Annotated in this window: 42 protein-coding genes (2 of these 42 running past the window's edge); 25 read left to right on the forward strand and 17 right to left on the reverse strand. The window is 63.9% G+C overall.

The annotated features are described in order from the left end of the window. A protein-coding gene (locus tag AC5WNI_RS02730) for an exoribonuclease II (RefSeq protein WP_175090465.1) crosses the window boundary here: on the reverse strand, nt 1–263 show its 5' portion. 1684 nt of this gene lie to the left of the window's left edge; 263 of the gene's 1947 nt are visible here — the first part of the coding sequence; it begins with the start codon at nt 261–263; its stop codon lies beyond the left edge, outside the window. Nucleotides 264–447: 184 nt separating this feature from the next. Further along, nucleotides 448–1113: an SDR family oxidoreductase gene (locus AC5WNI_RS02735; RefSeq protein WP_285461731.1), complete on the reverse strand. Its 666-nt coding sequence runs from the start codon at nt 1111–1113 to the stop codon at nt 448–450. Nucleotides 1114–1396: 283 nt separating this feature from the next. On the opposite strand from AC5WNI_RS02735, the gene AC5WNI_RS02740 reads away from it, so the two are divergent. After that, the gene (locus AC5WNI_RS02740; RefSeq protein ID WP_495928631.1) at nt 1397–2548 is read left to right on the forward strand and encodes an oxidoreductase; all 1152 of its coding nucleotides are present in this window, start codon (nt 1397–1399) and stop codon (nt 2546–2548) included. A 116-nt stretch (nt 2549–2664) separates the two neighbouring features. Here AC5WNI_RS02740 and AC5WNI_RS02745 read toward each other — a convergent pair whose 3' ends face one another. From AC5WNI_RS02745 to AC5WNI_RS02775, 7 genes are all read right to left on the reverse strand, one after another. Beyond that, entirely contained in the window at nt 2665–3870 is a 1206-nt protein-coding gene (locus AC5WNI_RS02745; RefSeq protein WP_495928632.1) for a TIGR01620 family protein, read from the reverse strand. Then, the gene (locus AC5WNI_RS02750; protein WP_495928633.1) at nt 3867–5354 is read right to left on the reverse strand and encodes a YcjX family GTP-binding protein; all 1488 of its coding nucleotides are present in this window, start codon (nt 5352–5354) and stop codon (nt 3867–3869) included. Before AC5WNI_RS02750 ends, AC5WNI_RS02745 begins: the two co-directional genes overlap by 4 nt. Nucleotides 5355–5469: 115 nt before the next feature. Further along, a complete protein-coding gene (locus tag AC5WNI_RS02755) occupies nt 5470–6675 on the reverse strand; it encodes an MFS transporter (RefSeq protein ID WP_495929156.1) in 1206 nt (401 codons plus the stop codon). A gap of 144 nt (nt 6676–6819) precedes the next feature. Next, on the reverse strand, nt 6820–7707 hold the full coding sequence (locus tag AC5WNI_RS02760) for a DUF2927 domain-containing protein (RefSeq protein ID WP_495928634.1): 888 nt from the start codon (nt 7705–7707) through the stop codon (nt 6820–6822). A gap of 132 nt (nt 7708–7839) precedes the next feature. Then, on the reverse strand, nt 7840–9432 hold the full coding sequence (locus AC5WNI_RS02765) for a solute:sodium symporter family transporter (protein WP_175090469.1): 1593 nt from the start codon (nt 9430–9432) through the stop codon (nt 7840–7842). Between the two features lie 523 nt (nt 9433–9955). Beyond that, entirely contained in the window at nt 9956–11551 is a 1596-nt protein-coding gene (locus AC5WNI_RS02770) for a solute:sodium symporter family transporter (RefSeq protein ID WP_175090470.1), read from the reverse strand. Between the two features lie 363 nt (nt 11552–11914). Beyond that, complete coding sequence (locus AC5WNI_RS02775) at nt 11915–13651, reverse strand: alkaline phosphatase D family protein (RefSeq protein WP_495928635.1); 1737 nt, start codon at nt 13649–13651, stop codon at nt 11915–11917. 278 nt (nt 13652–13929) lie between these two features. On the opposite strand from AC5WNI_RS02775, the gene AC5WNI_RS02780 reads away from it, so the two are divergent. The 4 genes from AC5WNI_RS02780 to AC5WNI_RS02795 all read left to right on the forward strand — a co-directional run bounded on the left by AC5WNI_RS02780 (nt 13930) and on the right by AC5WNI_RS02795 (nt 19464). Continuing rightward, the gene (locus AC5WNI_RS02780; protein ID WP_175090471.1) at nt 13930–14535 is read left to right on the forward strand and encodes a DUF924 family protein; all 606 of its coding nucleotides are present in this window, start codon (nt 13930–13932) and stop codon (nt 14533–14535) included. Nucleotides 14536–14633: 98 nt separating this feature from the next. Beyond that, nucleotides 14634–14879, forward strand: a complete 246-nt coding sequence (locus AC5WNI_RS02785) for a GlsB/YeaQ/YmgE family stress response membrane protein (RefSeq protein WP_043333988.1) — start codon at nt 14634–14636, stop codon at nt 14877–14879. A gap of 360 nt (nt 14880–15239) precedes the next feature. Further along, a complete protein-coding gene (gene katE / locus AC5WNI_RS02790; RefSeq protein ID WP_175090472.1) occupies nt 15240–17486 on the forward strand; it encodes a catalase HPII in 2247 nt (748 codons plus the stop codon). A gap of 451 nt (nt 17487–17937) precedes the next feature. After that, entirely contained in the window at nt 17938–19464 is a 1527-nt protein-coding gene (locus AC5WNI_RS02795; RefSeq protein ID WP_175090473.1) for a catalase, read from the forward strand. Between the two features lie 159 nt (nt 19465–19623). Here the strand turns inward: AC5WNI_RS02795 and AC5WNI_RS02800 are convergent, their stop codons facing one another. Then, nucleotides 19624–21744: a S9 family peptidase gene (locus AC5WNI_RS02800; protein ID WP_254627191.1), complete on the reverse strand. Its 2121-nt coding sequence runs from the start codon at nt 21742–21744 to the stop codon at nt 19624–19626. 267 nt (nt 21745–22011) lie between these two features. Here AC5WNI_RS02800 and AC5WNI_RS02805 point away from each other — a divergent pair, with 267 nt between their 5' ends. From AC5WNI_RS02805 to AC5WNI_RS02815, 3 genes are read left to right on the forward strand one after another with little or no spacing between them, the layout of a single operon-like run. Next, nucleotides 22012–22536: a hypothetical protein gene (locus tag AC5WNI_RS02805; protein ID WP_175090475.1), complete on the forward strand. Its 525-nt coding sequence runs from the start codon at nt 22012–22014 to the stop codon at nt 22534–22536. Nucleotides 22537–22596: 60 nt separating this feature from the next. Continuing rightward, nucleotides 22597–24744 carry a VWA domain-containing protein gene (locus tag AC5WNI_RS02810; protein ID WP_495928637.1) on the forward strand — a complete coding sequence of 716 codons (2148 nt, stop codon included), beginning with the start codon at nt 22597–22599 and terminating at the stop codon, nt 24742–24744. Continuing rightward, the gene (locus AC5WNI_RS02815; RefSeq protein WP_175090477.1) at nt 24737–25630 is read left to right on the forward strand and encodes a class II glutamine amidotransferase; all 894 of its coding nucleotides are present in this window, start codon (nt 24737–24739) and stop codon (nt 25628–25630) included. Before AC5WNI_RS02810 ends, AC5WNI_RS02815 begins: the two co-directional genes overlap by 8 nt. A 121-nt stretch (nt 25631–25751) precedes the next feature. Here AC5WNI_RS02815 and cysK read toward each other — a convergent pair whose 3' ends face one another. Further along, on the reverse strand, nt 25752–26717 hold the full coding sequence (gene cysK, locus AC5WNI_RS02820; protein WP_495928638.1) for a cysteine synthase A: 966 nt from the start codon (nt 26715–26717) through the stop codon (nt 25752–25754). A gap of 531 nt (nt 26718–27248) precedes the next feature. Between cysK and AC5WNI_RS02825 the strand changes: the two genes are divergently transcribed. From AC5WNI_RS02825 to AC5WNI_RS02850, 6 genes are all read left to right on the forward strand, one after another. Beyond that, complete coding sequence (locus AC5WNI_RS02825; protein WP_439329791.1) at nt 27249–29009, forward strand: AMP-binding protein; 1761 nt, start codon at nt 27249–27251, stop codon at nt 29007–29009. 220 nt (nt 29010–29229) lie between these two features. Next, the gene (gene hrpA / locus AC5WNI_RS02830; protein ID WP_495928640.1) at nt 29230–33396 is read left to right on the forward strand and encodes an ATP-dependent RNA helicase HrpA; all 4167 of its coding nucleotides are present in this window, start codon (nt 29230–29232) and stop codon (nt 33394–33396) included. A 399-nt stretch (nt 33397–33795) separates the two neighbouring features. Next, nucleotides 33796–34980: a beta-ketoacyl-ACP synthase III gene (locus AC5WNI_RS02835; protein WP_487885709.1), complete on the forward strand. Its 1185-nt coding sequence runs from the start codon at nt 33796–33798 to the stop codon at nt 34978–34980. A gap of 135 nt (nt 34981–35115) precedes the next feature. After that, nucleotides 35116–35877 carry an MlaA family lipoprotein gene (locus tag AC5WNI_RS02840; protein ID WP_107335497.1) on the forward strand — a complete coding sequence of 254 codons (762 nt, stop codon included), beginning with the start codon at nt 35116–35118 and terminating at the stop codon, nt 35875–35877. A gap of 116 nt (nt 35878–35993) precedes the next feature. Continuing rightward, the gene (locus tag AC5WNI_RS02845; RefSeq protein WP_175090480.1) at nt 35994–37145 is read left to right on the forward strand and encodes a PP2C family protein-serine/threonine phosphatase; all 1152 of its coding nucleotides are present in this window, start codon (nt 35994–35996) and stop codon (nt 37143–37145) included. Next, complete coding sequence (locus AC5WNI_RS02850; RefSeq protein WP_495928643.1) at nt 37135–37692, forward strand: STAS domain-containing protein; 558 nt, start codon at nt 37135–37137, stop codon at nt 37690–37692. The genes AC5WNI_RS02845 and AC5WNI_RS02850 overlap by 11 nt, the downstream gene beginning before the upstream one ends. A gap of 146 nt (nt 37693–37838) precedes the next feature. On the opposite strand, the gene tal is transcribed toward AC5WNI_RS02850, so the two are convergent. After that, on the reverse strand, nt 37839–38777 hold the full coding sequence (gene tal / locus AC5WNI_RS02855) for a transaldolase (RefSeq protein ID WP_175090482.1): 939 nt from the start codon (nt 38775–38777) through the stop codon (nt 37839–37841). A gap of 324 nt (nt 38778–39101) precedes the next feature. On the opposite strand from tal, the gene AC5WNI_RS02860 reads away from it, so the two are divergent. The 5 genes from AC5WNI_RS02860 (at nt 39102) to pstB (ending at nt 44937) form a co-directional block, all read left to right on the forward strand. Beyond that, nucleotides 39102–40319, forward strand: a complete 1218-nt coding sequence (locus tag AC5WNI_RS02860) for a Bcr/CflA family multidrug efflux MFS transporter (protein WP_487885703.1) — start codon at nt 39102–39104, stop codon at nt 40317–40319. A 112-nt stretch (nt 40320–40431) separates the two neighbouring features. Beyond that, complete coding sequence (locus AC5WNI_RS02865; RefSeq protein WP_175090484.1) at nt 40432–41448, forward strand: substrate-binding domain-containing protein; 1017 nt, start codon at nt 40432–40434, stop codon at nt 41446–41448. A gap of 128 nt (nt 41449–41576) precedes the next feature. After that, nucleotides 41577–42833, forward strand: a complete 1257-nt coding sequence (pstC, locus tag AC5WNI_RS02870) for a phosphate ABC transporter permease subunit PstC (protein ID WP_175090485.1) — start codon at nt 41577–41579, stop codon at nt 42831–42833. Between the two features lie 14 nt (nt 42834–42847). Further along, on the forward strand, nt 42848–44014 hold the full coding sequence (gene pstA, locus AC5WNI_RS02875; RefSeq protein ID WP_175090486.1) for a phosphate ABC transporter permease PstA: 1167 nt from the start codon (nt 42848–42850) through the stop codon (nt 44012–44014). A gap of 80 nt (nt 44015–44094) precedes the next feature. Next, nucleotides 44095–44937 (forward strand): phosphate ABC transporter ATP-binding protein PstB, encoded by an 843-nt coding sequence (pstB, locus tag AC5WNI_RS02880; RefSeq protein WP_285461747.1) that lies wholly within the window; start codon nt 44095–44097, stop codon nt 44935–44937. A gap of 112 nt (nt 44938–45049) precedes the next feature. Here the strand turns inward: pstB and AC5WNI_RS02885 are convergent, their stop codons facing one another. Further along, nucleotides 45050–46270, reverse strand: a complete 1221-nt coding sequence (locus AC5WNI_RS02885; protein ID WP_487885704.1) for an acetyl-CoA C-acyltransferase — start codon at nt 46268–46270, stop codon at nt 45050–45052. Between the two features lie 117 nt (nt 46271–46387). Between AC5WNI_RS02885 and AC5WNI_RS02890 the strand changes: the two genes are divergently transcribed. The 5 genes from AC5WNI_RS02890 to AC5WNI_RS02910 all read left to right on the forward strand — a co-directional run bounded on the left by AC5WNI_RS02890 (nt 46388) and on the right by AC5WNI_RS02910 (nt 53731). Further along, a complete protein-coding gene (locus tag AC5WNI_RS02890) occupies nt 46388–47005 on the forward strand; it encodes a TetR/AcrR family transcriptional regulator (RefSeq protein WP_285461749.1) in 618 nt (205 codons plus the stop codon). A 306-nt stretch (nt 47006–47311) separates the two neighbouring features. Next, complete coding sequence (locus tag AC5WNI_RS02895) at nt 47312–48982, forward strand: AMP-binding protein (RefSeq protein WP_487885705.1); 1671 nt, start codon at nt 47312–47314, stop codon at nt 48980–48982. Between the two features lie 83 nt (nt 48983–49065). Continuing rightward, nucleotides 49066–49830, forward strand: a complete 765-nt coding sequence (locus AC5WNI_RS02900; RefSeq protein ID WP_285461751.1) for an SDR family NAD(P)-dependent oxidoreductase — start codon at nt 49066–49068, stop codon at nt 49828–49830. Between the two features lie 454 nt (nt 49831–50284). Beyond that, a complete protein-coding gene (locus AC5WNI_RS02905) occupies nt 50285–52096 on the forward strand; it encodes an acyl-CoA dehydrogenase C-terminal domain-containing protein (RefSeq protein ID WP_495928648.1) in 1812 nt (603 codons plus the stop codon). Between the two features lie 414 nt (nt 52097–52510). Beyond that, the gene (locus tag AC5WNI_RS02910; RefSeq protein ID WP_254627192.1) at nt 52511–53731 is read left to right on the forward strand and encodes an AI-2E family transporter; all 1221 of its coding nucleotides are present in this window, start codon (nt 52511–52513) and stop codon (nt 53729–53731) included. A gap of 131 nt (nt 53732–53862) precedes the next feature. Here AC5WNI_RS02910 and trxA read toward each other — a convergent pair whose 3' ends face one another. Together trxA and AC5WNI_RS02920 are read right to left on the reverse strand one after the other, a co-directional pair. After that, nucleotides 53863–54186: a thioredoxin gene (trxA, locus tag AC5WNI_RS02915; RefSeq protein ID WP_043333971.1), complete on the reverse strand. Its 324-nt coding sequence runs from the start codon at nt 54184–54186 to the stop codon at nt 53863–53865. 249 nt (nt 54187–54435) lie between these two features. Then, the gene (locus tag AC5WNI_RS02920) at nt 54436–55212 is read right to left on the reverse strand and encodes a sulfite exporter TauE/SafE family protein (protein WP_285461753.1); all 777 of its coding nucleotides are present in this window, start codon (nt 55210–55212) and stop codon (nt 54436–54438) included. A gap of 176 nt (nt 55213–55388) precedes the next feature. Between AC5WNI_RS02920 and cysB the strand changes: the two genes are divergently transcribed. Further along, nucleotides 55389–56360, forward strand: coding sequence for an HTH-type transcriptional regulator CysB (gene cysB, locus AC5WNI_RS02925; RefSeq protein WP_043333969.1), 972 nt, complete (start codon nt 55389–55391; stop codon nt 56358–56360). A gap of 121 nt (nt 56361–56481) precedes the next feature. Here the strand turns inward: cysB and AC5WNI_RS02930 are convergent, their stop codons facing one another. Both AC5WNI_RS02930 and pabB read right to left on the reverse strand, forming a co-directional pair. Beyond that, nucleotides 56482–57108 carry a phosphoadenosine phosphosulfate reductase domain-containing protein gene (locus AC5WNI_RS02930; protein ID WP_175090494.1) on the reverse strand — a complete coding sequence of 209 codons (627 nt, stop codon included), beginning with the start codon at nt 57106–57108 and terminating at the stop codon, nt 56482–56484. A gap of 215 nt (nt 57109–57323) precedes the next feature. Continuing rightward, nucleotides 57324–57671: the 3' portion of an aminodeoxychorismate synthase component I gene (gene pabB / locus AC5WNI_RS02935; protein ID WP_487886296.1), read on the reverse strand. The gene runs 1104 nt beyond the window's last position; the window shows 348 of its 1452 coding nt (coding positions 1105–1452); its start codon lies off the right edge, out of view — the gene reads right to left on this strand; it ends in the stop codon at nt 57324–57326.

Genomic DNA, 57671 nt, shown 5'->3' on the forward strand with positions numbered 1-57671 from the left:
GCGACGAAGCGATCGACACCCGTCTCAATCAGCACTTCCGGCTGTACGGACTTCTTCTCACCTTCCACCTTGACGGTCGCTTCGACGGTATCGCCGTGCAGTACCTGCTTCATGGCGGGTGGCGGCACGAAGTAAGACTCGCCGTCCTCGCATTCGAGGAAGCCGAAGCCCTTGTCGGTGCCTTTGATCACCCCCGTGACACGGGGAATTTCCTGGCGGATTTGATCTTTCAGCTGCGCCAGCAGCGAATTGTTCTGCAGCATTTCGGAAGTTCTGTTGGCGGGGTCAGTGGCTCACTATACGGACATGGAGCATGGGGGGAAAGCGGCCAGATGGCCCAACGCCCGCGCGGGCTGCGCGCAGGCGTGGATGAGCGGTGGGACAACCGCGGGCAACCCAGGTGAAAGCGGCCTGCCTGCGTACCTTGTCACAGGCTCAGGCGCGCGCTCAGTCGGCGGTCGCCGTGGCGTTGATCAGACGCGAAACCGGGGTATCACCGTCGAACAGGGTGAAGATGGGCGCCTTGCGCTGACGGCCACCGATCTCGCGAGCCTTGATCAAGCCGAGCAGGAACTCGGCGACATTGGCGCGCGAGACCTGCATCTCGTCGGAGTCATCGGCGTTCTGGGTCAGCTTGCCGCTGCCGCTGTCGTTGGTGAGACGGCCGGGCTTGACGATGACATGACGCAGGCCGCTCTCGGCGAGGCACAGGTCGGCCGCCTTCTTGGCCGCGAAGTAGGGGCGCATCGCTGCCGGGCCGGCCAGTGGTGTCTCGGAGCGGATCGAGCTGACCTGGATCACGCGCGACAGCCCGAATTCGGCGGCCAGCTCTGCGGTGCGCATCGCACCATGCAGGTCGATGGTCAGCGTCTTGTCCGGGCCGGTGTTCGGGCCGGAGCCCGCGACGAACACCGCCTGATCGCAGCCATAGAAGGCCTGGCGCATCTCGCCTTCCAGGTCGCCCAGTACCGTCGGGATGCTGCGATCATGGAACCAGCTCTGCTGCTCGGTCGAGCGGATCATCGCCACGATGGGTTCGCCGGCGGCCTGAGCCTTCTCGCAGAGTTGACGACCGATCTTGCCGTTGGCACCGATGATGAGCGTCTTGCGCATGCTGTCTGCTCCTTCGCGAATCAAATGGCGAGGTGGCTTGCGAGTGGTATTCCCACTCACTGCCACGCCCCTCCTTGTAGAGCAAGGTCTGCGGGCTGAATCACGAGACTTCAAGGGGGCCGTTCAATCGCGGGCATTACGCGGCGCCTCGCTCGCGGGATGAAGTCTGCGATGGTCAAGCATTAAAGGCGGCTGTCATCTCTGTCTGTGGCACGGGAGCCTTGCTAGGATGGCGCTGCCAGGTACGACTCCCCAAAGATTGCGCCAACGACAAGGATGCCCGATGAGCCGCATAGCCCACCCCGATAATGATGAGCACAGCGACACTGCCGCATGGCACGGCGCCGCCTTCCCCTCCGAGAGCGCGATCCGGGTCGGGCTGATCGGTTATGGCATGGCGGTGCGCACCTTCCACGCGCCCTTGATCGAGGCCACGGACGGGCTGGCGCTGGTGGCACTGTCCACCTCGCGGCCCGAGATCGTCAGGGCCGAGCGTCCGCAGCTGGAGGTGGAGGCCACCCCTGAGGCCTTGCTTGCGCGTGACGACATCGACCTGATCATCATCGCGACGCCCAACGAGACCCACGCTCCGCTGGCCTCTGCGGCGCTGGCGGCAGGCAAGCATGTGGTCGTCGACAAGCCCTTCACGGTGACGTTTGAAGAAGGTGAGGCCCTGACCCGCCAGGTCGAGCAGGCCGGACGGGTGCTGGCGGTATTTCACAATCGGCGCTTCGATGCCGACTTCCTGACGCTGGCGGAATTGATCAACGACGGCACGCTGGGCCGTATCGCGCATCTGGAATCCCACTTCGACCGCTTTCGTCCGACGGTGCCGAACCGCTGGCGTGAGCAGGCACTGCCCGGCAGCGGCCTGTGGTATGACCTCGGTCCGCATCTGCTGGATCAGGCGCTGTGCCTTTTCGGCGAACCGAGCACCATCCAGCTCACGCGTCGCGCCCAGCGCGAGGGCGCGGTGACCGATGATTTCTTCCACGCCGTGCTCGATTACGCCCACCATCCAAGGCACCCGGGTCTGGTAGTGGAGCTGCACGCCAGTGCACTGACGGCGGCGCCGACGGCACGCTTTGCCGCACACGGTACCCGTGGCAGCTACGTGGTATTCGGGCTCGACCCTCAGGAGGATTGCCTCAAGGCCAGTGACTGGCCCTCGCGTGACCCGCTGGAGCGCCAGGCGCGCCAGTGGGGGCGGGATGCGCGTCCCGGAATGCTGACCGTGCTGGAGGCCGACCCGGATGGCGCCGAAGGCGAGCAGGTGCTGGTGGGCGGCACCCATCAGGGCCGCGATGGCGACTATCCGGCCTGGTATGCGGGGCTGCGCGACTGCATTCGTGGCCAGGGCGGCAATCCGACTTCACCCCATGAGGCGCTGCGCGTGATGAAGTGGCTGGAGGCCGGCATCGCCAGCGAAGGCTGAAACCATCGAAGGTGAGATGACTCACGAAAGACGCGCGCCCTGAAGGCCCGAATGGCCAGCTATCAGAGGCGCGCGTCTTGTTTTTCAAGGCAGTGGCAGGCGAGGTCGCGGCCTGCTCAGCTCGGGTCGTCCTCGCCCTTGTCGGCCTTGCGCATGCGCGAGAACAGCTCCGCGCGCAGCTCACCGATGCGCGGCACCTCCTCGGCATGGAAGGGGATGGGGCGCAGCAGGCGCATGGCTCGCAGGCCGAGACGTGCGTTCATCAGGCCACTGCCCAGTCCCTGACCGGCCTTGGTGGAGAGGCGGCCGGCCAGATTCATCGACAGCAGGTCCATGCTGGCCTCGGCAGCCAGTTCGCTGGCACCGGCGAAGGCCATCGAGGCCAGCACCTCCTTGAACAGCCGCAGGCGGCTGGCATAGCCCAGCTCCAGCCCGTAGAGGAGCGACAGGCGCTCCATCATGCGCAGACCGCGCCAGGCCACCAGGCTCATGTCGACCCAGGTCAGCGGCGAGACCGCCACCATCACCGCTGTCTCGCCACTCATGCGCGAGATCAGACGCCGCGCCTCACGGTCCCGCGGCCCCAGCACGTGGAAGGCGAACAGCTCGCGGCGCTCCGATGGGGTGTGATGCGCTTCACAGGCGGCGCGCCAGGCGCGCACGCCGGCGTCATCATCGCCGAGCTTCATCTGGCGACGCAGCTGTTCGAGCAGGTCTTCCTGCTGGCTGTCGGCCTTGCCGCCTGCCTTGCCCGAATCCTCGTCAGGCGTGGACAGCGCATCACCGCGCTGGCCAAAGCCCTGTTGGCCAAAGCTTTTCTGGCCAAAGCTCTCCTGGCCAAAGTCATCCTGCTGATGCTCTTCCAGCACGGCGCGCAGCGCGACGTGCCTGCGCAGGTGACGCAGCCTGAAGAGCTCCTTGCCCAGCGCACGGGCGCCAAGCCCGATGGCGCCAAGGCCCAGCAGACCCCAGGCGCCGGCGATCAGGTCGCCGCCCATGGCCGCCTGATAGAGCGCATGACCGGCTTCGACACCCCCGAGTGTCAGGGTGCCGAGCAGCAGCCATTTGAGGCCGCGATGACGTGGCCGGGCGCTCAGCGTCGCATCCAGTCCCGGCGTGGCGGGTTCCGGTTCGGCCGCCGCCAGCGGCTGGCTTTCCATCTCCGGCGAGAAGTGACGCGCGCCGCGCAGGGCCTCTGCCGTGCTCTTCGATGCGCTCTCGGTGGGGCGCTCGGCATAGGGGGGCGAGGCGGCATCGGCCTGCGCCGAATCGGGGCTCGTGAAGCGTTTGCCCGGGCGCGGATGGCGGGATTCGGTGTTCATTTCAGGTGGTCTCCCAGCAGCCAGTCGAGCACGGCGTCCATGCGGATGTGAGGTGGCGCATTGCCATCGATCTTCGGCGGCGCGAAGTGGGGGAAGTCGAAGCGGCTTTCGGCCCAGAAATTCGGGTCGGGCAGCCGTGAAGGCACCTCGCCCGGGAACAGCAGCACGGACTCGCGGCCAGTGCCTTGTGTGTCCGAGTCGCCCGCTCCCTCGTGCTCGCCTAACAGTTGTCCCGCCAGTGCCGGATGACGTTGGCCATTCTCTACCACCTCACGCGCCTCACTGGCGCGGATGGCGGCGATGGTGAAGGCCTTGAGTGGCACATCGCGATAGCGCAGGCGCTTGAGCGGGTCCGCCAGCAGCTGCTCGAGCAGGTCGCGCATCGCGCCATGCTGCTCTGGCGTGACGTGGTCGGCCTTGGTGGCGGCGATGGCCAGGCGGTCGATGCGGCGGTCCATCAGGCGCGCCAGCAGGTGGCGGCGGCCATAGGCGAAGCTGTCGAACAGCTTGTCCAGTGCACGGCTCAGGTCGCGGAATGGCGCCGGGCCGGCATTCAGCGCGCCCAGCACGTCGATAAGCACGATCTGGCGATCAAAGCGCCGGAAGTGGTCGTGATAGAAAGGGCGCACCACGCGGCGGCGATAGTGATCGAAGCGCCGCGCCAGGGTGCGATACAGGCTGGCTTCCGGCAGGGCGGCCAACGCGTCGCGTGTCCAGTCACCGAGCCCCGGCAGCGGGAAGAACTGCAGCACCGGCGCCTCGTCCAGCTCGCCGGGCAGCAGAAAGCGGCCCGGTGTCAGGTCGACGAAGCCACCCTTGCGGCGCGCGGCGTGCAGATAGTCGGTATAGAGGCTCGCGATCTCGGCGAGGCGGTCTTCATCCACTTCGCTGTCCGGTGTCAGGCCCTCTATGGCCGCCATCCAGTCCTGCGCCCAGTCGCCACGCCCGTCGGCCAGCTGGGTCTCGCACTCACTGCTCCAGCCGCTGAAGTCCTGCTCCAGCATCGGCAGGTCCAGCAGCCATTCGCCGGGATAGTCGATCAGGTCCAGCGTCAGGGTGGCGCGCTGGCTGTCGAGCATGCGCGCGGCGCGCGAGGTGGGGCGAAAGCCTATCTTGAGACGCAGCTCGCTGATGCTGCGGGTCGGCGTCGGCCATTCGGGCCCGTGGGGTGACTGCTGGCCGGACAGCGAACGCAGGCCGGCTTCCAGCGGAAAGCGCGGGATGGAGAGGTCCGGCTGGCTGACGCGTTCCGCGCCGAGCAGGCGGCCGTCGCGTGCGGCAGGCAGCAGTTCCAGGCGCGCGCCGAGTCCGGCATGGCGCAGCTGCTCGATCAGCGAGACGAGAAAGGCGGTCTTGCCGGCACCGGACAGGCCCGTGACGGCGAGCCGCAGCTGGCGGTCGAGACCGCGCTCCAGCAGGTCATGTGCTTCGCGGCCCACATCGCGGGCAAGCTGGCGGGCGTTGCGGGTCATGGTGTTGAACATCAGGCATTCCCTGTCAGTGGGGGCGAGGCGGCGGCGCGACGTGATGGCATCCTGGCAGCTGATGATGAGCTGGATGATGGCCGGGACTTGTCAGCGTGCGCCGTACGGCTCGCCATCAACCCTCTATCTGCGGGCGATCGGCGCGCAAGGCAAGCTGACGCCACACCAGCAGGGCGATGGGCAGCAGGCAGGCGGGGATCAGCAGCAGGTTGAGCAGCGCCCAGCCCAGCGTGCTGACCAAGGGGCCGGCCAGCAGCGCCGTCACCGCCCCGGTGGTGAAGACGAGGAACTCGTTGGCAGCCTGGGTGCGGGCCTTCTCGTTGGGGCGATGGCAGTGGGTCAGCATCGTGGTGGCGGGCAGGAAGGTGAAGTTCCAACCGATGCCGAGCAGGATGAGACCGAGGAAGAACCCCTGGGTTCCCGTCAGGTAGTCGGCGGCCAGCAGCTGCGCGGTGGCAAGACTTGTCAGCAGGAAGGCGCAGCCGGTCACGATCATGGTGCCTGACCCGAAGCGGGCGACCAGCCGCCCGGTGAAGAAGGACGGCAGGAACATGGCGACCACATGCCATTGGATGGTGGTGGCGACGTGATCGAAGCCGTGTCCGGCATGGGCCATCGCCAGCGGTGTGGCCGTCATCGCCAGATTCATCACCCCATAGCCGACCATCGCGCTGAGCACGGCCAGCAGGAAGGTCGGCTGACGCAGGATCACGCCCAATGGGCGTGCAGGTTCCACTGCATCACCGTCGGCTGACCGGGCATTGTCCTCGCTGGGCAGGCGGATGAAGGCCAGCAAGAGAAGCGCCACCAGATAGAGCGCCCCCAGCCCGATGAAGCTACCCAGGAAGGGCGTGTCGGCCAGCGCATGACTGGTGCGGGCAAGCCAGGGTCCGAAGAAGGCCGCCAGCACGCCACCCCCCATTACCAGCCCGATGGCGCGTTCGCGCTGCTCCTCCGGGGCGGCCTCCATCGCGGCGAAGCGATACAGCTGACCGAAGCCGATGCCGATGCCCACCAGCCAGGTGGCGAGCAGGAACAGCCCGAAATGCTGCAGATGCAGTGCCAGCACGGCCAGCCCCGCGCCAGCCAGCCCGCACAGATTGCCGAGCACGAAGCCACGTCGCCGCCCGAGGCGGGCGGTGATCAGTGAGGCGGGAATGGTGGCACACATCAGTCCCAGCCACTGGGTGGCGACCGGCGCGGTCGACCAGCTGCTCGAGGCCAGCTGGGCACCGATCAGTGGTGAGACCGCGATCAGCAGGATGTTGCCGCTGACCAGCAAGGCCTGACACAGCGACAGCAGCGTGACGGCCAAGGGCAGGCGTGCCCGGTCGGCAGCGGGAGAAGATAGTGGCATGAAGGCGCAGCTCCGTCGGATATCGGCGCCCGGTGCGCCTGTCCTGATTATGCCTGTACTCCGTCCAGGCGTTCCAACTCCATGCCCGGGGTCGCGCTCACGGCGAGCCTAGTCTCCCGCCCATTCCCGCAGGCTGCCCTGGCGCACACGGTGAATGGCGTGTGACAGCTCGCCCTGCTCGGCAAGGCGCTGGATGACTGCGGGCAGCGCAGCGCGGATCTGTGTAGCTGACATGCCGGGGGAGAGTTCCGAGGCATACAGCATCTTGAGCAGCACGTAATCCAGCGGGCTCAGCCAGGTATCCACCGTGACGTCACTGAAGACGGAGGGAAAGACGTTATCCGAATCATTGGGCAGCCCCATCAACTGGGCGCTCTCCTCGACGACGCAGTCCACCAGGCGCGCCTTCTGGCGGGCATAGTCCGCGGGGATCAGGATCAGGCCGCTGGTGATGGCGTGATCCGGCCCGGTCTTGAACAGCGTCAGGCATACGCCTTCCCGCAATGCCTTGCGCATGCCCGGGGCGGCGGCCTGCTGCTTGCCGACATAGGCGGCGGCCTCGCGCGTCATGTTTTCCCGGGCGATGAAGGCGATGCGCAGATTGGCCTCTCTGGCGGAAGACACGAAACTCAGCGGATGACCGGTGATGGTGGATAGATGACGGAACTGGATCTCGCTCATCTGTCGCTGCAGAGATGAGTCGCCCAGCTGCGAGTCGACCCAGACCGTGATCGGTTTCTGCCAGCGCACCAGCGAGGCGCTGCTGCCGGGCAGGTATTCACGCTTGAGTGCCACTTCCATGAAGCTGTCCGCCAGTACAGCGGCCCGCTGCCAGCGCTCGGCGGCCTGGCTCGGGCTGACGGTGGCCAGACAGGAGAGCAGCAGACCGATCCCCAGCGCCTTGAGTGCCCAAGGCGCCCTCAGCGAGGAAGCGAAAGAAGCCCTCAGCGTGGAAAAGAACAGCCCCTTGAGCTGGCGATGGGGTAAGCAGAGCATGGGCGACCTCTTCAGTGAACATGCAGTCCAGCATGCCTGAAATGCAAACGCCCCGCGTGTCCGAGAGGGCAACGCGGGGCGTGATACTCATTTGATGACGATTTGCCGTCCCAAAAAGGCGGCTTTCAGGCGTCAGATGAAGGCCAGATAGATGGCGATCACCAGCACGACCAGCAGCAGTGCACAGACCTTGGCACCTTTCCAGGGCGTCATGTCGATGGCGCCGACATCCTGCTGGATCCACGGCTCGTCACGCGGCGCCAGCTTGCCGATGATCAGCATCATCGCGATCAGCAGCACGAACACCAGACCGACGAAGTGGAACTCGTGGATCACGTCCAGCACGCCGGAGAAGGCCGGCACGAAGTAGACCACCCCGATCACGCTACAACCGATCAACAGTGCCAGGTTGGCGGCGATGGTCGGCACGCGACGTGTCAGCAGCCCCATCAGCACCACGGCGAAGATCGGGATGAAGTAGATGGCATTCATCTTCTGCAGGTAACCGAACAGGCTCTCCTGACCGGCCAGCAGCGGCGCGAGGGTCATGGAAGCGATCGCCAGCACCCAGCCGAAGCCCTTGGAGACCTTGACCACTTCCTCGTCGCTGGCATCACGACGCAGATGCGCCTTGTAGATGCCGGTGGAGAACAGCGTGGTGGTGGCGTTCAGCGCCGAGTTGAAGGACGACAGGATCGCGCCGACCATCGCCGCGGCGAAGAAGCCGGTCAGCGGTGCGGGCAGTACATCGAACACCAGCTGGCCGTAGGCGCTGTCGGCCTTGACGCCGGAAGAGGCGTAGAGGTGGTAGGCGATGATGCCGGGAATCACCAGATACAGCGGGCCCAGCAGCTTGAGGGCACCGGTCAGCAGCACGCCTTTCTGGCCCTCGGCGAGGGTCTTGGCGGCGAAGGTGCGCTGGATGATCTGCTGGTTGGTACACCAGTAGAAGAAGTTGATGATCATCACGCCGGTGAACAGAGTCGAGAAGGGTACCGACTGGTCTTCGCCGCCCATTGAGTTGAATTTCTCCGGATTGGCGGCGGTCAGCGTGTCCCAGCCGGCCATCGCACCCTGGCCATCACTGACGGCATCGAGGCCGAAATAGACGATCAGCATGCCGCCGATCAACAGGCCCACGCCGTTCAAGGTGTCGGAGATGGCGATGGAGCGCATGCCGCCGAACAGGGCATAGATGGCACCGATGATGCCGACGACCCAGATGGTCATCCACAGCAGTGCATTGGGCGAGCTGATACCGGTCAGCGAGGGAAGGTCCAGCATGCCCTGCAGGCCGATGGCACCGGAGTAGAGGATGATCGGCAGCAGGATCACCGCGTAGGCGAACAGGAAGATCAGGTTGGTGATCAGCTCGGTGCTGCGTCCGAAGCGCAAGGCCAGCAGCTCAGGCAAGGTGGTGATGCCACTCTTTAGGAAGCGTGGCAGGAAGAACATTGCCATCACCACCATGGCCAGTACCGCCATGACTTCCCAGGCCATCACTGACAGACCATCGGTGAAGGCGGCGCCATTCAGGCCGACCATCTGCTCGGTGGACAGGTTGGTCATCAACAGGGAGCCCGCGATCAGCGGGAAGGTCAGGCTGCGTCCGGCGAGGAAGTAACCGGTGGAATGCGAGGTGTCATCGCGGTGTGTCCACCACCAGGTCAAGACAGCGACCAGGCCGGTAAAGAACACGAAAGAAACAAGTGTCAGAGCATGCATGGGGGGAGGGTTCCTTTAGGCGTGCGGCGTCGAATCAGAAGGGGTCAGGCTCATGATCCGAGGAGATGATTCGATGCCGATCCAGCCGTGGCGATGCAATGCACACAGCAGGCTGTGTCATCGTCCGTGAAGAGACTCACCGGTAACATTCACGGCAAGACTGGCGATAGTGTAGGTATCTGCTGATTTCTCGCTATCCGCCATTTGTAGAACATACGTTGGTTTTGAGGTGCAGCTGGCGTCGATTGAGCGTTGAGGATGAACAGGAGGTCATTGCTTCTCAGTCTCTGGTATCAGGCCTTGATCGCAGTGTCGTAAAAAGACGCATGTCGCGGCTTTCACCGCGCATTGCGGGTCACCTTTGATGCCCAGTCAGAGACGCCAGCGCCCCGTCATCAGTGAAGATGACGGGGCGCTGGCGTTAGCATGTCGTGCGTTCATCTCGTACGCACATGTCGTGAGGTCATGGCGATGACGATGACGATGACATGCGGCGTGCGATCGCGTCGTGCGGGTGGGGCGATCAGCTGGCGAAGGCCAGGTAGATGGCCATCACCAGTACCAGCAGCACGATGCTGGCGATACGAGTGCCGGCCCAGGGCGTCATGTCGATGGCGCCGACGTCCTGCTGGATCCAGGGTTCGGCGCGCGGTGACAGCTTGCCGATCACCAGCATCATGGCGATCAACAGCACCAGCACGATGGCGATGAAGTGGAAGTTGTGCACCCGATCGACCAGTTCGGAAAGCGTCGGCACGAAGTAGAACAGGCCGATGACCGCGCAGCCGAGCACCAGCGCCAGATTGGCGGCGATGGCCGGCACGCGCTTGGACATCAGTCCCACCACGATCACCGCCAACAGCGGGATGTAGTAGATGGAGTTCACCTTCTGCACATAGACGAACAGGCTTTCCTGGGTCGCCAGCAGCGGGGCGATGGCCATCGCGGCGGCGGCCATGATCCAGCCGGCCCACTTGGAGGCCTTGACCACCTCTTCATCGCTGGCCTGCGGCTTGAGGCGTGCCTTGTAGACATCGAGACTGAACAGGGTGGCGGTGGAGTTGAGCGCCGAGTTGAAGGACGACAGGATCGCGCCGACCATCGCCGCGGCGAAGAAGCCGGTCAGCGGCGCGGGCAATACATCGAAGACCAGCCGGCCATAGGCGGCGTCGGCCTTGATGCCGTCACCGGCGTAGAGCTGGAAGGCGATGATGCCCGGCAGCACCAGATACAGCGGGCCCAGCAGCTTGAGGGCACCGGTCAGCAGCACGCCCTTCTGGCCCTCGGCGAGGGTCTTGGCGGCGAAGGTGCGCTGGATGATCTGCTGGTTGGTACACCAGTAGAACATGTTGAGCAGCAGCACCCCGGTGAACAGGGTCGAGACCGGCACTGACTGGTCATCCCCGCCCAGCGAATTCAGCTTCTCCGGGTGGGTCTCCTTGAGCGTCTCCCAGCCAGCGAGGATACCGTTGCCGTCGCCGACGCGGTCCAGCCCGTAGTAGACGATGATCATGCCGCCGATCAGCAGGCCGATGCCGTTCAGAGTGTCGGAAATGGCGATGGAGCGCAGGCCACCGAAGAGGGCATAGATGGCACCGGCGATGCCGACGGCGATCACGGTGCCGGTCAGCAGCACCATCTGCGAGTCGATGCCGGTCAGGGCTCGCAGGTCGAGCACGCCCATCAGACCGAGGGCGCCGGAGTAGAGAATGCTGGGCAGCAGGATGATGGCGTAGGCCAGCATGAAGATCAGGTTGGCCAGCAGCTGGGTGGTGCGATCGAAGCGCAGTGCCAGCAGTTCCGGCAGGGTGGTGATACCGCTCTTGAGGAAGCGTGGCAGGAAGAACATGGCCATCGCGACCAGCGAGACCACGGCTACCACTTCCCAGGCCATCACGGAGAGGCCGTCGGTGAAGGCGGCGCCGTTGAGGCCCACCATCTGCTCGGTGGAGAGGTTGGTCATCAGCAGGGAGCCTGCGATGATCGGGAAGGTCAGACTGCGTCCGGCGAGGAAATAGCCGGTGGAATGTTGATGGTCGTCACGACGGGTCAGCCACCAGGTGATCACGGCGACCAGCCCCGTGAAGAACACGAAGGAGCTCAGGGTGAGGGCGTTCATGGCATTATCCTTGTTGAACAACAGGGCTCGGAGGCCTGCTTGCTCAGCTGCCCATCGTCTGCAGAACATGCCTCACCGTTGGCGCGCGGTAGCACGAGACACGCTGTCAGCGACCGACATCTAGCGTGCCGATCAGTGTCAAAGAAATGCCGGACCCTCACCATTGATAATTTGTCTGACATTTTTCTGCAATTGTCTGATTCGTGCAGACATAGCCCGGTAGCGGCTGTCGACCTGTCGCCATGACCAGAACGCCCCGCCTCTTGCGTGTCGATCGACGGCAGGAGGCGGGGCGTTGTCGTTGTCAGAAGCTGGTATCGCAAGCCGATAGTCAGCAGCGGGTGTCAGTAACCGACACCGCTGTCAGACGCTGGCGCCGGCGGGGGTCAGCACCTGCTGGTAGAGCGAGGTGCCGTGGATGTCTTTCAGTGTGACGGTCAGCGCTTCGCTCTCGGGATCGAGATCCACCTGGCCGAAGAACTGGAAGCCTTCGCTGGGCGACATGTTGGCCCGTCCCTCAGGCGGTGCCTTCACGAATTCGAGTCTTGGTCCGAAGGTGTTGTCCAGCTCGCCAGGGCCGTAGGTGCCGGCGTGGATCGGGCCACTGACGAATTCCCAGAAAGGTGTGAAGTCCTTGAATACGGCGCGCTCGGGCGAGTAGTGATGTGCGGCGGTGTAGTGCACATCGGCGGTCAGCCAGACCAGATTCTGGATGTCGTGATCGCGCACGAACTTGAGCAGTTCGGCGATCTCCTGCTCGCGTCCCAATGCCTCGCCATCCCCATTGGCGCCGTTCTCGAAATTGTCGCCGTCACGCACCAGCAGTCCGATGGGCATGTCGGAGGCGATGACCTTCCAGGTGGCGGTACTGGCCTTGAGCGACTGCTTGAGCCAGGCCAGCTGATCGCGACCCAGGAAGTCGATCTGTGGCCCGCGCCCCGTCTGGCGGTTGGCGGAATTGGCACCGCGGAAGCTGCGCATGTCGAGCATGAACATCTCGAGCCCCGGCCCGAAGCTGAAGTTGCGGTGGATGCGCTCCGGCGCGGCAGGGCCGGTGCGCAGCGGCATGTTCTCGAGGAAGGCGCGCCGCGCATTGGCGGACAGCACGTCGAGATTCTTCTCGGTGTAGCGATCATCCTCGAGAATCTCGCCCGGGTACCAGTTGTTGGTGGTCTCGTGGTCATCCCACTGGGCGAACATCGGCACTTCGGCATTGAAGCGGCGCAGGTTCTCGTCCATCAGATTGTAGGCGTACTGGCCACGATACTCGTCCAGCGTTTCTGCCACCTTGGACTTGGCGGGCGTGACGATATTGCGCCACAGGCTACCGTCGTGCTGGGTGACGCTCTCCTTGAGCGGGCCATCGGCGTAGATGGTATCGCCGGAGTGCAGGAAGAAGTCCGGCTTGACCTGGCGCATGGTCTCGTAGAGGCGCAGGCCACCGAAGTCCGGATTGATGCCCCAACCCTGGCCGACGGTGTCACCGGACCACACGAAGCGCAGCGCACGCGGTGCCTGCGCGCTGGGCGGCAACACCAGGCGACCGGCTGTGGCCTCGCTGATGGCGCGGTGATCATCCAGCGCCGCGTAGCGCACCCGGTAGAAGACCTCGCCGCTGGCGTTGGCGCGAGTGCCGATGCGAGTCAGGTCGAGCTTGCTGGTCAGGCCATCCGTCGGCAGGGCCACCGGACCGCGCATCTGGAAGGCGCCGCGCATCTCGGGATTGTCGGCCAGTTCGATCAGCATGCGTGCCGGCTTGTCGCTCTGGCTCCACAGCATGGCGCGGCTGGCGGTCACGTCGCCGCTCATCACACCGGAGGGCATGCGCGGTCGTCGTCCCTCGGCCATCACGATCGCGGGGGCGCCGAGCAGGCCCGTGGTCGCCAGCAGCCCGACCCCGGCGCCTTGCAGGCCGCGCCCCAGCAGCTGGCGGCGGTCCATCCGTGACGGGGCACCGGCGGGGGTGCCTGGTGCAGCACCATTGCCGGCTGGCGCAGTGCTTGGCGAGACGGGGGAGGTGTGGGAGGTGGGGGAAACGTGAGCGGCGTGGGACTTGCGAGAGGAGCGCAAAGGCAGCAGATCAGACAGACGGCGGGACATGAGGGGCTTCCTTGTAACAATCTGGCGTCAGGTTGGGATAGCAAGTGGCATCAGAAGTGACATCACGAGTGACATCAGGGCGCCAACCATCGCGGGGCAGGCCGCAAAGGCTGACAGCGCTGATGGGAGAGACTACTTTCCACGCTCAAGATGAAGATCCGGTGTCAGAACCATGATCGCTCCACGCCGCCCACGCCCGGCACTTGCAGTACAAGGTGCCGCACTCAGTCAGGCCTTTCTCGCGGCTTATTGCCCGATTTCACGCAAGGACACCCCTCATGCCCCGCTCAACCCCCTCGGAGTTCTCACAACCTGACCCTGCCAGGCTGATCACGGACAGCCACCCCCAGGCACGGCATGTACTCGATTACTGGTTCACTCAGCTGACGCCCAAGGACTGGTTTCGCAAGAGCGATGCACTCGATGGCCAGCTGCGTGAGCGATTCGCCATGCGCCTCGAGCAGGCGCTCGCCTGTGAGCTATGGGAGTGGCGGACGAGCGTCGGTGGGCGGCTGGCGGAAATCCTGCTGCTGGACCAGTTCGCGCGCAATATCCATCGCGATACGCCGCGTGCCTTCAGCGGCGACAACCTGGCGCTCGCGCTCTCGCAACAGGCCGTCGCGCTGGGCGACCTGGACCGTCTTCCGCTGGCCTGGCAGCCCTTCGCGATCATGCCGTGGATGCACAGCGAATCGTTGCGCATCCATGAACACGCCGAACAATTGTTCGCACGCCCCGGCCTCGAGCACACCCTGCGCTATGAGCATCGGCATGCGGACATCGTGCGTAGATTCGGCCGCTACCCGCATCGCAATGCGATTCTCGGCCGCGAGTCCACGCCGGAAGAGATCGCCTTCCTGGGCCAGCCCGGCTCCTCATTCTGACAAATGAAGAATCGACCCCTTTTAATTGCGTGACGTCGTCTCCAAGACTTGTACAGCGGCGCCAAGCGCCCGTACATCAGCAAGGAAGGAGACAGCAGATGGGTATCATTCTTGGGTTGATCATCGGTGGTCTGGCCGGCTGGATCGCAGGCAACATCATGCGCGGCGGCAGCTTCGGCATTCTTGGCAACATCGTCGTCGGTGTTGTCGGCGGCCTGCTGGGTAGCGTCATCTTCAAGCTGCTGGGGCTGGCCTCCACCGGCATCATCGGCTCGCTGGTCGTCTCGGTCGTGGGGGCGGTGGTGTTACTGTGGATCGTCTCGAAGGTCAAGTCCAAGGCCTGACGGCGCGAAGTCGAGCCCTGTCAGGCGGTTGTCAGCAAGCGCAAGTCGCAAGTGCAAGCAGCAAGTGCAATCGTCAACAGCAAGTGAAGTCCCTTGTGGGTGTCTGGATGGATTCGATGTAGCCACCCGCCGCAGCAACGCCTCTTGTCACCCGGGCTCCTGACTGCCCGGTGATCTGTCACGGCGCCGAGAGGCGCCTTGTCGAGGCGTGTACCTGGACAGGAAGTACTTGGAAGGAAGTACCTGGACAGGATGCACCTGGACAAGAATTACGCCGGCAAGAGGCGGCAAGGCCGAATCATCCTTCAGCGCCACATTGGTGGCGCGTTGCGGATCTAGCGAAAACAGGAGCGTTTGAGCATGGCGAGCAATGAGCACGATTCAGCACCTTCTTCCCAGTCGAATGCCGACAGTGCGAAGTGCCCCTATCACGAGGGCCAGAATCGCTCGGCAGAGGGAGAGAACCCCTATACCCACCCCAACCGCAACGGGCCGCACGACATCAGGCCCAATGCCGGTGACGGCCATGCCAAGGACGAGGCGCTGGAGACCTATCGCGCCGACGCCGAAGGGCATGACCTGCGCACCAACCAGGGGTTGCGCATCGCGGACAATCACAATTCGCTGAAGGCGGGGGAGCGCGGTCCGACCCTGATGGAAGACTTCATCTTCCGCGAGAAGATGAACCACTTCGACAATGAACGTATTCCTGAGCGTATCGTTCACGCGCGTGGCGCGGCCGCGCACGGGTATTTTCAGGCTTACGACAATGCCGCCAGGTATTCCAAGGCCGGCGTGTTCAGTGACCCGTCCAAGAAGACGCCGGTGTTCGTGCGCTTCTCGACCGTGCAGGGCTCGCGTGGTTCCAACGACACGGTACGTGACGTGCGTGGCTTCGCGACCAAGTTCTACACCGATGACGGCAACTGGGACCTGGTCGGCAACGACATGCCGGTCTTCTTCATCCAGGACGCGATGAAGTTCCCCGACTTCGTTCACGCCGTGAAGCCGGAGCCGCACAACGAGATTCCCCAGGGCCAGTCAGCCCACGACACCTTCTGGGACTTCGTGTCGCTGATGCCCGAAAGCACGCACATGGTGCTGTGGACCATGTCGGACCGCGCCTTCCCGCGCCATTACCGCAACATGGAAGGCTTCGGTGTCCATACCTTCCGTCTGATCGACCGTGAAGGTGTGTCGCGCTTCGTCAAGTTCCACTGGAAGCCGGTGGCCGGTACCTGCTCGCTGATCTGGGATGAAGCCCAGAAGCTGTGGGGGCGTGACCCGGACTTCAACCGTCGCATGATGTGGGATGACATCAAGAACGGTGCACCTCTGGAGTGGGAGCTGGGCATCCAGGTGGTCGAGGAGAAGGACGAGCATAGCTTCGACTTCGATATTCTCGATCCGACCAAGCTGATCCCCGAATCGCTGGTACCGGTGGTGCCGATCGGCAAGATGGTGCTGGACCGCAATCCGGACAACTACTTCGCCGAGACCGAGCAGGTCGCCTTCAATCCGGCCAACATCGTGCCGGGGATCGACTTCTCCAATGACCCGCTGCTGCAGGGGCGCCTGTTCTCCTATCTGGACACCCAGATGCTGCGTCTTGGTGGGCCGAACTTCCACGAGATTCCCATCAACCAGCCGGTGTGCCCGTTCCACAACAACCAGCGCGATGCCCAGCATCGTCAGACCATCAATACAGGACAGGCGTCCTACGAGCCGAACTCCATCGATGGCGGCTGGCCGGCCGAGACACCGCCGTCCCAGGACGCCCATGGTGGTTTCGAGCCGTATCATGAGCGCGTCGAGGCGCACAAGGTACGTGCGCGCAGCGCCTCCTTCGGGGATCACTATTCCCAGGCCACCCTGTTCTGGAACAGCCAGACTGACGTGGAGAAGGAACACATCATCGCGGCCTACACCTTCGAGCTCTCCAAGGTCGAGCGTCCGTGGATCCGTGAGCGGGTGATCACCGAGATCCTGCCCAATATCGATCTGGAGCTGGCACGTCGCGTCGGTGAGAATCACGGCATCGAGACACCGACCAGCAAGCCCGCGCCGGACGGTGAGCTGGGCACCAGCCAGGTCGAAAGCGATCCGGCGCTGAGCCTGATGGCGCGTCTGCCGGATTCCATCGCCACCCGCAAGGTCGCGATCCTGGCTGCCGATGGCGTCGCCATGGAAGATGTTCGCTCGATCAAGGATCAGCTGGCCGCCGAGGGTGCCGAAGGGCTGTTGATCGCCCCGAGCATGGCGCCGATCAAGGCCGGAGATGGCACCATGCTGTCGCCGGATGCGATGCTCAATGGCCTGCCGTCCGTGACGGTGGATGCCGTTGTCGTCGCTGGCGGCGTGGACAGCGTCGAGGCACTGAGCGGCTCGGGCCTTGGACTCTATTATGTTCAGGAAGCCTACAAGCACCTGAAGCCCATCGTGGCGATCTGCGAAGGCAAGGAGCTGCTGGCCGCCGCGCGTGTGCCGGTCGAGGAGGGCGTCATCCTGGTGGATGATGTACTCGCCGCCAGCCTGCCGCTGCGTGATGCCCTGATGGCTCACCGTGTGTGGTCGCGTGATGCGCGTGCCAATCAGATGCCGGCATGAGGCATTAGCACCCTAAAAAGGTATGATGCGACTCACGAAGCCCCCTGACCTGCGAAGGTCGGGGGGCTTTTTCTTGGTCATGAGGCGGTCATTTGTGGACGTGAAAATGGGGGGACGAAGAAAGGTGTAAACAGGGTTGGTGATACCACCGGATCGAGGGCCATCCTGTGGTTCTCGTCGCTGAGAGTGGCTGATAGGCTCAGTGATAGGGGCTGATTATCGAAGGCATGCTGGTAATTGATTATCACTAGAAGCACCAGATGCGTAAGGTAAGCAGGCATCAAGGGGCCACTAGCCAGCACATGCCGGGCAGGCATCGGCCCCGACCCGATTCGACAATGGGCTGCAGGCCTTCACATCAAGCAGCGCATGAAAATGTGACATCAGCAGTATCTGGCCTTGCCAGTCGAGTTTGATAGCGCTTTTTTCTACCTGACAGGAGAACGTCTACATGTCCCAGACTCCACGCTATACCACAGGTAACGGCGCCCCGGTGCCTCACGATGACATCAGCCAGACAGCGGGCCCGAATGGTTCACTGACCTTCGACAACTGGCGTCTGTTCGAGAAGCTGGCGCACTTCAACCGTGAGCGCATTCCGGAGCGTGTCGTCCACGCCCGTGGCGTCGCCGCTTACGGCACCTTCACCCTGACCCGTGACCTGTCTGATCTGACCATCGCCCGCTTCCTGCAGGGTGTCGGCAAGCAGACCCCGTTGCTGGCGCGTTTCTCCACCGTGGCCGGTGGCCAGGACAGCGGCGACAACACTCGCGACGTGCGCGGCTTCTCGCTGAAGTTCTACACCGAGGATGGCAACTGGGACATGGTCGGCAACAACACGCCGGTGTTCTTCATCCGCGAGCCGTCCAAGTTCCCTGACTTCATCCACACCCAGAAGAAAGACCCGCGTACCAACATGGTCGATTGGCAGAACCGTTGGGAATTCTGGGCCAACCATCCGCAGGCACTGCATCAGGTCACCATCCTGATGTCCGACCGCGGTATCCCGAAGTCGCTGACCACCATGAACGGCTACAGCTCGCACACCCTGAGCCTGTGGAACGACAAGGGCGAGCGTGTCTGGGTCAAGTGGCACTTCAAGACCGATCAGGGCCACGAGACACTGACCGATGACCAGGCGGCGCAGGTCGCCCCGGACTTCCACCAGCACGACCTGTTCACTCGTCTCGAGCGTGGTGAACGTCCGAGCTGGACCGTCAACCTGCAGGTGATGACTGAGCAGCAGGCGCGTGACTACCACATCAACCCGTTCGACCTCACCAAGGTGTGGCCGCACGGTGACTTCCCGCTGATGGAAGTCGGCAAGATGGAGCTCAACCGCAATCCGGAGAACTACTTCGCGGAAGTCGAGCAGTCCGTCTTCTCGCCGTCCAACTTCGTGCCGGGTATCGGCGCCTCGCCGGACCGCGTGCTGCAGGCACGTCTGTGGGCCTACGCCGATGCACACCGCTACCGTGTCGGTGCCAACGCCGAGCAGCTGCCGGTCAACCGTCCGGTCTGCCCGGTCAACCACTACCAGCGTGATGGCGTGATGGCGGGCATGTGCCCGGTCACCGGTCACGGTGGCGGCCCGCTGGGCGGCCAGGTCGGTCAGGGCGTGCCGGGAGAAACGAAGGAAGGTGGCCAGTACTCACGCACCAACTTCTATCCCAACGAGCGTGCCGATCAGGGTGCCCCGGTGCCGGACGCTACCGTCGCCGAGCCGGCGATGCCGCTGGAGCAGAATGCCTGGATGGGCTATCACGACAACAGCGATGAGGATAACTACAGCCAGGCCGGCAACCTCTATCGTCTGTTCGATGAAGGCCAGAAGACGCGCATCACCGACGTCATCGCCGGCACCATGGTAGGCGTCAGCCACGTGGTCCAGGACAAGATGATCGCGCACTTCCGTCAGGCGGATGCCGATTATGGTGATCGTATCGCCACCAAGCTGGCCAAGCTCGATCCGCGCTGAGTCAGTCATGCCATACCCTCGTCAGGTCAGTAGTGCTTCCTTGAGCTGACGAAAACATCAAGGCCCCCGCCGGGTAACCGGCGGGGGCCTTGTCGTATGCGGCTGTCAGGGACTATCTGACAATCAGGGCGCCGTGCAAGAGATACGCAGGCACACACCTCAGTCGTTGTCGCGCATGGCCTCATCAGCGTCGGCTTTCTCGCACACGCCCAGCGCCCACAGCAGGAAGGCATCCTGACGCGCATTGTCACGCCACGCCTTGAAGCGACCCGAGGCGCCGCCATGTCCGGCGCTCATGTCGGTGCGCAACAGGACCGGATGCGGTGTGCAGTCCATCTGGCGCAGCCGGGCATAGAGCTTGGCCGGCTCCCAGTAGGGCACGCGGGTGTCATGCCAGCTGCCCTGAAGGAACAGCGGCGGATAGGGCGCGGCGCTCAGGTTGTCCAGCGGGGAATAGGCGCGGATGCGCCGCCGCGCCTCGTTTTCGTGCGGGTTGCCCCACTCGGTGTACTCCGCGGTGGTCAGCGGCAGTTCCGGATTTTCCATGGTGCGCAGCACATCGACGAAGGGCACATCGAGCACCGCGGCGCAGAAGGCCTCGGGACGCTTGTTGAGGCTGGCGCCGACCAGCAGACCACCGGCGCTGGCACCGTAGGCGGCGATGCGATCCGCGGCCCCGACGCCGTGCTCGACCAGCGCATCACGCGCGGCGAGGAAGTCGTTGAAGCTGTTTTCCTTGTGCTCCAGCTTGCCGGCCAGATACCAGGGCTCGCCACGGTCCCCGCCGCCACGCACGTGGGCGACCGCGAAGGCAACGCCACGCGTCAGCAGTTCCAGGCGGGCGATCGAGAACCAGGGGTCCAGCGTCTCGCCGTAGGCGCCATAGCCGTAGAGCAATACCGGCGGCGGGGCGTGGGGGCGGCCTGCGTCATCACACAGATCGCGCCGCATGACCACCGAGACCGGCACCTGCTCGCCATCGTCGGAGGTCGCCCACAGGCGGCGGCTGATCAGCTGCTCGGGCGTGAGGTCACCATGCACGGTCTGGCGCTTGAGCAGGCGACGCTCGCCTGTGTCGAGGTCCAGCTCGATCCAGCTCGGCGGCGTGGTGAAGCTTTCCTCACGGATACGCAGGCGGCGAGCGTCGAAATGCGGGCAGTCGCCCAGCCCCTGGCTCAGCGGTTGCTCCGGCATCGCCAGGCGTTCGTCGCGGCATATCGTGTGCGCAGGCGCCGTGTCTTCGAATTCGATCACGCGTAGCCAGGCCTGGGCCTGACGGTGATCGCGTTCATCGACCATCAGCCCCCAGCTGAAGGCCTCGACGCCTTCCAGCGTCACTTCATCGCGGGTGGCGATCAGTGGCTGCCAGTCGTCGGGCGCATGCTCGGAGGCGATATCGAGCTGGAAGTGCGGTGCTTGCCTGTTGTGCAGCACATAGAAGTGGCCGGGACGGTGATCGACGCCATACTCGACACCGGTCTCGCGGGCGCGCACCAGACGCATCTCGCCCAGCGGGGTGTCGGCCTTGAGCAACCATGTCTCGCTGGTGTCCTTGGAGGCGGTCTCCAGAATCAGCCAGGCGCGTGAGCGGGTCTTGCCCATGCCGACCCAGAATTCGCTGTCTTCCTCACGATAGAGCAGCGTCTCGGCGCGGCTCGCCACATTCAGGCACCAGATCTCGAAGGGGCGCTGGGTGCTGTCATAGCGCGTGAACAGCAGGTGCTGGCCGTCCTCGGCCCACACCAGATCCGGCCCGATATCCTCCAGCAGACACTCGTCATCGTGGCCGGCGTTGCGTGAGTCGCCATTCGTCGCGTTCAGTGTTGCAAGACGCAGGCTGAACACCTCATCGCCGCTGGTGTCCAGAGTCCATGCCAGTTGCTGTTCATCCGGGGAGATGGCCATCTCGCCCAGTTCGACGAAGTCGTGATGGCGCGACAGGCTCTGCAGGTCCAGCAGGCATTCGTGCTGGCGGGTATCGGCGGGGTCGGCGCCGATCGCATGGCGCCACCAGACCGGATAGTCGGCGTCGGCGGCGGTCTCGCTCCAATAGACGTAGTGATCCAGTGCCTCGGCCAGGCTTGAGACGGCCAGTTCGCGGCGCGCAAGATGGCCGTGATAGAGGGCGTCGCTCAGCGGCGCGAGCGAGGCGAACCAGCGATCACTCTCGGCGTTGACCGCCGTGAGAAAGGTGGTGACCTCTGGCGTGTCGCGTTCTTCAAGCCAGTGCCATTCGGGGTCATCGGCACGATAATGGCGCTGGACGGGGCTATCGGGCATGGCTACCTCGTGAAAGTGGGGTGCTCGAGTGTGTCGGGCGGGCATGGAGTGTAACATTGAGCCTGTCCCACAGCGTGCGCAAGCCCTTGCCTCATGGGAGGCATCGCCGCCGTGAGAGATGAATGCGCAGCCTCTGGTGCCACGCAACGTGTGGCCCCGATGATGGGATGACTCGATGGCTGAACTGAGGTGTCGGGTGCTTCTGCACAGGACAGGCACCCCTCAGAATGTCAGTCTCGACAGGATGTTATGACAGGAGTGAAGGGCATGATGATTTCCGATTCGCTGCCGCAGATGTGGCTGATCTATTTTGGCCTGGCGGCGGTAGTGCTGTTTACCGGCTATATGGCGGTGCGAATGCTGCCGCGTTTTCTGCGCTGGATCCTGGTCGGCGGCATCGCCGGCATGATCGCCGTGCCGACCAGTTTTCACGTCACGGCCAGCGTCGCGGAAGATGCCTACACCGGCCTTGCGCCAGCCATCGTGGCCTTTGCCGTCAGCGTGATACAGAAGGATGGTGGTGGCATGGCCTCGGCTTTCGGCATGCTGGTACTGGGTATCGGGGCCGGTGTGGTGCTGGGGCTGGTGATCTGGTGGCTGGGACGCGGGCGTGAACAACGTCGCCGTGCCGCCCAGCAGCGCCACCAGCCTCATGCCCACGGGCAGGAGGATGAGGAAGTGCGCGAGGGCAACGCCGCTGGCGCCAGCTTGCGTAGCGAGAAACGTGGCACCCCGGCCCGTGCGGCGGCGCGTACCCGCGCAGGCCGCGACCGTCAGGAACCGTCGCTCTGATCGAGCGTCGTTCGATCAGCGCCAGCCGTGCATTGTCCGAGCGTGGACTAAGGATCTGTCATGCCCCGTGATGTAGCTGTCACTTCGTTTCTTGAGCCAGTCCGTTCACCAGGGCATGTATCCGGCTCTTCATTCGGCCCTGTCGCAAAGGTTGCGGGGGCGCGCTGGCTGGCTGCCCTGATGCTGGCGGGCATCAGCCTCGCGTCGCCCTCGGCCTTCGCCGAGCAGGCATCGCCGGCGGAAAACGCCTCGGCCAGCGAGGCGATGAGTGAGTCGGTAAGTGGGCTGGTAGATGAGTCGGCCAGCGAACAGGCTGAGCAGATGCCGTTCGTGGCCCGGGATGTCGCGAGTGACGCGAACGCAGGCAATGGCTCGGCGCGCGACATTGCGCCTGACCTGCGCATGGCGATCGATGTCTCCGGCAGCATGAAGCACAACGACCCGACCAATCTGCGCGCCAGTGCGCTGGACCTGCTGGTCACCTTGCTGCCGGAGCGCTCGCGTGCAGGGCTGTGGGGCTTCGGTGAGCAGGTACAGCCACTGCTGGCGCTGGGCGCGGTCGATGCGGGCTGGAAACAGGCGGCCCGCGGGCTGGAAGGGCGGCTGGACGATTACGAGCAGTACACTGACCTCGAGGCGGGGCTGCGAGCTGCCGCCGAAGGCGCCGATGCGAGCATCGATGGCCAGGGGCCGCGTCAGGTCATTCTGCTCTCCGATGGCATGGTCGACCTGCGTGAGCCGAGCAGCGAGAAGGCCGCCTCGGACAGCGCCTCGCGTCAGCGCATCACCGATGAGCTGACGCCACAGCTGGCGGCGCACAACATCACGGTGCACACCGTCGCGCTGTCGCGCAATGCCGATATCGATCTGCTGCAGCAGGTCGCCGATGGCACCGGCGGGTTGGCGACGGTTGCCGAGACCCCGGAAGACCTGCTGCGTGCCTTCCTCGGGGCGCTAGACCGTATCGTGCCCGGCGAGCTGGTGCCGCTCGAGGACAAGCGCTTCACCATCGATGGCAGCGTCGAGGAGTTCACGGCGCTGGTTTTCCATGGCCCCGATGACAGCGCGCCGGTGTTGATCGCGCCGGATGGTCAGCGCTATTCGCTGGCCGACAAGGCGTCGCTGCCCGAGGGCGTGCGCTGGGAACACCAGCCGCGCTATGACCTGATCACCGTGACCGACCCCGAGGCCGGGCAGTGGCGTATCGAAGGGCAGGTGGGTGTCGATAGCCGCATCACCGTGGTATCAGACCTGGCTCTGGTATCGCGCCCGCTGCCGGCCACACTGTACCGCGGCTTTGGTTATTCCCTTTCAGCCTCGCTGGTCGACGGCGCACGTGATGTCGACGAGCAGGACTTCCTGGCGACGCTGGACGGAAATGCGCGTCTGGTGCCGGAAGACGAGGGTGGCATGTCAGCAGAAACGGCAGTCGTGACCACCGCCCAGCAGCGCGGTCTTGAGCGTGACGGCGCGCAGTTCAGCGTCAACATGCCGCCGCCGCAGCAACCGGGTGGTGCTCGCCTGACGCTGACCATCGAGGGTCAGCGCGATGGCGCGCCCTTTGCGCGTCAGTTGAGCCAGCGCACCAGCGTGGTAGACCCGCTGCTGGTCGAGCCGATCGGTGGCAATGCGCAGAACTTGACGCCGCCGAGCGCGCTGGAGGTCAGCGCGCGTCATCCGCTGCTCAACACCGCCAATACCCAGCTGGACGCGACGCTGCAGGGTGAGCTGTTGAGTGTGGCGGAAGCGGGCGAGAGTCGCTGGCGTATCGAACTGCCGCAGCTGGAACGTGACGTCAGTGCCGATGTGCAGATCAGTGCGCGCATCGTGCTGGGCGGGAGTTCGCGAGTGATCGATCTGGCGCCCTATACCCTCAACGAGAATGCGGCGCGGCGTGCCGCCAATCTGGACCGCTCGCCCATCGAGGGTGAGTCCTTCGGTGAGATTCAGGGCCTGGACCAGGCGGTAGAGGAGCAGGAAGACCTCAATGATCTGCTGATGAAGGGCCGCCTGCCCATCGACAAGGTGCCTGCGTTGATCAGTCAGTGGTTCGAAGGAGCTTCGGACTTTGCCCAGCGTGAGGCAGAATCACCGCAAAGCCGCATGATCGCTTACGCCGTTGCCGGTGTGATCGGCCTGCTGGTGGTGATCATGTTGGTGCGTCGCATGACGCGCAAGCCGACTCAGCGGGAGGAACCCCATGTGTGAACTGCTCGGCATGAGTGCCAATGTGCCGACCGATATCTGCTTCAGCTTCGCCGGTTTTCTGCAGCGAGGTGGTGGTACTGGTCCGCACCGCGATGGTTGGGGAATCGCCTTCTACGAAGAGGGCGGTTATCGCGAATTCCGTGACCCGCATCCGTCGGTGGATTCGCCCATTGCGCGCATGATTCTCGACTATCCGATCAAGTCGCAGATGGTCATCAGCCATATCCGCCAGGCCAATGTCGGCCAGGTGACGCTGGCCAATACCCACCCGTTCACGCGCGAGCTGTGGGGCCGACAGTGGTGCTATGCCCACAATGGTCAGCTGGCGGACTGGCAGGCGCTGCCCCTGCCGTACTATCGCCCGGTGGGCAGCACGGACAGCGAGCACGCTGCCTGCTTCCTGCTCGGCGAGATCCGGCGCGCCTTCCCGAATCCGCCGGCGCGGTGCGAAGACCTGTGGCGGCATCTGCACGCCCAGTGCGAGCGTCTGCGCGGGCTTGGCGTCTTCAATCTGCTGCTCTCCGACGGCGTGCATCTCTACGCCTACTGCTCCACCAGGCTGGCGCACATCACGCGCCGAGCGCCCTTCGGGCAGGCGAGTCTCACCGACTTCGAGATGAGCGTCGACTTCCAGCAGCACACCACCGATGCCGATGTTGTCTCGGTGATCGCCACCGATCCGCTGACCGACAACGAGCAATGGCAGCGCCTGCTGCCGGGGCAACTGGTGGTGTTCCGCGAAGGCGAGCTGGTCGCCAGTCTTGGCGGTGAGTTGCCGCTGAGCCAGGAAGAGCCAGGGCAGGAGCAGGCCGAGAGCGGGGCAGTCGATCGCACCGCGACCGCGCGTCGCAAGCCCGACTGGCTGGCGTCTGACTTGAGCTGCTGACGTTTGGTGATCTGAGTTGCTGACACTGAGCGACCGAGAAAGAGCTTGAACGCCAGATACACGAAGGGCCGCGATTGCGGCCCTTCGTGTTTGCGGCTTTTGCCTGGTCAATGCGTGAGGCTCAGCCTTCGACGTCGTCGAACATGCCGGCGAACATCGGTGAGGACAGGTAGCGCTCGCCGCTGTCCGGCAGGATGACGACGATGGACTTGTCGGCGTAGGCCGGGTCTTCTGCCAGACGCAGCGCCGCGGTCATCGCCGCGCCGCAGGAGATGCCGCACATGATGCCTTCTTCCTGCATGATGCGACGCGCCATGGTCATGGCGTCTTCACTGGCGACGGGCTCGACGCGGTCGATCAGCGCCAGGTCCAGGTTGTCGGGAATGAAGTTGGCACCGATGCCCTGGATCTTGTGCGGGGCCGGCGTGATCGACTCGCCCTGCATGCGCTGGGTGATGATGGCGGACTCCGCCGGTTCCACCGCCACGGCTTCGAGTGACTGGCCGCGCACCGTCTTGAAGTAGCGGGCGATGCCGCTGATGGTGCCGCCGGTACCGACGCCCGCGACCAGCACATCCATTTCGCCATCCAGCGCGTCCCACAGCTCCGGGCCGGTGGTCTCTTCGTGGATGCGCGGGTTGGCCGGGTTGGAGAACTGCTGCGGCAGGAAGTAGCGTTCCGGCTCGGCCTTCTGCAGCTCGCAGGCCTTGTCGATGGCGCCCTGCATGCCCTTGGCCGGGTCGGTCAGCACCAGATTGGCGCCGAGGGACTTCAGCACCTTGCGGCGCTCCATGCTCATGGAGGAGGGCATGGTCAGGGTGACGGGGTAGCCACGTGCCGCGCCGACGAAGGCCAGCGCGATACCGGTGTTGCCGGAGGTCGGCTCGATGATTTCCATGCCCGGCTTGAGCGCGCCGCGTTCCTCGGCGTCCCACACCATGCTGGCACCGATACGGCACTTGACCGAGAACGCCGGGTTGCGGGCTTCCACCTTGGCGTACAGGCGTGGATGGCTGCTGAGGCGGTTGATCTTGACCAGCGGCGTATTGCCGATGGCTTGCGAGTTGTCCTGATAGATCCTGGCCATGCGAGGTCCTCTGGGTATCTGGCGGCTAGACAGCGAGCAGGCCCGCTGCTTGAGTGAAGTGATGATGCTCAGCAGCGGCCGTCGCGACTGTATGAGCATAAGGTTAAGGGCTAGCCGAGCGCGACTCAAAGGCCTGAAGCGCATAACGACATGGCAAGGTTGGCAGTCGCGCTCAGCATCTGACCAAGGTCGTACAAGAGTAGTGGTCTGATTTTCCGAGTTTTTTTCGGATGTGAACGATGGTTTCAATCGGTCGTTTTACATCATTGGCCTGACTGGTTAAGGTGAAGCGCGGCGGCCCTGGAGGTTTTTGCCGAGATGTTGCCAAGGTGTTGCCGGTGCGTTGTCGACACCTGCGCGCGTATTGTCGTGCCGTCCTTTTCCCCATCACGCCGTCATTCATGTCATTGTTCACATGTGGGCGTGACGCCCTGATAACAACAAGTGCTGAATTCTCGCCTGTGGCTGCCAGTGAAAGACTTCGCGCCCGGCCACGATCCAGCAGACGAATGCAGTCATGGAGCCCAAGCCATGCATGATGCCAATCCTGCCAACGCCTCGGCAGACCCGGAAGCCGACAAGGCGTCTGATCCCGCTGGCCCCGTGACCGGGAACGCCAACCTGATCCTCAGTGGTGAGCCGTTGTCCGGTCTCGAGGATTACCCCTCGATTCTCGAGGTCTTCGAGGCCAGCTGCGCCAACTATGCCAACCGTCCGGCCTTCAGCTGCATGGGCAAGACGCTCAGCTACGCCGATGTGGACCGCCTGTCGCGCAATTTCGCCGCCTGGCTGGAACACGAGACCGGCCTTGAGCCCGGTGACCGCATCGCCATCCAGCTGCCGAACCTGCTGCAGTTCCCGGTGGCGGTATTCGGCGCGTTGCGCGCCGGCCTGGTGGTGGTCAACACCAACCCGCTCTACACCGAGCGCGAGATGCAGCACCAGTTCCATGACTCCGGCGCCCGCGCCATCGTGATTCTGGCCAACATGGCGGACAAGCTCGAGAAGGTGCTCAAGCGCACGTCCATCGAGGAGGTCATCATCACCGAGATCGGTGATCTGCATGACTTCCCCAAGCGTCCGCTGATCAATCTGGCGGTGCGCTACGTCAAGAAGATGGTGCCGAAGTACCACCTGCCCGACGCACACGGCCTGCGTGACGTGCTCAAGCGCGGGGCGGGCCTCTCGCACACGCGTGTCACGCGCCAGCCCGAGGACATCGCCGCTCTGCAGTACACCGGCGGTACCACCGGCGTCGCCAAGGGCACCATGCTGACCCACCGCAATCTGGTCGCCAACATGCTGCAGGCACGTGGCGTGATCAGTGATGTGCTCAATGAAGGCCAGGAGGTGCTGATCGCACCGCTGCCGGTCTATCACATCTATACCTTCACGGTGAATTGTCTCTACAGCATGGAGAGCGGCAACCACAGCGTGCTTATCACCAACCCGCGCGATATCGATGGCTTCATCAAGACGCTGGCCAGGACACCGTTCACCGCCTTCGTCGGCCTCAACACGCTGTTCTCGGCGCTGTGCCAGCGTGATGACTTCAAGACGCTGGACTTCTCGAGTCTCAAGCTGACCATCTCCGGCGGGATGGCGCTGACGCGCAGCGCGGCCGAGCGCTGGGAAGCCGTCACCGGCTGCCCGATCGCCGAGGGCTACGGCATGACCGAGACCTCGCCCATCGTCAGCTTCAATCCGCCTCGTGAGCTGCAGCTGGGTACCATCGGCAAGCCGGTGCCGGGCACCGAGCTCAAGGTGGTGGACGCCGATGGCGTGACGCTGGGGCGCGATGCGCCGGGCGAGCTGTGCGTGCGCGGCCCCCAGGTGATGAAGGGCTACTGGCAGCGTGACGACGCCACGCGTGAGGCGATGGATGACGAGGGCTTCATCCGCACCGGCGATATCGCGGTCATCCAGCAAGATGACTTCGTGCGCATCGTCGATCGCAAGAAGGACATGATCATCGTCTCCGGCTTCAATGTGTTCCCCAACGAGATCGAGGATGTGGTCAGCGGCCATCCGGATATCGTCGAGGCGGCGGCAGTGGGCGTGCCGGACGAGCAGAGCGGCGAGGCGATCAAGCTGTTCGTGGTCGCAAGCAACCCGGATCTCGATCGCGACACCCTGCGCAGCTGGTGCAAGGAGCAGCTGACCGGTTACAAGGTGCCGCGTTTCGTCGAATTCCGCGATGAACTGCCCAAGACCAACGTCGGCAAGGTGCTGCGCCGTGAGCTGCGCGACAGCGAAGAGAGCGGTGGCAATACACCGCTACGCGAGCACTGAGGGCAGCGCTGAATCGGCGGCGTGGCAGGGGACAAGCGCCGCCAAGGTTGGGCGCGGCTACGCGCAGGGCTACAATGGACGGCCCGTCACTTGTTGACGGGCCGTTTTGTCATTCAGGCGTCATGGCTTGCTGTCTCGTGCAGGCGAGCGTGAGGCTGAATTCCCGAGAGTTTCCGGCTGCGCGCGTGGCGTGTGGTCGCTGGTTGAGAAGAGGCAGTCCTTGAGCGACACCGCTACCGCACCGTCCGAACATGCGCGTCTTGAAGCCCTCGCGGCTCGCCTTGAACGCGCCCTGAGCCGTGATCAGCGCGAGCTGGGCAAGCGCCTGGCTGGCCTGCGGCGGCGTCTCAAGGATGGCAAGCCGGTCGATCGTGCCATCAACGATATCGAGAGCCGCCTGGAGGCGAGCATCGCCCAGCGCGCCGCTCGCGAGACGGCACTGGCACGCTGGCAGACACCCGCCGCGCTCAACTATCCGCCGGAGCTGCCGGTGGTGGAGCGTCGCGAAGATATCCTCGCCGCGCTTGCCGAGCATCAGATCGTGGTGGTCGCCGGTGAGACCGGCTCGGGCAAGACCACCCAGCTGCCCAAGCTGTGTCTGGAGATGGGGCTGGGGCGCAACGGCCTGATCGGCCACACCCAGCCACGTCGTCTGGCAGCACGCTCGGTGGCGGTGCGTCTGGCCGAGGAGCTCGAGACGACACTCGGCGAGACGGTCGGCTATCAGGTGCGCTTCAACGACACCACCGGCCCGTCGACGCTGATCAAGCTGATGACCGACGGCATCCTCCTGGCGGAAACCCAGCATGATCCGGACCTGAGCCGCTACGAGGCGATCATCATCGATGAGGCCCACGAGCGCAGTCTGAACATCGACTTCCTGCTCGGTTACCTCAAGCGTCTCACCGCGCGCCGTCCGGACCTCAAGATCATCATCACCTCGGCGACCATCGACGTGGAGCGCTTCAGTCAGCACTTCGCGGCCCAGGATGGCACGCCGGCGCCCATCGTCTCGGTCAGTGGGCGCAACTTCCCGGTCGAGACCCGGTACCTGCCGCTGGTGCGCGATGCCGAGGATGAGGAAGACCTCAGCCTGCAGGAAGGTATCCTGCGCGCGGTGGAAGAGCTGTCGGTGATCGAGCGCGAGAAGGGCTGGATGCGGGGCCCGCGTGACGTGCTGATCTTCCTGCCCGGCGAGCGCGAGATCCGTGCCACCGCTGACACCCTGCGTCGCGCCCAGCTGCGTGATACCGAGGTGCTGCCGCTGTACGCGCGACTCTCCAACGAAGAGCAGAACCGCGTCTTCCAGCCGCATCGTGGTCGCCGCATCGTGCTGGCCACCAATGTCGCCGAGACTTCGCTGACCGTGCCGGGCATCCGCTACGTGATCGATCCGGGCCTGGTGCGCATCAGCCGCTACAGCTATCGCTCCAAGATCCAGCGTCTGCCTGTGGAGCCGATCAGCCAGGCCAGCGCCAACCAGCGCAAGGGCCGCTGCGGGCGTATCGCCGAAGGCCTGTGCATCCGCCTCTACAGCGAGGAGGACTTCCTCGCGCGTCCGGAATACACCGAGCCGGAAATCCAGCGCACCAACCTGGCCTCGGTGATCCTGTCGATGCTGTCGCTCAAGCTGGGTGACATCGAGAAGTTCCCCTTCGTCGATGCGCCGGATTCGCGCTTCGTCACCGATGGCTTCCGCCTGCTGCGCGAACTGGGCGCGGTGGATGAACACAACCGTCTGAGCCGTGATGGCCGCACCCTGGCGCGTCTGCCCATCGACCCGCGTCTGGCGCGCATGGTGCTTGAGGGCGCCTCGCGCGGCTGCCTGCGAGAAGTGCTGATCATCGTCAGCGCGCTGTCGATCCAGGACCCGCGCGAGCGTCCCGCCGACAAGCGCCAGCAGGCCGATCAGATCCACCATGAGTGGGATGACGACAACTCCGACTTCGTCAGCTGGCTGAATCTGTGGGAAGGCTTCGAGCTGGCGCGTGACGCCTTGGGTGCCAACCCGCTGCGCCGCTGGTGCAAGGCGCGCTTCCTCAACTATCTGCGCCTGCGCGAGTGGCATGACACCTTCCGCCAGCTCAAGCAGCTGACGCGTGACCTGGGGCTGGAGATGACCAGCGCCCAGCATGAGCGCGACGCCGAGGCGCAGGCCGAGGTCACCGCGCGGGTGCTGGCCTCACCGGGACAGGGCCGCCGCCCGTCGGTGGCCATTGATCACGAATCACTGCATCGCGCGCTGTTGACCGGGCTGCTCTCCAATCTCGGCCTCAAGCAGGAAAATCGCGAGTATCTCGGCGCGCGCAATCGACGCTTCTTCGTTCACCCGGGCTCCGGTGTGGCCAAGAAGTCGCCCAAGTGGGTGATGGCGGCCGAGATGGTCGAGACCACCAAGCTCTACGCGCGTCAGGTCGCGGCGATCAAGCCCGAGTGGGTCGAGCCGCTGGCCGAGCATCTGGTCAAGCGCAGCTACAGCGAGCCGCACTGGGAGATGAAGCGCGCCCAGGTGGTCGCCAGTGAGCAGGTGACCCTGTTCGGGCTGCCCATCGTCACCGCGCGCAAGGTGCATTACGGCCCGCTGGCGCCACAGGAGTCCCGCGAGCTGTTCATTCGCCGTGCGCTGGTCGAGGGCGAATTCCAGACCCGTGCGCCGTTCTTCGCCCACAATCGCGGCCTGATGGATGAGGTTGGTGAGCTTGAGGACCGCGCGCGCAAGCGGGACATCCTCGTCGACGAAGAGACGCTGTTCGCCTTCTATGCCGAGCGGATTCCGGAAGGCATCTACAACGGGCGCAGCTTCGACAAGTGGCGCAAGGAGGCCGAGCGCGACAATCCCGATGTCCTGCATCTGAATCTCGACGACCTGATGGCGCGCGACGCCGAGGAAGTCACCGTCGCGCGCTACCCCGAACAGCTGCACCACAACAGCGTCGCCTACCCGCTGAGCTATCACTTCGCGCCCGGCGCGGTGGATGACGGCGTGACGATGATCGTGCCGGCGGCGATGCTCTCGCAGCTGCCGCGCTATCGCATCGAATGGCTGGTGCCGGGGCTTCTGCGTGACAAGGCCATCGCGCTGATGAAGTCGCTGCCCAAGCAGTACCGCAAGCAGGTGGTGCCGATTCCCAACTGGGTCGATGCCGCACTTGAGGCGCTGACCCCGGACGACGTGCCTCTGGCCGATGCGCTAGCCGAGTTCATGCGCGTCAAGACTGGTCTGCGTCTGCCGCAGGATGCCTGGGCGCCCGAAACGCTGGAACCGCACCTGAAGATGAACCTGCGCATCGTCGATCAGGACGGCAAGGTGCTGGGTGAAGGGCGAGATCTCGAAGCGCTGGAAGCTCGCTTCAAGGACTCGGCCGCGGCCGCGGCGCGGGCGATGGCCAACCGCAGCCGTGCAGCCGACAGCGAAGTGCTGGAGGATCTGCCGGAGACGCCGATCGCCACCTCGCACAGCACCACCCAGGCGGGCATTCGCGTCGAGGCTTATCCGGCGCTGGTGGTGAAGGCGGCGGCGCCTGCCGACGGCGGCATGAGTGCCAAGCAGCGCAAGCTGGCGCGCAAGACCGGCAAGAACAGCGCGCCATCCAGCCATGCGCCTGCCAGCGCGACGGCTCAGGTCGAGCAGAATCTGAGCGTGGAGCTGTTCGATCATCCGGCCAAGGCCGCCGCCGCGCACCGTGATGGCATCACGCGTCTGGCGATGGCACGCCTGCCGGACCAGGTGCGCTATCTGGACCGTGACCTCAAGGCGCTGGAGCGCTGTGCGCTGCTGTTCGCCAAGATCGGCACGCGTCGCCAGCTGGCGGATGACTTCATCTACAGCGTCTTCGAGCAGGTGATGGCCGTCGAGCCGCTGCCGCGTTCGCGCAGCGAGCTGCAGGCGCGTCTCGATGACAAGCGGGCCGAGCTGGTGCCGCACGCCGAGGCGCTGCTCAAGCCATTGGAAGCCGCGCTCAAGCAGCATCTGGAGCTTTCCAAGCGTCTCAAGGGCAAGATCGACTTCTCGGTGGCGCTGGTGGTGGCTGATCTCAAGGCCCAGCAGGCGCGCCTGATCACGCCGGGCTTCATCCAGGCCTCCGGTGAATGGCTGCATCAGCTGCCGCGTTATGTGGAGGCGATGTTGATCCGTCTCGACAAGGCGCCGCGTGAGCGCATGCGTGACCAGCGTGACATGGAAGAGGTCAAGGGCTTCGAATCCCGCCTTGATGCCCGCCTGAGCAAGGCGCGTGAGCAGGGACTGCCGGATGCGGAGCTGGAAGAGTTCGGCTGGTGGCTGCAGGAACTGCGCGTCTCGCTGTTTGCCCAGCAGCTCGGCACCCTGGAGACCGTCTCTGCCAAGCGCCTCGAGAAGCGCTGGCAGGAGCTGATGGCGCGCCGCTGATGTCCTGGGGCTGGGCTTTGTTCTGGCTGAGCTTTGACTTGGCTGAAGTTCTGCCTTGGCTGAAGCTCGGCCTTGTCTGGGGCAGCGCCAGGGCGTTGTGCGCGGCATCAGAGTCTTGCGTGACCGGTACGTGGAGGCGTGCCGAGGCGGGATGGCCCAAGCTGCAGACAGGAATTGCTGTTTAAGCATTCACTGTGGTCGCCCGACAAATGCTGACTCGGGCGTCTGGAATCGCCGAGACAGCGTACACTGAACATGGGGCATGACGACGCGGTACCGGGTCGTGCCCCGCTCAATTCTGGTGATATCCCGCGGGATAGCACTGTCAGGAGTGGATGCATGCCAAACAATGACAATGTTCACGCTGCCGATACGCAACACGCCAACGCCGGTCAGTCCATGAGCGCCAGCGGCAATCATCGGGTACTGATCACCGGCAGCGGGCTCTACACGCCGCCCAACGCCATCAGCAACGAGGCACTGGTGGCGTCCTTCAATGCCTGGGTGGCGGCGGACAATGCCGCCAATGCCGACGCCATCGCGCGTGGTGAGCGTGAGGCGCGTACCGAGTCCAGTGCCGAATTCATCGTCAAGGCCTCGGGTATCCACAGCCGCTACGTGCTGGATGCCGAGGGCATTCTCGACCCGGAGCGCATGCGTCCACGCCTGCCGGCGCGCGCCAATGACCAGCCCTCGGTGCAGTGCGAGATGGGCGTGGCGGCCGCGCGTGAAGCACTGGCAGCGGCGGGCGTCAGCGCCGCGGACCTGGATCTGGTCATCGTGGCCTGTTCCAACCTCGAGCGCCCCTATCCGGCGGTAGCGGTGGAGCTGCAGGCCGCGCTTGAGGCCGGTGGCTATGCCTTCGACATGAACGTGGCGTGCAGCTCCGCCACCTTCGGCATCGAGACCGCCGCCAACGCGATTCGCAGCGGCAGTGCCAGGCGTGTGCTGATGGTCAATCCGGAGATCTGCAGCGCGCACCTGAATTTCCGCGATCGTGACAGCCACTTCATCTTCGGGGATGCTTGCACGGCCGTGGTGCTGGAGGCTGCGGATGTCGCCACGCGCACCGATGGTTTCGAGGTGCTCGGCACGCGTCTGGTGACGCGCTTCTCCAACGCGATACGCAACAATTTCGGCTTCCTCAATCGCACGGCGGTGCTTGAGGACGATGTGGCATCCGCGATGACACTCGACAGCGCAAGCCTTCGTGAACAGGCCGATGACAAGTTGTTCATCCAGGAAGGTCGGCGTGTCTTCCGCGAGGTCTGCCCGATGGTGGCCGAGCTGATCACCACCCATCTGGGCGAGATCGAGGCGGACGGCGGGGATCTTGATCGCATGTGGCTGCACCAGGCCAACCGCCACATGAACGACATGATCGCGCGGCGTGTGCTGGGGCGTGACCCGTCGAGCGAGGAAGCGCCGATCATTCTCGATCGCTACGCCAATACCAGCTCCGCGGGCTCGGTGATCGCTTTCCACCTCCATCATGCGGATCTGGCGCCGGGGAGCCTTGGGGTATTGTGTTCTTTCGGGGCAGGCTACAGTGCCGGCAGCGTGCTGCTGAAACGCTGCGGTTGAAGCAGGACATTGCGCGAATCCACGTGGCCTGTGCTGGCTCTTGGCGGGCGCGGAACGTATAAAGAAGGCCGGACCTGACAGCCAGGGATGTGGCAAGGACCGCTGCAGGAATCCAATAGACTTACAGGTGACGAGATGCACACGATCAAGACTTCCCTGCCGGCACTGCTGGCCATGTCCCTGCTGGCGGGTTGCGCCAGCACCGGAGACAGCGAGCCGAATCCTCAGGACCCCTGGGAGGGCTTCAACCGTAACGTCTATACCTTCAATGACACCCTGGACCGCTATGCCCTCAAGCCGGTGGCACAGGGCTATGACTATGTGACGCCGGAGCTGGTGCAGGATGGCGTGGGCAACTTCTTCTCCAATCTCGGAGAGGTCCGTACCATGTTCAACTCGGTGCTGCAGTGGAAGTGGGCCAATGCCGGTGTCTCCACCGGCCGCCTGCTGCTCAACTCCACCGTCGGCATCGGCGGTCTGTTTGACCCGGCCAGCGAACTGGGCTGGACAGTGGACGAGGAAGACTTCGGTCAGACCCTCGCCGTCTGGGGAGCAGGGCAGGGGCCATATCTCGTTCTGCCGTTGTTTGGTCCGAGTACCGTGCGTGATACCGCGGGCATGCCGGTGGATTACTTCGCTGACCCCGTCAACTACGTCGAAGATGACAAGGTGCGTTACGGCCTGAAGGCGCTGGATCTGGTCGACACCCGTGCCGGTCTGCTCGAGCAGGAGAAGTTGATCCAGGGCGATCGCTACAGCTTCATTCGTGATGCCTACCTGCAGCGTCGCAACTTCGAGATCAACGATGGCAAGCTGGGCGATGATCCCTTCGCCAGCGACAGCTTCGATGATGCCGATCTCGATGGTGCCTTCGCACCGGAAGACGACAGCCAGTAACGCGTCATCCGCAGCAGGCGGCCGGTGTCGTTGAGCGGCAGCTGGCACCGGCCGTGAGGGCAAGCAGCATCAAGACTGCGAGTGGATGGCAGTAAGGACGGGAATGAGGGGTTGGCATGGCGGATGAGCAAGGCAAGCGTCTGTTGATCGGTCTGATTGATCTTCCCGGCTCGCGGCGTGATGCGCTGGCGAACCTGTTGACGGATGAACGCTGTGCGGTGGCGGCCTGTGATGGCATCGCGGCACTGCCCAGCGGGGTGGCGGTGGTGGTCGCGCATGTCGAGGCCGTTTCCAGTCATGAGTGGGCGCGTCTGGCCGAGCGCCTGCCGACGGTAGTGGTGGCCGAGAGCCGTGGCGATGAGTGCCTGTTGCCGGCGGTGGAGGCCGGGCTGGTCGATTACCTCATCTCGCCGCGCGAGCATGGCTCGGTATTGCGCAGTCTGCTCAAGCGGGCGGCGGAGCATCACCAGCTGGCCCATGAGCACGCCAAGGCACGCGCGCGCCTCGAGGAGCTCAACGAGCACCTGGAGACGCATCTGGCGCTGCTGCGTCAGGACCAGCAGGCCGGGGGCCAGATCCAGCAGCGCCTGCTGCCCCAGAGCGGGCAGCACATCAATGGCGTCAGTTATGAGTACTGCCTGTCGCCGTCACTGTATCTCTCGGGTGACTTCCTCGAGTATCAGGCGATCGACGAACGCTTCAGCCTGTTCTACTTTGCGGATGTCTCCGGTCATGGCGCCTCATCGGCCTTCGTGACCGTGCTGCTCAAGCTGTTGTTCGCGCGGGCGACCCGGCATTGGGAGGAACATACGCCGGAAACCTTCGGCCCCGAGTGGCTGGCATTGCTCAACCGTGAACTGATCGACAGTGGTATCGGCAAGCATGCCACGGTGATGTGTGGTGTGATGGACCGTGACACGCGCACGCTGCATTACACCCTGGGCGCCCAGTTGCCGATGCCGGTACTGGTCACGCCCGAGGGCGAACTGTGTGAGCTGGAAGGCAGCGGTCGGCCGGTAGGGCTCTTCCCAGACACCCGCTATCCAGCGTATCGTGTGGCGCTCCCTGAGCGCTTCCGTCTGTGGCTGGCCAGTGATGGTGTACTGGAATGCCTGCCGGGCGACGCGCTGGAGGACAGGACTCGAGCACTGCATCAACGGATTCTGAGCAGTGAGGATGTGCAAGGATTGCGTCGTGGTCTGGCGCTGGATGGCGAGCTGCCGGATGACCTTACCTTGATGACGCTGACAGGATTCCATGATGGATGAAGGACGTATCCAGGCCGTGTTCGAAGATGGCCTGTTCGTGCTCAAGCTATCCGGTGATGTACGCCTGACGCTGTGTGCCACGCTGGATCAGCAGGTACAGCGCGTGGCTGCGGTTGAGGGACTGGAAAGCGTGATCATCGATCTGCGCGAAGCGACCAATGTCGATTCCACCGCACTGGGCTTTCTGGCCAAGCTGGCGCTGGCGGTCCGCGACCGGCTGGTGATGCCGGCGCAGGTGGTGGCTTCCCATCCCGACGTGCTGACCATGCTCAAGGTGATGGGGTTCGACGAGGTGGCCAGTGTCGTGGACGCCGGCAGCCTGCCGGAGGCGGACCAGGCCGATCTGGACGGGGCTTCCTGCTGCAACGCGCCAGCGCTGAACGAGTCTCAGGATGACGCCGATGCCTCGCCCCAGCAGGAACAGGAGCTGCGCGGGCGCATTCTCGAGGCTCACCGGCTGTTGATGTGCCTGAACGGCCACAATCGCCTGGAATTCCAGCCGCTGATCGAACTGCTGGAAAGCGAGGAGCATCGCCAGCTGCACTGAAGGCGCGTGCCGGGACGTTGAGCCTGACAGCACGATTCGGAATGCACGATGCAAAAGCGCCTGCCGTGAAACACGGCAGGCGCTTTTTGTTGCCTTGGCCATTCAATGAGCTCTTGCTTAACAAGAGTTCACTATCGGCGCTAGGCTCAGTGGCTGCGCAGTTCGGCCAGCAGGGTCTCGAGCTTGCGCTGATCGGCCATGAACTTGCGGATACCTTCGCCCATCTTCTCGGTGGCCATGGCATCTTCGTTCATGTCCCAGCGGAAGTTGGACTCGGTCAGCACTTCCGGCACGTTCTGCTCGGCATCGCCGGCCAGCAGGCGACGTTCCAGCGTGCCGGTGCTCTCGGCCAGCTCACCCAGCAGTGCTGGCGAGATGGTCAGGCGATCACAGCCGGCCAGCGCTTCGATCTCGCCGGTGTTGCGGAAGCTGGCGCCCATCACGATGGTCTTGTAGCCGTGTCCCTTGTAGTGCTCGTAGATGGCCTTGACGGACTTCACACCCGGGTCGTTGTCGCCGCTGAAGTCGGCGTCCGGCTGATTGGCCTTGTGCCAGTCGAGGATACGGCCGACGAAGGGCGAGATCAGCGTCACGCCGGCATCGGCACACGCCTGGGCCTGGGCGAAGCTGAACAGCAGCGTCAGGTTGGTGCGGATACCTTCGCGCTCGAGCTTCTCGGCGGCGCGGATGCCTTCCCAGGTGGAGGCGGTCTTGATCAGGATGCGTTCCTGACCGACGCCATTGGCGGCGTAGCGCTCGATGATGCGATGCGCGCGACGGATGGTCTCATCGGCATCGAAGGACAGACGGGCACTGACCTCGGTGGAGACATAGCCCGGCACCAGGCCGGCGATCTCGGTGCCGATGTCCACGGCCACGGCGTCGACGGCATCATCGATGTCGGTGGCCTTGCGCGCGACTTCGGTCAGGCGCTCGCGACGTGACGGGTCCTGAGCGGCCTGCAGGATCAGTGACGGGTTGGTGGTAGCATCAGTGGGCGCGAAGCGACGAATGGCCTCGAGGTCACCGGTGTCGGCGACGACGGTGGTCATTTCCTTGAGTTGGGAGAGCTTGTCCTGTGCCATGCAAGAGTTTCCTGTACTGAGCGTGAGCCACCCGAAGGGGTGAGTGGCCCTCATGAATAAGGCAAGAGGTGAAGGGCAGGGGCCGCCGGAGCGAGCGCTGCCACCGAGTGTGCACCCACGCCTGCCGGCTGTGAAGACACCTCGGGCCGATCGCCCCAAGTGGATGATCCGCGGGGATTTCATCAGCTTGATGTGACATTCGTCACCTGTGTAGGTCAACTGTATCAATTGTGCGGCGGCGCGCCCACTGTCGTCATCTGACGGCAAGGGCGTGGCGTTTTCGGCACGTGGCTATACCATCGACGAACGATTGCAGGAGGGGATGTGGACAAGCGTCAAACCCGTCAGCTGGCCTTGCTGGTCGCGGCCAATACGGCCCTGGCTCCATTGGCCATCGATGCCTACCTGCCGGCACTGCCGGCCATGGCGGAAGACCTGGCGACCACGGTGCACCATACGGAGCTGTCGCTGTCGATCTTCCTGCTCGGCTTCTCGCTGGGGCAGTTGATCTTCGGCCCGCTGTCAGACCGTATCGGGCGCAAGCCGGTCCTGCTGTCAGGTATCTTCGTCTTCCTGCTGGCGAGTCTGGCCATCACCCGGGTCGAGAGCCTCGAGGGACTCTATGCGCTGCGCTTCCTGCAGGCGCTGGGCGGCGGCGCCTCGGTGGTCAATTCCTCGGCGATCGTGCGCGATTGCTTCAGTGGCCGAGAGGCGGCCAAGGTGCTGTCCACCGTCGCGGTGATCATGATGCTGGCGCCCTTGATCGCGCCTGCCATCGGCAGTCTGCTGCTGGGCATGGAGGGCTGGTGGCTGATCTTCGCCTTCCTGGCCATGTATGCCGCCTTCCTGCTGGTGGTGCTGCCACTGCGCTTGCCCGAGACCCGGCGCAAGCGCGAGGCGGACGAACCCCCGGCCAGTCTCATGCAGGTTGTGCGTGACTATGCCAGCGTGCTGCGTCACGGGCCGGCGATGGGGTATGCGCTGACGCAGGCGATGGGCTTCGGTGGCATGTTCGCCTTCATCACCGCGTCGCCTTACGTCTATATGCAGCATTTTGGAGTGACGGCGGCCTGGTACCCGGTGCTGTTCGGCGCCAACATCCTGTTCATGTTCACCGCCAACCGGCTCAATGTGCGTCTGCTGTCACGCCTGTCGCCGCCGCGTCTGCTGCGCATCGGCATCGGTATCCAGCTGTCTGCCGCCATCCTGCTGGTATCGGCGCTGGCACTGGGGCTGGACCTGCTCTACGTCATCGCGCCGTTGCTGATGGTGTTCGTCGGGGCCAACGGCATGGTGGCGCCCAACGCGATCTCCTCGGCGCTGGAGTATTTCCCGCGCATCAGCGCCACGGCCAATGCGCTGATCGGCAGCATGCAGTTTGCCAGTGGCGCCGTGATCGGCATGCTGATCGCAGGCCTGGCGATGGATAGCCTGTGGCCGATGATTCTCGGCATGCTGGGCACGGCGCTGATCAGCAATATTCTGCTGCGGGTGCTGGCAGGGCGCCGCGCTCTGGCGCGCCATGCGACGCCGCCCGACTGAGAATGGCTTGAGTCGGCGACTGTCACACAGTTGTCATGAATGCTTGGCAAGGTACTCCCTGTAGACAAGAAGCCACCTCACTGGCTCATTCCTATCGCAAGGAGTTTCAGGCATGAAGGCGTTCCTCAAGTCCGGTCTCGCAGTGGCTGTCATCGCTGCATCAGTGGGTGCAGCAGAAGCCCGTGAACAGCTGCGTATCGTGGGGTCTTCCACGGTCTATCCGTTCTCCAGCTACGTCGCTGAAGAGCTGGGTGCCACCAGCGATTTCCCGACTCCGGTCATCGAATCCACCGGTTCCGGCGGCGGCATGAAGCTGTTCTGTGAAGGTGTCGGTGACAGCACTCCGGACATCACCAACGCCTCTCGTCGCATGAAGACGTCTGAATTCGAGCGCTGTGAAGAGAACGGCGTGACCGATATCACCGAAGCGATGATCGGCTTCGACGGTATCGCCTTTGCCCAGTCTGTCCGCGATGGAAGCATCGACCTGACCCGTGAGCAGATCACCCTGGCGGTCGCCGCTCAGGTGCCGGTTGACGGCAAGCTGGTCGACAACCCCTACACCAAGTGGTCCGAGATCGACTCCTCCCTGCCGGACCGCAAGATCACCATCTACGGGCCGCCTTCCACTTCCGGTACCCGTGACGCCTTCGAAGAGCTGGTGATGGAAGTCTCCACCGAAGAGATGGAAGGCTACGGCGGTGAGGGTTACACCAACATCCGTCAGGACGGTCACTACATCGCTGCCGGCGAGAATGACAACCTGATCATCCAGAAGCTGGTCGAGAACACCGAAGCCTTCGGTATCTTCGGCTACTCCTTCCTCGAAGAGAATGCTGACAAGGTCGTCGGTGCTTCCATCGATGGCGTGCAGCCGGAAGCCGATGCCATCTCTTCTGGCGAGTACCCGGTTTCCCGCTCCCTGTTCTACTACGTGAAGAACCAGCACAAGGATGACGTGCCGGCTCAGCAGGCCTACAACGACTTGTTCATGAGCGAGAAGATGATCGGCGAGCTGGGCTACCTCAAGGGCATCGGTCTGATCCCGCTGCCGAAGGAAGAGCGCGCCACGCTTCGTGAGCAGGTCGCTGAGCGCACCAAGCTGACTCTGGCCGACCTCCAGAAGTAAGCAACGCAGCTGACCCTCTGACGCGGCCGGTTGCCCTTGGCAGCCGGCCCGTTTGCTTGACTGGTCGCAGGGTTTCGCAAGGCCTGAAGCCTTCCCCCTGTGAACAACGCGACTCCGGGACCCGAAAGATGCAGACTCAGCAGATCTTTCTCTTCTTCATAGGCATCGTGGCGCTGGTTGGCCTGGTGGCCTTCTTCAGCGGCCGCAGCAAGGCACAGCGCGTGCGTGCCAGCGGGGCTGAAATGTACGCCCAGCCGGATCAGTACGGCTGGTTCACGGCAATTTCCAGCGCAGGGCCTGCTCTGCTGGTCGGTCTGGCAGCCGTCGTTGCGATTGCCACCGCTGATATCGATATCGAAGGCATGCAGCTGCTGATCGCCAGTCTGGTCGTCGCAGCCGTCGGCCTGGTCATCGGCCTCGCCCTGGTGAAGCCTGATTTCCATGCGCGCAATGCCATCGAGACCCTCATTCGCTATGTGTTGATCGGCGCGGCGATGATTTCCATCGTCACGACGTTCGGCATTCTGGTCTCCATCATCTTCGAGGCCATCCGCTTCTTCCAGATGGAAAGCTTCTGGACCTTCATCACCGGGACCACCTGGGATCCGGGCAACAGCTTCCAGATGGCCGCCGGCCGTGGCGAAGGTGTCGAGAGCACCGCCAACTTCGGCGCCGTACCGCTGTTCGCCGGTACCTTCATGATCACCCTGATCGCGATGCTGGTGGCCATTCCCATTGGTCTGCTCGCCGCGGTCTACATGGCAGAGTTCGCCCCCGAGAAAGTGCGTACCGTCGCCAAGCCGGTACTGGAAGTGCTCGCCGGAATCCCGACCGTGGTGTATGGCTTCTTCGCTGCCATCACCGTCGCGCCGCTGATCGTCGACATCTTCTCGCCGCTGGGTATCGAGGCGTCCTACAACAACGCGCTGGCACCGGGTCTGGTCATGGGCATCATGATCATTCCGTTCATCTCCTCTCTGTCTGATGACGTCATCACTTCTGTCCCGGACACCATGCGTCAGGGTTCTCTGGCGCTGGGCATGACCCACGGCGAGACCATCCGCAACGTCATCCTGCCGGCCGCGTTGCCGGGCATCATCTCCGCGTCTCTGCTGGCCATGTCACGCGCCCTCGGCGAGACGATGATCGTGGTGATGGCGGCGGGCATGCGTCCGAACCTGACCGCCAACCCGCTGGAAGACATGACCACCGTCACGGTGCGCATCGTTGCCGCGTTGACCGGCGACCAGGAATTCGCGAGTGCCGAGACACTGTCGGCCTTCGCGCTGGGTCTGGTGCTGTTCGTTGTCACTCTGCTGCTGAACATGGTCTCGGTGGTCCTGATCCGCCGCTTCCGTGAGAAGTACAGCGCCAACAATCTCTGAGGCCGAGACTAGACATGAGCCATTCATTCGACGATATCTCGGCCCAGCTGAAGGGCCGTCATCGCCGCACCAAGCGCCTGAAATTCATGTCCATGGGCGCACTTGCCCTGGCCGCCACCTTCTTGGTGGTCTTCATCGGCGACATGGTCATGCGCGGCTATCCGGCCTTCCAGCAGGCAGAACTGCACGTGCCGGTCACCTACAGCGAGCAGTCGCAGGAAATACCGCTGGCAGCGGTGGAGGAAGACGTGCGTGATCTGGTCAGCCGTGGCTGGCTGCGGCAGCTGCCGCGCGACATGGCCGCGGACGCCAGCCTGATGGGTCAGACGATCGACCGCTGGGTGATCGCCGATGACCAGGTCGATCAGTATCTCAAGGGCCACAAGTCACACCTGAAGCCCAGGCAGACCGCCGTGCTGGATCGCATGGTCGAGAACGGCACGGCCGAGCTCAAGTTCAACATCAACTTCTTCACCACCGGTGACTCGAAGCTGCCGGAATACGCCGGTATCTGGTCGGCGGCGATGGGGACGATCCTGACGCTGCTGGTCACGCTGGCCTTCGCCTTCCCGGTCGGGGTGCTGACGGCGGTCTACCTGGAGGAGTTCGCACCGGACAATCGCTTCACCCAGGCGATCGAGGTCAACATCAACAACCTGGCGGCGGTGCCGTCGATCCTGTTCGGTCTGCTGGGTCTGGCGATCTTCATCAACTTCTTCGGCATGCCGCGCTCCTCACCGCTGGTCGGCGGTCTGACGCTGGGTCTGATGACCTTGCCGGTGATCATCATCACCACGCGCTCGGCTCTGCGCAGCGTGCCCGACACCATTCGTCAGGCCGCCTTCGGCGTCGGCTGCTCCCGCTGGCAGGTAGTGCGTGACCACGTTCTGCCGCTGTCACTACCGGGAATCCTGACCGGTTCGATCATCGGCCTGGCACAGGCAATGGGCGAGACCGCGCCGCTGATCATCGTCGGCATGGTGGCCTTCATTCCGGATGCGCCGACGGCCATCACCCAGGCCGCCACCGTGCTGCCGGCCCAGATATTCACCTGGGCGGGCGAGCCGGAGCAGGCCTATGTTGAACGTACTGCGGCGGGCATTCTGGTGCTGCTGTCAGTGCTGATCTTCCTCAATGCCGCAGCCGTGATGCTGCGCAAGAAATTCGAGCGTCGCTGGTAGGCCGCTGCGAGGCGGCCCGCCGAATGGTCGGTCGCCTGCATCTCAGGCCCGGACCCACGACCCATCAAGGAATACGAGACATGAACAGCACCGTCGCCACTCCCGCCAAGCCTGCCGTCGCCACGCGTGCCGGAAGCCCGGTCGTCATCAATGAAGATGCCAACCATGATCTGGCCATTCGCGTGGAAGACCTCAACCTGTGGTACGGCGAGAAGCAGGCCCTGAAGAACATCAACATCGACATCTTCCAGAAGAATGTCACCGCTCTGATCGGGCCGTCCGGGTGCGGAAAATCGACCTTCCTGCGCTGCCTGAACCGCATGAACGACTTGATCCGCAGCGTGCGCATCGAAGGCCTGGTCGAGATGGATGGCCGTGACGTCAACGCGCGCGACATGGATGAAGTGGCCCTGCGTCGTCGTGTCGGCATGGTGTTCCAGAAGCCCAACCCGTTCCCCAAGTCCATCTACGACAACATTGCCTACGCGCCGACCATGCACGACCTGGTCAGCCGCCGCGCCGACAAGGATGATCTGGTCGAGAGCGCGCTGCGTGACGCGGGTCTGTGGGAAGAAGTGAAGGACATTCTCGATCAGCCGGGCACCTCGCTGTCTGGTGGTCAGCAGCAGCGTCTGTGCATCGCGCGTGCCATCGCGGTCAAGCCGGACGTCATCCTGATGGATGAGCCGACCTCGGCGCTCGACCCGATCTCCACCGCGACCATCGAAGACCTGATGGACAAGTTGAAGACCCAGTTCTCCATCGTCACCGTGACGCACAACATGCAGCAGGCGGCACGTGTCGCGGATTACACCGCCTTCTTCCACATGGGCGAGCTGGTGGAGTACAACGACACCAAGACGATGTTCTCCAATCCGAATACCAAGAAGGCCGAGGACTACATCACCGGTCGCTATGGTTGAACACCTGACTGCTTCGTGAGTGCCTTGCAGACCCCACGACGACACTGGCCCGGATCAATGATCCGGGCCAGTGTCGTTGCAGCATCAGGTCGAGTCAGTGTCGAGTGGGATGTCAGTCTTCCAGCTCGACGGCGATCGCGGTGGCTTCGCCGCCGCCGATACACAGCGCCGCGATGCCACGTTTCTTGCCACGGCGCTCCAGCGCGTTGATCAGAGTGACGATGATGCGCGAGCCGGTGGAGCCGACCGGATGCCCCTGGGCGCAGGCCCCTCCGAAGACATTGACCTTCTCATGCGGGATATCGTGGGCATCCATCGCCAGCAGGGTGACCACCGCGAAGGCCTCGTTGATCTCGAACAGGTCGACGTCGTCGGTGGTCCACTCCAGGCGCTTCATCAGCGAGTCGATGGCGCCGATGGGCGCCAGCGTGAATTCGCTGGGGTGCTGGGAGTGGGTGCTGTGACCGAGGATACGCGCCTTGACGGCCAGCCCGCGTCGTTCGGCTTCATCACGGCGCGTCAGCACCAGCGCCGAGGCGCCGTCGGAGATGGAGCTGGCATTGGCGGCGGTGATGGTGCCGTCCTTGGCGAAGGCCGGACGCAGGGCGGGGATCTTGTCGAGATTGGCCTGGAAGGGCTGCTCGTCCTGCTCGACCACGCTCTCGCCCTTGCGGCTCTTGACCGTGACGGCGGCGATTTCCGGCGCGATGTCGCCCGACTCGGTGGCCTTCATGGCACGCCTGAGCGATTCGATGGCGAAGTCGTCCATGCGCTGGCGATCGTAGCCTCGGGCATCGGCCACTTCCTGGGCGAACACGCCCATCAGCTTGCCGGTCTCGGCATCTTCCAGCCCATCGAAGAACATGTGGTCCTTCAGCTCGCCATGGCCGAGGCGATAGCCGCCACGTGCCTGGGTGAGCAGGTGCGGGGCGTTGGACATCGACTCCATCCCGCCGGCCAGCATGATGCGGTTGGTGCCTGCGCGTATCAGGTCATGCGCCAGCATGGTGGCCTTCATGCCGGAACCACACAGCTTGTTGATGGTGGTGGCACCGATGCTGTCCGGCACGCCGGCCTGGCGCATGGCCTGACGCGCCGGTCCCTGCTTGACGCCAGCGGGCAGCACGCAGCCGAAGATGCCCTCGTCGACATCGGCAGGCGTGAGGCCCGCACGTTCGATGGCCGCCTTGATGGCCACGGCGGCAAGCTGTGGCGCGCTCAGCGTCGAGAGTGAGCCCTTGAGGCCACCCATCGGCGTGCGGGCTCCGGCGAGAATCACGATGTCATCGCTGCTGGCGGCAGGGCTTGGCGTAGTGCGGGAAGCGGTCGTCATGACGGTCTCCTGTGTCTTGTTATTGGAAGATCGAGTCGTGCAGTCGGCGTTGTGATCACTGCGTGGCTATGCTTTGATCCATTCAATCCCATAAACCAAGCAAGCGCTAGTTATACGATGAATGTAGCCACCGCCTCACCCCGTCGCAAGGAGCTGGTCCGCATCGCTGCCCGCCTGTTCGTCGAGGAGGGTTTCGATCGCACCACCGTCCGCATGCTGGCCCAGGAAATGGGCATCAAGTCCGGCAGTCTCTTCCATCACTTCGCCGACAAGCAGGAAATCCTGTGCGCCGTGATCGAGGAGGGCATGTTCAGTGCGCTGGCCATCGCCCGTGATCATCTGGCGCGCTGCGAGCCGTACCAGGCAAGCGAAGTGACCGCCTCGGCAGCGTCACAGCAGCAGGCGCGTGAGCGACTGCTGGCCCTGGCGCGCGCGCATCTGGACACGCTGCTCACCGACCGCAATGCCCATGTGGTCGCGCTCTATGAGTGGCGACGGCTGGAAGGTCCGGCACGCGAGCATCTCGTCCAGCTGCGCGATGACTACGAGGACCTGTGGCGTGATGCCATCGCCTCTGCCGTCGCTGCAGGGCTGCTCAAGGGCGACGCCGCGCTGCTGCGCCAGTTCATGCTTGGCGCGCTCAACTGGACGGTACGCTGGTATCGCCCCGATGGAGAGCGCTCGCCCGATGAGCTGGCCGAAGCGCTGGTCGACAGCCTGTGTCGTCTGTCCTGAGCGAAGGTCCGTTATACGCCCTCCAATACACGACGTGCGTTACACGCCGTCCGTTATACGCCGTCTGCTACACAGCGTCCGTTACACGGCGTCTGCAACTTTTGGCCAGTCGAGCGTCACAATGCTTGCCGCCCGACAGGCTTGTCGCTAACTTGACGTTTACGTTAACTGTAGATGGCTGGCGCCCAGTCATCTCACATTGCCCCGGAGCACCACTCAGGAGCCAGTCACGCCATGACGCCAAGCGATACAACAACAAACCGCACGTCACGCGCCGCCTCTGCTGTATCTACGAACTTATACGCCATGCAACCTGCCGCCAGTCAGACGCTGAGCGATTATCTGGTCGCCTTCGATATTCAGGCATTGCGCGATGAACTGTTCACCACGCCGCCTGACGCCGATGTCGAGGGCGAGTTCGGCAATGCCTATGAGGCGTGTGTCGGGCGTCATCTGCGCGCCGGGCAGGGCGAACGTATCGCGCTGGTCCATGAAGATGAACAGGGCCGGGTGCGTGAGCTGAGTTACGCACAGCTCGACGAGCAGAGCGCGCGGATGGCGGCTGCCTTGAAGGCACAGGGTGTGATGGCGGGGCAGCGGGTCGCCTGCATGTTGTCGCGTACGCCGGAGCTGATGATCGCGCTGGTCGCGACCTGGCGGCTGGGCGCCGTCTATCAGCCGCTGTTCACCGCCTTCGGCACCGATGCGCTCGACTATCGCCTGTCGCGCGCCGAGACGCAGATCGTGATCACCGAGACGAGCCAGCGCAGCAAGTTCACTGAGCTTGCCCGCCATCCCGTGATCATCTGCGTGCGTGGTGAGGGAGATGCGCTGGAGGCGGGCGATCTCGACTGGCAGACATTGTTGCAGAGCGAGCCACTGACCGAGCCGCCAGTGTGGCTTCCGGCGGAGGCGCCCTTCCTGCAGATGTTCACCTCCGGCACGGTCGGCAAGCCCAAGGGCGTGGCGGTGGCGCTGAATGCGTTGTCTGCCTTCTGGCTCTATCAACGCCTGGCGGTGGATCTGCGCCCCGGCGAGCGCTTCTGGAACATGGCCGACCCCGGCTGGGCCTACGGGCTCTACTACGCCATCACCGGCCCGCTGTTGCTGGGGGCCACCACCTACTTCATGCAAGCACCGTTCAGTGCAGAAGGCGGGCTGGCCTTCCTGGAGCGTCACCGCATCGACAATTTCGCGGCTGCGCCCACGGCCTATCGCATGCTCAAGGCCTCCGGGCTCGGTGAAGGGGCCTTCGAGCGCTTGAACCTGCGGGTCGCAAGCTCCGCTGGCGAGCCCCTCAACACCGAGGTGGTGGGCTGGGTCGCGCGGGAGCTGGGCTGTGCAGTGATGGATCATTACGGCCAGACCGAGACCGGCATGACCTGCTGCAACCATCACGCGCTGGCCCATGAGGTCGTGGTCGGCAGTGTCGGCTTCCCGCTGCCCGGCTATCGACTGGCCGTGCTCGACGCCGAGTATCGTGAACTGCCGCCGGGCGAGCCGGGTGTGCTGGCGGTGGATATCGCCCGCTCTCCCGCGCACTTCTTCGCCGGCTACACCTGGCAGGAGAAGCAACCCTGCGTCGAGGGCTATTACCTGACAGGAGACGTGGTGGTGGCAGAGCCCGATGGCCGCTTCACCTTTGCCGGGCGTGATGACGACATCATCACCACCGCGGGCTATCGCGTCGGTCCGGCGGATGTCGAGAACGCTGTGCTGGTGCATCCGGCGGTGGCGGAATCGGCGGCGGTCGGCAAGCCGGATGCGCTGCGCGGCGAGATCATCAAGGCCTATGTGGTGTTGCGCGATGGCCATGTCGGCAGTGACGAACTGGCGGAGGAAATTCGCGCCAGCGTGCGTCAGCGTCTCTCGGCGCACAGCTACCCTCGCGAGATCGACTTCGTCGACAGCCTGCCCAAGACGCCGTCGGGCAAGATCCAGCGTTTCCTGTTGCGGGCACAGGCGCGCGAAAGCTGAACGCCGAGCCATATACGGGACTTTTCTGTCATCGCCCGCCTCTCATCACCTTTCCTGCCATCACCTTTCGGGAGACTCGTTTCATGAAGATCGCCGACCACTGCTTTCTGATCACCGGCGCAGCATCCGGCCTCGGGGCCGCCACGGCATCACGTATCGTCGCGGCCGGCGGCCAGGTGGTGCTGGCCGATCTCTCGGAGACCGCCCGAGAACAGGCCGATGCGCTGGGGGAGGCAGCACGCTTCTGTCATTGCGATATTACCGACAGTGCCAATGTCGAGGCCGCGCTGGATGTCGCGGAGCAGACCTTCGGTGCCATCCATGGGGTGATCCATTGTGCGGGGGTGGTGAGCGTCGCCAAGCTGGTGGATCGTGACGGCGAGCCTGCTCCGCTGGAGGGCTTCGAGAAGACGCTGTCGATCAATCTGAGCGGTACCTTCAACGTGGCGCGCCTGACGGCGGCACGCATGGCGCGCAATGCCGCCGAGGGCGAGGACGGCGAGCGGGGCATCATTCTCAATACCGCCTCGGTCGCGGCCTTCGACGGCCAGGTGGGGCAGTGCGCCTATAGCGCCTCCAAGGCCGGGGTCGCCGGCATGACGCTGCCGATGGCGCGCGAGCTGGCACGCCATGGCATTCGCGTGATGGCGATCGCGCCCGGCGTGTTCGAGACACCGATGATGGCCGGCATTCCGGAGCCTGCCCGCGAAGCGCTGTGCGAGGCGGTGCCGTTTCCCAAGCGACTGGGCAAGCCCGATGAGTTCGCGCGTCTGGCCGAGCACATCATCACCAACAGCATGCTCAACGGGGAGGTGATCCGCCTCGATGGCAGCATCCGCATGGCCTGAGGCTGGCGGACGAGGCCTTTAACATTTGGATCGGGCTCTCTGGATCGGCTCTGGGGAGAGAGCACGGGACACAAGGAATCTTGCAGGACAGGTTATCTCTGGGGGAGATATTGCTCGATCGCGGCTGCGGTCGGGCTTTTTTGTATCTGTTTTTCATGTCTTTTCTTGTTTCTGACTTGCGGCGCGGGGTGGTAAGTACGCAGGGCTTGCCACTGACGAGACAGGGCTTGCCACCAATGTCGCAGGCCAGAAATCAAACGACCGCTTGACGGTGTGGCGAAGGAGGGGTTAGTTTCAAACGCATGTTTGATAGTGTTGCGCCAGACCTGTTCGCCGCCAGCGACTCGCTTCTTCATTGCTCGAGCGAGTGTTGCGCCGCCTGACAAGTGTCCTGCCGCCACCTGTCGTTGTTCAGGTCAGTGCCGCCGCGTCGCGACGGCTCAAGGAGTAAAGCATGCCGGACTATCAGGCGCCGTTGCGCGACATCCGCTTCGTGATGAATGAGCTGCTCGACTATCCCGCGCACTATGCCAGCCTGCCGGGTGGCGATGAGGCCAGCGACGATATCGTGACCGCCATCCTGGAGGAGGGTGCACGCTTCGCGCATGAGGTGCTGACGCCGCTGAACCAGTCGGGCGACCGCGAGGGTTGTACCTTCGAGGGCGGCGAGGTCAAGGCGCCGAGCGGCTTCAAGGCTGCCTATCAGCAGTATGTCGAGGGCGGCTGGCCGAGTCTGGCTGCCTCACCGGAGCATGGCGGTCAGGGGCTGCCGCCGTCACTGGCGATGGTGCTCTCGGAAATGGTCGCCTCCGCCAACCTGTCGTGGGGCATGTATCCGGGCCTCTCGCATGGCGCGATGAATGCACTCGAGCATCACGGCAGCGAGGTGCTCAAGCAGATCTATCTGACCAAGCTGGTCGAAGGCAGCTGGACCGGTACCATGTGCCTGACCGAGCCGCATTGCGGCACGGACCTGGGCCTGATCAAGACCCGTGCCGTGCCGCTGGATGACAGCGATGACAGCAAGGGCCACCGCATCAGCGGCACCAAGATCTTCATCTCGGCCGGTGAGCACGATTTGTCCGAGAATATCGTGCACCTGGTGCTGGCCAAGCTGCCGGATGCTCCGGAAGGCTCGCGTGGCATCTCGCTGTTCGTGGTGCCCAAGTTCCTGCCCGACGCCAATGGCGAGGCTGGTGAGCGCAATGGCGTCAGCTGTGGCTCCATCGAGCACAAGATGGGCATTCACGGCAACGCGACCTGCGTGATGAACTTCGACTCCGCCAAAGGCTTCCTGGTCGGCCCGCCGCACAAGGGGTTGGCCTGCATGTTCACCATGATGAATGCCGCGCGTCTCGGCGTGGGGATCCAGGGCGTCGCGCTGGCGGAGGCCAGCTTCCAGAATGCGCTGGGCTATGCGCGTGACCGTCTGCAGATGCGTGCCCTGTCCGGTGCCAAGGCGCCGGAGAAGGCGGCCGACCCGATCATCGTGCATCCGGACGTGCGCCGCATGCTGCTGACCCAGAAGGCCATCGCCGAGGGCGGGCGCATGCTGGTGATGTATGCCGCCCAGTTCAATGACATCGTCGAGAATGCCCCGGACAGCGAAGACAAGGCGCGTGCCGATACCTTGCTCGGCCTGCTGACGCCCATCGTCAAGGCCTTCCTGACCGAGACCGGCTTCGAGGCGACCAATCACGGCGTGCAGGTCTATGGCGGCCACGGCTTCATTCAGGAATGGGGTATGGAGCAGTTCGTGCGCGATGCGCGCATCACTCTGCTTTATGAAGGCACCACCGGTATCCAGGCGCTGGACCTGTTGGGCCGCAAGATCCTGATGAGCCAGGGCGAATCGCTCAAGGTCTTCACCAAGGAGATCCACAAGTTCTGCCAGGCCAGCGAAGGAAGCGAGTTTGCCAATCCGCTCGCCGAGCTCAACCGCGAATGGGGCGAGCTGACCATGGCGGTGGGCATGGGCGCGATGCAGGACCGCGAAGCGGTCGGCGCCGCCAGTGTCGATTACCTGATGTACGCCGGTTACGTCACGCTGGGCTACCTGTGGGCGCGTGCCGGCGAGACGGCCAAGGCGGCGCTGACGGCCGGCGAAGGGGATACTGCCTTCTATCAGGCCAAGCTGGATACCGCGCGCTTCTACTTCCAGCGCATCCTGCCACGTACGCAAGGCCATGCCGCAATGATTCGCGCCGGTGGCGAGACGCTGACGGCGCCGACGGTGGAAGGCTTCGGCAGCGGCTTCGAGATCTGATGACGGCTTCAAGCCTGACAGTAGTTTCAAGTCCGACAGTAGTTTCAAGACTCAGCAGTTCGATGTATCGGTAACAGTCGTGTCTTATGCCTCCAGTCAGTGCGCTCTGACTCGGTACCCTTGGGGAGACTTCGGTCTCCCCATTTTTTGTGCGTCTTGAGGGAGGTGGGAGTTTCCCCCCGGCACGAGCAATCAATCTCATTTCAGTCTTGGCTTGTGGCAGGCATGCGCCCAAGATAGGCGCATCGAAGACTGTCTCGGTTAACCCGCAGAGCAGCGACGCGCATTTACTTGTGGCAAGTACTGATGGCAAGTACTGATGGCAAGTACTGACAGGATAGGTGGCGCAGGATGCACGCGAACGACACGCCCGACGAAAGATCGCGACACGAGGAAGTACTGCCCGAGGCGCAGATGGCTGAAGCGCAAGCGCCTGACGATAGCGTTGGCGAACCCCGCGGTGTCAGTGAGGGCACTTCCATCGAGGAAGCCGTGACACGCATGCAGGTGCCACGCGACGAGCGTCAGCAGGAGGCACTCGAACGCTCCGGACGTTCTCGTCACGTCCCCAACGTGCGCCGCGCGCTGGAGATTCACCCCTTGCTGGTCGGCATGGCCGCAGTGGTCATCATCATCGGCGGCCTCAAGCTGGCGGCGGACCTGGTGGTTCCGCTGCTGCTGGCGGTGTTCGTCGCTGCGGTCTGCGATGCGCCGGTGCGCTGGCTGGCCCGTCACGGCATCGGGCAACGCTTCGGGGTGCCCATCGTCATCCTGACGGTCTGTGTGCTGTTCTCGTCACTGACGGCACTGCTGGTCTCGCGCTTCACCCTGTTCAGCGATGAGATGCCCAAGCTTGAGGAGAGCCTGCGCGAACAGTACCAGAGCATGCTGGAGTGGCTGGCGGACAGTGGCGTATCCATCGCACCGGCCCGCTTCAGCGAGCTGGTCGATCCGGCCTCGCTGACCCAGTGGGTGCCGAACCTGCTGACCGGACTGGGGGGGATTCTGTCCTCGAGCGTCATCATCGTGCTGACGGCCACCTTCCTGCTCTATGAGGCGCTGTCACTGCGCGACAAGCTGGTCAGCACGCTGCGCAGCCCGCATGTCAGTCTGCGCCGTTTCACGCTGTTCTCGCTGACGCTGCGCCGCTATCTTGCGGTCAAGACCTTGATCAGCCTCGTGACCGGGGGGCTGGTCGCGATCAGCTGTCTGGTGCTCGACGTGGAGTTCGCCTTCCTGTGGGCCACGCTGGCCTTCTGCCTCAACTACATCCCCAACATCGGCTCGGCACTGGCTGCAGTGCCTGCGGTGTTGCTGACGCTGGTGATGCCGGAGGGTGGCGCAGTCAAGGCGCTGATGCTGGGCGGCTGTTACCTGGCGATCAACTTCATTCTCGGCAACTTGATCGAGCCGCGCGTGATGGGGCGCACTCTGGGGCTGTCGACGCTGGCGGCCTTCCTGTCGCTGGTGGTGTGGGGCTGGGTATTCGGGCCGGTGGGCATGCTGCTGTCGGTGCCGATCACCATGACGCTCAAGATCGCCTTCGACTCGCACCCGGGCACGCGCTGGGCGGCGCGCTTGCTGGGCCCCTCCGTGCGCCGGATACGCCGTCGCCGACGCATGGCGGAGGAATGACCCGCGAGCCAGGCCCTTTTGAATGAACCACCAGAATGTCGAAGGCCCCGTCACGCTGTGCGTGATGGGGCCTTCAATGATCGAATCAGTGCGCGGTGGCTGGCGAGGCAGTCACCTGTCAGCAAGTCGACTCAGAGGTTCTGCTCGATGAACTGGCTCAGCTGACCCTTGGACTGGGCACCGACCAGAGAGGCGACCTTGGCGCCAGACTTGAACAGGATCACGGTCGGCACGCCACGCACGCCTTGCTCGGCGGCGATTTCCGGCGCGTCATCGACATTGACGTTGACGATCTTCAGGCCTTCGCCTTTCTCGTTGGCGACTTCTTCGACGACCGGCGCCATCATCTTGCACGGACCACACCACGGGGCCCAGAACTTCAGCAGGACCGGGGCTTCAGCGTTGAGAACTTCCTGTTCGAAGTTGGCGCCGGTGACATCGACGTGATTGGACATCTTGTTTCTCCAGGGGATTCGTTTCGCTGTCTGCGGCATTGCCGGACATGCAGGCTGCGTCCGATGGTAGCGCCACTTTGCATCACTGACAAATGAGCATTGCCCATCGGCTCAATAGCACGGGGTTATGATCGCTAGTGTTTTTATAGCTGTTTTATTGGTTTGAGGGAATAGCAACGGGGCAGGCAATGTGGATTGCCTGCCCCGACTTTGGTATTGCCTGTGCGAAGGCCCTTCAGCAAGGAGAGCTCAGAAGAAGGCGTAACGGATACCCAGCCCCAGCAGCAGTGTCGTCAGCAGGCCCTGCAGCAGGCCGCTGGGCATGTGGCGCGTCAGGCGTGCACCAAGGTTGATGGCAGGCAGTGAGCCGACCAGCAATGCGCCAAGCAGCAGGAAATCGACGTTGCCCAGCCATAGATGTCCCAATCCCGCGACCAGTGTCAGCGGTACGGCGTGAGCGATATCGGTGCCCACGATGCGCGCGGTGCTCAACAGCGGGAACAGCATGATCAGCACGGCAGCGCCGAAGGCACCGGCACCCACGGAGGACAGGGTGACGCACACGCCGAGCACGATGCCGGCCAGCACGGTCAGCGGTGCCGCGTGGCGTACGATGAAGCTTTCCGGGCTGATCAGCCCCAGCAGGCGTTTCTTGAACAGCAGCACGCCGGCGGTGAGGATCAACATTACACCGAGCATGCCCTTGATCAGGCCGGCGTAGGCGGTAGGGTCAGTGAAGAAGGTATGCAGGACCGCAATCGTCAACAGCGCCGCCGGCAGCGAGCCGATGGCCAGACGTCGGGCGATGGTCCAGTCCACATGGCCCTGGCGATGGTGCGCGAAGGCGCCGCCCGCCTTGGTAATGGAGGCATAGAGCAGGTCGGTGCCCACGGCGATATGCGGCGGGAAGCCGAACATCAACAGCAGGGGCGTCATCAGCGAGCCGCCGCCCACGCCAGTGACACCGACCGCGAAACCCACTCCGGCGCCTGCCAGCACGTATAGCAGCAGTTGTGTGACTTCCATCCCTACCTACCCCCTTGTCAGGTTACTGTCGCCAATCTACTCTTGAGCGTATATTCCCGAAAGGAATCATTATTCATGATTTTATCGCCCGATCATCTTAGCAAGGTGACCGGCCATGTCCGGGCCACTGTCACGCCGCGTCGCGTCGATGGTGCTTCTCAGGAGAGTGAAGCCGCATGAAACTCCAGCAGTTGCGTTATATCTGGGAAGTCACCCGTCACAACCTGAACGTGTCCGCTACCGCGCAAAGTCTGTATACCTCCCAGCCGGGCATTTCCAAGCAGATTCGTCTGTTGGAAGATGAGCTTGGCGTCGAAATCTTCGCGCGCAGTGGCAAGCACCTGACGCGGGTGACCCCGGCCGGCGAGTCCATCGTCGAGCTGGCAAGCCAGGTGCTGCGCACGGTGGAGAACATCAAGCACGTCGCCCAGGAGCACAGTGACGACCGTCGCGGCAGCCTGTCGATCGCCACCACGCACACCCAGGCGCGTTATGCCTTGCCGCCGGTGATCGCCGATTTCACGCGCAAGTACCCGGATGTCGCGCTGCACATGCAGCAGGGCACGCCGAAGCAGATCGCCAACATGGTCAGTGAGGGGCAGGCCGACTTCGCCATCTGCACCGAGTCGCTTGAGCTGTTCAACGACCTCATCCTGCTGCCGTGCTATCGCTGGAATCGCTGCGTGCTGGTGCCCAAGGATCATCCGCTGGCCAATGGTGAGGAGCTGACCCTCGAGTCGCTGGCCAGCTATGCGCTGGTTACCTATACCTACGGCTTCACCGGCCGCAGCCAGCTGGACGATGCCTTCAAGTCCCACGGCCTGGCGCCCAACGTGGTGCTGACCGCCTCGGATGCCGATGTCATCAAGACCTATGTGCGTCTCGGCATGGGCATCGGCATCGTCGCGCATATGGCGGTGGATGAGGTGGCCGACGAAGACCTGGTCGCGCTGGACGCCACGCATCTGTTCGAGAGCTCCACGACCAAGATCGGCATCCGCCGCGGCACCTTCATGCGCAGCTACATGTTCGAATTCGTCGAGCGCTTCGCGCCGCACCTGACGCGGGAACGTGTCGAAGCGGCACTGGCCGCCGGCCCGCGCCACGAGCACGAGATCTTCCACGACATCGAGCTGCCGGTGCGCTGAGTGCCGGTGAACTGAGTGCCGCTCGCCAGATCTGCCACAGCGCAGATGAAAAAGCCCGCCTCCTGAGAGGCGGGCTTTTTGCTAGCTGAGCTATTCGAGCGCACAGCGTCAACCACAGGGCTCAGTGTGCCAGGTGCAGGCCACACTCGCGGTTGTCTTCCGCCTTGGTCGGGTCGACGTAGTCGAACTCGTTGGGCAGGTCGTGGGCGACCAGATACTCGTGCATCTGCTTGGATGACCAGTTGAGCACCGGGGCGACCTTGATCAGGCCATCGCCGTTCAGCGAGACCGGCTGCATGCCGGCACGGAAGGCGGTGTCACTGGCGCGCACGGCGGTGAACCACATCTCGGGGTTCAGTTCGCGCAGCGCACGCTCGAACGGTTCGAGCTTCACTTCACGGGTGAAGGCTTCGTGGCGCGGGTCATCGATATGCGGAGTGAGGCCATCGACGGCTTCACGGTGCGCACGCGTACGCTGCGGCAGATAGATGATGCGGTTCAGGTTCAGCTTGCGCGTCACCTCATCGGCGAAGCGATAGGTGGCATCGGTATTGTAGCCGTTGTCCATCCACACGATCGGGATGTCAGGACGGAAGCGCGTCACCATGTGCAGGATCACCGCCTCGAAGGGACGGAAGTTGGTGGTGCAGATGGCGTGCTTGTCCAGCGACAGGGCCCAGCGGGTCAGGGCTTCCGGGTCGTTGCCGAATTCGGCGTTGATGCGAGAGAGATCGAAGGTGTCGGACATGAGGAGTCTCCAGAACGAGGGCACGTCCGATGGAGCGGGGCGCAGGGCTGATCAATGGCCAGGAAGGACCATCAGCAGAGGCGGGGAGCGCTCAAGGAGACGTGCAGGAATGCGCCTACCCTATCAAAGGCAGGCACCGCTTCCCCAATACGAATTCGTTCGAACGTTATATGCCATCGAGTTATGGCGCTCGTGACGGCTTATAACGCAGTCTGTCAGCCAAGCGCTTCCATCAGCCGCTGGATCTTGGCCAGGCTCTCGCGGTATTCGGCTTCTTCCTCGGAGTCGGCAACCAGGCCGCCGCCGCCCCACAGATGCACCTGTCCTTCGGCGATCACCGCCGTGCGGATCGCGATGGAGGTATCCATGTGGCCGCGGATATCCAGATAGCCGAGGCTGCCGCAATAGGCGCTGCGGCGTACCGGCTCCAGCTCCTCGATGATCTGCATGGCACGGATCTTGGGCGCGCCGGTGATGGAGCCACCGGGGAAGGCGGCGCCGAGCAGGTCCAGCGCATCGCGTCCTTCATCCAGGGTGCTGGTGATGGTACTGACGGAATGGTG

The sequence above is a fragment of the Cobetia sp. PDI-12MA genome (genome assembly GCF_059507695.1).

Bases quoted from the DNA above. Each gene is read 5' to 3' on its own strand.
- AC5WNI_RS02735 (WP_285461731.1), bottom strand. From the start codon at position 1,113: ATGCGCAAGACGCTCATCATCGGTGCCAACGGCAAGATCGGTCGTCAA.
- AC5WNI_RS02740 (WP_495928631.1), top strand. From the start codon at position 1,397: ATGAGCCGCATAGCCCACCCCGATAATGATGAGCACAGCGACACTGCC.
- AC5WNI_RS02745 (WP_495928632.1), bottom strand. From the start codon at position 3,870: ATGAACACCGAATCCCGCCATCCGCGCCCGGGCAAACGCTTCACGAGC.
- AC5WNI_RS02750 (WP_495928633.1), bottom strand. From the start codon at position 5,354: ATGTTCAACACCATGACCCGCAACGCCCGCCAGCTTGCCCGCGATGTG.
- AC5WNI_RS02760 (WP_495928634.1), bottom strand. From the start codon at position 7,707: ATGCTCTGCTTACCCCATCGCCAGCTCAAGGGGCTGTTCTTTTCCACG.
- AC5WNI_RS02765 (WP_175090469.1), bottom strand. From the start codon at position 9,432: ATGCATGCTCTGACACTTGTTTCTTTCGTGTTCTTTACCGGCCTGGTC.
- AC5WNI_RS02770 (WP_175090470.1), bottom strand. From the start codon at position 11,551: ATGAACGCCCTCACCCTGAGCTCCTTCGTGTTCTTCACGGGGCTGGTC.
- AC5WNI_RS02775 (WP_495928635.1), bottom strand. From the start codon at position 13,651: ATGTCCCGCCGTCTGTCTGATCTGCTGCCTTTGCGCTCCTCTCGCAAG.
- AC5WNI_RS02780 (WP_175090471.1), top strand. From the start codon at position 13,930: ATGCCCCGCTCAACCCCCTCGGAGTTCTCACAACCTGACCCTGCCAGG.
- AC5WNI_RS02785 (WP_043333988.1), top strand. From the start codon at position 14,634: ATGGGTATCATTCTTGGGTTGATCATCGGTGGTCTGGCCGGCTGGATC.
- katE (WP_175090472.1), top strand. From the start codon at position 15,240: ATGGCGAGCAATGAGCACGATTCAGCACCTTCTTCCCAGTCGAATGCC.
- AC5WNI_RS02795 (WP_175090473.1), top strand. From the start codon at position 17,938: ATGTCCCAGACTCCACGCTATACCACAGGTAACGGCGCCCCGGTGCCT.
- AC5WNI_RS02800 (WP_254627191.1), bottom strand. From the start codon at position 21,744: ATGCCCGATAGCCCCGTCCAGCGCCATTATCGTGCCGATGACCCCGAA.
- AC5WNI_RS02805 (WP_175090475.1), top strand. From the start codon at position 22,012: ATGATGATTTCCGATTCGCTGCCGCAGATGTGGCTGATCTATTTTGGC.
- AC5WNI_RS02810 (WP_495928637.1), top strand. From the start codon at position 22,597: ATGCCCCGTGATGTAGCTGTCACTTCGTTTCTTGAGCCAGTCCGTTCA.
- AC5WNI_RS02815 (WP_175090477.1), top strand. From the start codon at position 24,737: ATGTGTGAACTGCTCGGCATGAGTGCCAATGTGCCGACCGATATCTGC.
- cysK (WP_495928638.1), bottom strand. From the start codon at position 26,717: ATGGCCAGGATCTATCAGGACAACTCGCAAGCCATCGGCAATACGCCG.
- AC5WNI_RS02825 (WP_439329791.1), top strand. From the start codon at position 27,249: ATGCATGATGCCAATCCTGCCAACGCCTCGGCAGACCCGGAAGCCGAC.
- AC5WNI_RS02835 (WP_487885709.1), top strand. From the start codon at position 33,796: ATGAGCGCCAGCGGCAATCATCGGGTACTGATCACCGGCAGCGGGCTC.
- AC5WNI_RS02840 (WP_107335497.1), top strand. From the start codon at position 35,116: ATGCACACGATCAAGACTTCCCTGCCGGCACTGCTGGCCATGTCCCTG.
- AC5WNI_RS02845 (WP_175090480.1), top strand. From the start codon at position 35,994: ATGGCGGATGAGCAAGGCAAGCGTCTGTTGATCGGTCTGATTGATCTT.
- AC5WNI_RS02850 (WP_495928643.1), top strand. From the start codon at position 37,135: ATGATGGATGAAGGACGTATCCAGGCCGTGTTCGAAGATGGCCTGTTC.
- tal (WP_175090482.1), bottom strand. From the start codon at position 38,777: ATGGCACAGGACAAGCTCTCCCAACTCAAGGAAATGACCACCGTCGTC.
- AC5WNI_RS02865 (WP_175090484.1), top strand. From the start codon at position 40,432: ATGAAGGCGTTCCTCAAGTCCGGTCTCGCAGTGGCTGTCATCGCTGCA.
- pstC (WP_175090485.1), top strand. From the start codon at position 41,577: ATGCAGACTCAGCAGATCTTTCTCTTCTTCATAGGCATCGTGGCGCTG.
- pstA (WP_175090486.1), top strand. From the start codon at position 42,848: ATGAGCCATTCATTCGACGATATCTCGGCCCAGCTGAAGGGCCGTCAT.
- pstB (WP_285461747.1), top strand. From the start codon at position 44,095: ATGAACAGCACCGTCGCCACTCCCGCCAAGCCTGCCGTCGCCACGCGT.
- AC5WNI_RS02885 (WP_487885704.1), bottom strand. From the start codon at position 46,270: ATGACGACCGCTTCCCGCACTACGCCAAGCCCTGCCGCCAGCAGCGAT.
- AC5WNI_RS02890 (WP_285461749.1), top strand. From the start codon at position 46,388: ATGAATGTAGCCACCGCCTCACCCCGTCGCAAGGAGCTGGTCCGCATC.
- AC5WNI_RS02895 (WP_487885705.1), top strand. From the start codon at position 47,312: ATGCAACCTGCCGCCAGTCAGACGCTGAGCGATTATCTGGTCGCCTTC.
- AC5WNI_RS02900 (WP_285461751.1), top strand. From the start codon at position 49,066: ATGAAGATCGCCGACCACTGCTTTCTGATCACCGGCGCAGCATCCGGC.
- AC5WNI_RS02905 (WP_495928648.1), top strand. From the start codon at position 50,285: ATGCCGGACTATCAGGCGCCGTTGCGCGACATCCGCTTCGTGATGAAT.
- AC5WNI_RS02910 (WP_254627192.1), top strand. From the start codon at position 52,511: ATGGCTGAAGCGCAAGCGCCTGACGATAGCGTTGGCGAACCCCGCGGT.
- trxA (WP_043333971.1), bottom strand. From the start codon at position 54,186: ATGTCCAATCACGTCGATGTCACCGGCGCCAACTTCGAACAGGAAGTT.
- AC5WNI_RS02920 (WP_285461753.1), bottom strand. From the start codon at position 55,212: ATGGAAGTCACACAACTGCTGCTATACGTGCTGGCAGGCGCCGGAGTG.
- cysB (WP_043333969.1), top strand. From the start codon at position 55,389: ATGAAACTCCAGCAGTTGCGTTATATCTGGGAAGTCACCCGTCACAAC.
- AC5WNI_RS02930 (WP_175090494.1), bottom strand. From the start codon at position 57,108: ATGTCCGACACCTTCGATCTCTCTCGCATCAACGCCGAATTCGGCAAC.